This is a genomic window from Burkholderia sp. MR1-5-21, assembly GCF_053427715.1.
This window is the reverse complement of the sequence record NZ_JBSAXD010000010.1, coordinates 173,014-230,684: the sequence shown is the minus strand read 5'-3', so window position 1 is coordinate 230,684 and position 57,671 is coordinate 173,014. Positions and strand designations below refer to the sequence as shown.

The window sequence follows — 57,671 nt, the reverse complement described above, 5'->3', positions numbered from 1 at the left end:
CGTACACCAGTTGCTTGGACGGCGAGGTGGCGTTGTACGCACCGACCGCTTTCCAGTTCGGCCCGAACTGGCGGATGTTCGACGCGAGAATCCACGTGCCGACATAGGCGCTCACGCACGCGTTGAACAGGTGCTCGCGACGGATGCCGTATTGCGCGAGCGTCGGCAACCATGCGGAGTTGATCTGCATCAGGCCGATGTCCTCGCTGCCATTGGTGTTGCGGTTGACCGCGTATGGCCGCATGCCGGATTCGTGCTGGGCGATCGCACGCACGAGCCGCGCATTGACGTGCTGATAGGCGGCCGCGTCGTCGATACAGTCGGCGTAGCAGGCATGCGCCGCGCCAGCCGTGACCAGCGCGACCATCAAGCGATGGAATTTCACGATGCGCTGCCCCCGCTCGATTGCGCCGTCGTCCTCGCGGGAGCCGGTGCGCCTTCCCGGTACGTGACGTCGTGGCGACGCTTCACGTTGACCGTGTTGCCGTCGGCGGTGACGATGTACTGATCGGGGGTGCCGTCGAACTTGTAATACCGGCCCTTCTGTTCGCCGCTGTCCAACTGGCGCGCATCGGTCACGCGAACCTGCACCACCGACTCCGCGAACTTGAAATACGTCTGGCCTTCCCGATCGAACACGTCTTCCAGATGCGCGCGGTTCGGCGCGTCGAAGTCGTACACGGTCTTCGCTTCACGCACGACCTCGACACGATGAGTTGCGTCGGCCACCACAAAGCGTGCGGCGCGGTCGATCGTCATCACGTTCGTCGTGCCGTCCCAGCCGGGGTGCAAGGTCTTCCCGTCGGGCGTCAGGAACGTCACGTCCTTGCCCGGGCGCGCAGCGAATCGAATCTGCGTGTGCGTGTCGTCGCCATCCCGGATCGCCTGCGCGCCGAAGTATTCGGCCAGGTGCGAGACGGTCGCCGGCGGCTCGGCAACGCGCGCGACAACCGCAGCCAGGCCGGCCTCGTCGGCGCCGTGCTCGCCCGGCGCATAGTTCAGTGCAGCCGACTTCGGTGCATCGCGCAGCAAGCGGACATGCCGCGTCCCGAAATCGACGTCGGCGTACAGCCCGGTTTGCGTCATCAGGCGGTCGAGCGCCTGCATCCAGTTCTCGCCGTCGCGCGTGGCGAATGCGGTGTTGCCGGTCAGGTCCACGTCCTTCTGCGCGGACCCCGTCCAACCTTGCGGCACCAGCGCCTTGACGACATTCGCCACCGGCATCGACGCGTGGAGCTGGCGCACCGGTTCGAGGCTACCGTGCGTGCCGATCAGTACCAGTCGATTCGTGAAGCCGTCGAAGCCAGCAGGTTGATCGTCGCGCAGTGCGGCGGGCGCCCCGGTGCCGCCGATGAAGGTGTTGGCCTTCTTCCAGCGCGCGGTCGCCGCACGTCCGCCCACCTTGTAGCTAATCGATTGAGGCGTGCCGTCGATCACGACGTACGGGCCTTCGCTATGCCCGCCGTCGGCCGTGATCACCTGCCCGGCGCGCGGCTGGAGGTACGTCTTTGCCCCATCGTTGAAGATCAGGGCCGGCCGCTCGGCGATCCCACCCAGGATCTCGTAGTCGAAGTCGAACGGGTCGGTGTTGGACGCATGGGTCGACGCGCTCCAGACGAACGCAGCAGCGACGCAGGCGAGTTGAGTGAGGGCGCGTTTCATCGAGCAGCTTCGATCTGGTTGAGGTGCCGCACGAACCGCGCGAGATACGCGCGGCCTGGGGACGGGTTGGCGCTGTGGTAGTACGCGATGGCTTTCTCAACGGAGCCGGTGCGGGCATAGTTCTCGTTGAGGATCGCTTCGGCGACGCGGATGTTGGTCGCCGGCGCGAGTGCGTCCCACGCCGACCCAAAGCGCTTGCCGTGATAGCACCAGTTCACCTGCATCAGGCCCACGTCGAAGTCGCAACGGCCGCGCGCGAGCAGCATCTCGATCGCCTTGCAGGCCTCGGTACGCGTCTTGAAGAAGTACCCTTGGCCCGCCACGTTCAGCGTCCACGGCCACGCACGACCGCCATACGCGGATTCGTTGAGCGCGATGCCCGCCAGCACCTTCGGATCGACGCTCGTAAACAGCAAGTCGAACGGCGTCACCGCATTGGCACAGGCCCAGCCACCGCGGCGCTCGGTCATCGCGGCCTGCGCGTCATCGTCGAGCATCGGCGGCTGCAACCAGCCCCGCGCAACGAGCAGCTGCGCGAGCCGCACATCGCGCTCGTCGATCGTGATCGTGATGCCGGCTTCCGGCGTGCTGCGCACCGGCTGGCCGACCAGCGGCGCAGCCCATTCGATGAACGGCGTGAGGCCGCAGTAGTACACGGGCTTGCCCGCGAGGTTCGCGACCTCGCGGGTCTTGCCGTTCGAGATCACGAAGCTCGCGGGGCTGATGACCTGCGAAATCCGGGGCACCGCGTGCGCACTCGCGAGTCCGAGCGCCAGGGGTGCAATAAGAAGGAGTCGCTTAATCATTGCGGTACGGCTCCAGCGTGATGTCGCGATTCACCTTGATCATGAAGTGGCGCTCGCCGGGCTTCGAGGTGATCGTCGGCGGGATGTTCTGGTAGCGATTGAGCACCGATTGAGCGGTCTGCGCGGCAACCTGACCGGCGGTGCTACCGACTTGGGTGACGCCAAGCGGGCCGGTTGTCGTGGTCGACTCGCCGCCGTCGAACCGGCGCAGCAGGCTGGCCGTCAGGAACGACGTCCCATAGATCTTGAGGAAGTGGCTGTTGACGTGGCCAGAAAAGCCGGCCGTGCCGTCCGCGTCCGCCCCCTGCGCGCCATACAGCGGCACGTGCTTGCCGTTCGGCAGTCGCATTTCCGTCGCCGCGACGAGAATCGACTCCTGCCCCGGCTGGATATCCGAGCTATAGGGCGCCGTGATCGTCGTGCCCCAGGGGATCATCAGGCAGGTGCCGGTGATGCTGTCGTACACGTCCTTTTCGACGACCAGCGATGCCGTGCCCGGACGATCCGAGTTCAGCCCCTCGACGGACAGCACCGGAATATGCGCCGGCGGGGACAGTGTGCAGCCGCGCGCGCGGCCGACAAAGCCGGTGCGCGGGAAGTCCCGCCCGTTGTCGATTTCCGCGGCAGCCGACTTCATGAACTCGGTGTCGCGCTGCTGCGACGTCATCGGGCTCCCGCCTTGACCGGCCTTCGCCGCGAGCGCAGCCTGAACGTTGGCCGCGTTCATCGCCGCATCCTGAGCGGCCGCTTGTTGCAGCATCATCTGTTGCGGGGTGACGAGGCCATTCGGCAACGCCTGCTGCGGCGTGGCGTCCTTGGCCTTGACGCCGGGCCGAAACACCGGCGACGCGTAGATCGCGTCCTCATCGGACTTGGCCTTGACTTCCCCGCCCGGCGCCGTCGGCACGAGCGCGTCGGCCGACAAGGTCGGACGCGGCTCGCTGGCCGCCGTTGCAGACGCGGCGCGCGCGGCAGCGGCCGCGCGGCGAGCGTCCGCCTGCTGGTCGGCGATGATCTTGTCGACGTCCTCCGTCCGGTTGCTCTTGTCGACGACTTCAGCCGCCCTCGCCTTTTTTTGCTCGTGGGCATCCGCGTCCGCCTTACGGCTTTCCTGCATCTGGTAATAGAAGCCGATCGCCCCGATCACGAGCGCCGCAATCGCACCAACGGCAATCAGCGCATTACGCGGCACTTTGCCCTTGACGATCGCCGCCTGGTCGGAGGACAGGGACTCGTTCGATTTCGCCATGACGCGCCTCAGAAGCCGAACAGGCCACGACGCCCGCGCTTGACCGTGACTTCCTCGGACGCCGCGCGCAGCGTGATCTCCTCAGCCAGCTGCTGAATCACGATGTACTGGCCGCGACGAATGAAGTTCGGGCTGCTGATGTCGCCGTGGTCACTGACGATCGGCACCGCGAACGGCGCGTTCGGCGGCAGCCGCAGCCAGACGAACTTGCCGTCGTCAAACACGGCTTCCGGCTTGATCGCACTGGACCCGGACAACGTGTAGTCGAAATTGAGCTTGTCCGGCGACACGCCGATCGGCCCCGAGTCGTTGGCGTGCCGGCTGCCGTTGTCCTCGCTACTGTCGGCGCCACCGTCGGAGCGCGCGCGCACCTTCGCCATCAACGAATTCGGGTAATTGAACCGCACGGTCTGATAGAACAAGCCACCGACCGGCGACGAGACGAGCGTCATGTCGTACTCGCGCTGGTTCGTGGTCAGATGCAGCGTGTTGACCAGTCCGGGCTTGGTCGGCTTGATGAACACGTGGTTCGCGCCATCTGTATCGATGACCCACTGGATCGAGTCGCCCATCGCCGGATCGGCGTTGAGGATTTCGCCGCGCGCCAGCTCGATCGTGGTCAGCTTCAGCGGCGCGGTCATGATCCGGAAAATCTGGTCGCGGCTGTACGGAAACACCGCCATGCGCGCGTCGCCGGGCATCGTGATCGGATCCGTGCCCGCGTTATATGGGTTCACCGGGCTCATCGGATCGCCGATGATGCTGCCGACGTCGAAGTTCGGCGCCGGTGGCAACGTCACCGAGGATGACGACGCCGGCTTTGCGGCGGACGCATGGGCGGCCAGTACGACAAGCGCGAGCGCGCCCCAGGATTGGAAGGTACGTGGTCGAATCATGCCGCGGTCTTCTGCAGTGTGAAGAACGGGAAGTAAATCCCGAACGGGTTTGAGCCGAGTGCGTCTTCCTGCGCCGGCGGGACGATCTGGTAGCGGATCGTCAACGCAAAGCGCTGGACGACCGGCTTGTCGGACGGGGACTGCGTGGTGGACGTCGTGAATTCGACAACGGCGGTGGAATCCTCCAGCAGCGACACGTTCGTCACTTTCACTTCGCGAACGAGCTTCGAATTGGCCGTGATTTGCTGGAAGGGCTTGTCGGTACCGAGCCAGTCGCCGAACTGATTGCGGGCGTTGCCCGTCATTTGGTTCTTGACCGCGTTGATGTTCTTCGCCATGCGCGACTTCTGGATGTCGTCGGTCAGGACCGGCTCGATCGTGAACCAGCGCTCGACGCTCTCGCGCAGCGAGGTGCGCTTGGTCTGGTCGTCCGGGTTGTATGCGGTCAGCTGGGTGACCACCGGGTGGCCGCCCGCATCGGACGACACGCCATAGGCCTTGACGACTGACGGTGCGGGATTGCGCGTATACACTGCCCCGCCCGCGACGAACGCAAGGATGAAGCAAAAGGTTTTCCAGTGGTTCGCCTCCACGCGCAGGCGCGTGGATTGATCGAAGATGACCTGCTCAGGATCTTCGTTCGAGTAGAACCCGGGCGCAGGCGACAAGGCGACCTGCTTCTTGCTTCGCGGGAAGAAACGGGGGAAACGCATGGCGGTTGTTCCAATTGGACCGGATCAATTGAAACAGCCCGAGAAACAGCGGATCCCGGCAAAAGAGGGGCGATTTTGACCGGCTTTCCAGCGGACCTCCCCGGACGAAGCATGGCCGCCCAGAGCGTGCAACCGGTTGATGGCCTTCAGCCGGAAAGCTCACGAAAATGATGCCTCTTTTGAGTCTTGCAATTTCCTCAAGCCGTATACCGTCGACTGTTGCACGCGTTGCACGCGACCTCTAACGCTTGAGCTGATTCAGACATCGTAAATTCTCTGAAAAATCATTTACTTGGAAGCATTCTTGCTCGTTTACAGAAAATTCAAGACCCTCAACCGGTTGAGGGTCTTGTTTCACAACTCGCAACAATTATTAAAATATCGACATCGTGCTCATGGATTTCGCCAAAATCAGCAACAATTCGCCCAACGACACAATCGTGGAATATAGCGACCGGTCATCGGCGATCGCGGCGCACGATAAACTCAGGGCGGCTGGTGCTCCCCCAGTCACAATGGGCAAGTTCTATCTGAGCGGACTCACGAAGAGGTTGTGGACGAGTCAGGCGACACTCGCGGCAGACTTGCGTGTTTCGAAATCAATCGTGTCGCGATCCGTTCGTGCGGCCCAGCTTCCCCAAGAGGTAATTGAATCTTTTAGTGATCCGAAACACGTTTCCTTTCGGACGTCGAGCGCGATCACACTCACGATTCGCCAACTAGGAACCAAAGCAGTAATCGACCGGGCTGTGTCGATCCGCAAGGGCACATCGGCAGAGGACGTCAGGTCAATTCTGCTCACCGGCCATGTACCTCGCCAAGATGCCATTCGGGTTCGTCTGTCGCTCGGTGGAAACCGGCGATACGTGCGAATCGATTCGCCAAACATTGATCAAATTGTGCCGCTCCTATCGGAGCTGGAATCGCTCATCCACGCGTTCCTGCCATCGCTCGCCCGCAGGAAACCTTGAACCCTGGCGAACGCACCTTCTTAAAAGTTGGCATGAAGCCAACCACAATGGCGCGAAGCTGTACGCCGAAATCGCAGCTCAAGGAAATACGAGTGGCTCCAGCATCCTGCGTGAAGCGGTATAAGCGTGGCGGCACTTTCTTGCGCCAACGCGGCAGCAGCATAGCGTCATGAGTCGGGCGGTGTCTTCGGCACGACGCTTGTCTTTCTGGCTACTGGGTTGACCCACATCCAATGATGACTTTTTCCGACCTAGACGTGTCCTGGAAAGGTGACGTTTACCGACCCGGCGGCGGCCGGTATGCGGTGGTGAATATTGGCCAGGGTCATGGAAAGACGTAGGGTGGCGTTTTCCGACCCGAACGTGCTTCTCGGAAAGCTGACGTTTACCGACCCGACCTCGCCGGTACGCGGCGGTAAATATCGGCCCGGATCATAGAAAGCCCTAAGGTGACGTTTTCCGACCTGAACGTGCTTCTCGGAAGGGTGACGTTTACCGACCCGGCGGCGGCCGGTATGCGGTGGTAAATATCGGCCAGGGTCATGGAAAACGAAAGGTGACATTTTCCGACTAGGACGCTCTTCGTGGAAAGGTGACGTTTGCCGACCTGGCCTCGGTCGGTATGCGGTGATAAACGTCGGCCAGAAGCATGGAAAGACGAAAGGTGACTTTTTCCGACCTCCCCAGAGCAATGGTTGGAGAGCGACATTTTCCGACCCAGGTGTTGGCGAGCAGGGTAAGGTGACTTTTTCCGACCCGATCGTATCCGTCGCCGAAAGGTGACATTTTTCGACCCGTTAGAGCTATCGCCGAGCAGTGACGTTTATCGACCCAATTAGATCCGCCACTGAAAGGTGACAATTTCCGACCTGTTCGTGGAACGACCGCAGAAAGGTGACGCATTTCGACCTAACTGGCCAAGAACCGAGCGGTGACATTTCCCGACCCACGCGAAGACTGCTGCTGAAAGGTGACACTTTCCGACCTATCCCCCTTGTGAAAGGTGTTGTGCGGTGCCGCAGACAACAAAAGCTAGTGAGCACTTAGTGTCATTTGCCATCGGCAGGTCGGAATGCGTCACTTTTCCGATGGGCCTTTGTCGCCAAGCGCGTCAAACGGGATGGTTGAAGCCTTGGCGGGTCGGAAAATGTCACCTTTCATTGCCTCGAAATGCTCGATAAGACAGCTTCGTGGAGGGGGTTTGTTGTTTTGAGACAACTTTTCTAACGGACTTCTTTGTAAGACAGATAGTAGAACCGTTTGTAAACATCTTTGTAAACGCATGCCCGGATCCTGGAGCGCCTTTACTGACAAGGTTTTGCCGGGAGTCACAGTGAAGAAACTGTGACCTGATCCGACCCTCGTGTGACGCAATCCGACCCACCGTGGACAAATCCCGGGCCGGGAGTGACTGATTCCGACCGTTATCCACAACGGTGACTTGAACCTATCCAATGTCACCTTATAATGGTGACACCTCACCATCAAGGTCACCTTTGTGAGCAAAAAGGCGAAGCAGCAGACCGAGCCGGCACAGGTCGAGATCGTTGAGATCGAGCCTTTGCGAATTGAGCCATCGGATGAACCCGCGTTGGATACCGACGGGCGGGTCAAGGGTACTGTGGCGATGAGTCGCGCACTCGTCAATGCTCAGCAGGGGCTTACACTAAACGAGAAGCGCGTAATGATGGCCGCGCTCCGTTGCATCGATAGCAAGAAATCTCCGTACCTTCATGGCCGCGCGAACGGCTATGTCAGTGTTCGTGTTCGCGCTGACGAATTCGCCGCGCTTGCGGCACTCGCTCCGCGGTCAGGCGAGAAACAAGCGACTGCAGCGTACGAAGGATTGAAGGAGGGGTGCGCCAGCCTTCAAAAGCGCACGCTGACATACATGGATGGGCCGCGGAAGGTGATCTTGAATTGGGTCTGGAAGGCCGTGTATCACGAGGGCGAAGGTTGGGCAGAGATCTCATTCTCCCCCGATCTCACCCCCCACATTTTCATGTTGCAACGGCGGTTTGTCTCGTATCAGTTGGAGTTCGCACGGGGTCTTCAATCGCTATATTCATGGCGCCTTCTTGAGCTCCTGATGCGTGAGCGCGACCGCGGAAGGCTCCTCATTACGTTGGAGGATTTCCGGAATGTTCTTGAGATTCCGGACACCTACCGCTTTGCTGATATCAAGCGACGGGTCATTGAAACAGCAGTAAACGAACTGAATGCAAAAGCTGACCTCGTGATCTCGTGGACGCCGGTGAAGCTCGGTCGGGCCGTTAGCTCTTTGGATTTCAAGTTCGTACAGAATCCGCAGAGTCGTCTGGATTTGGACGACGATGTCGCAGTTGCCTGATCGTCGGTGCGATCTCGGATTGACTCTTGCTGTTCCAACGGACTTGCTCACTCCTGCTCAAACAGGAATAAAGGTGACTTCCTGTTTCGTTGAGGCCGGTTTCACCGCCGTCTTGCGACGGCGGCCAGAGCCTTCTTCTCCACAGGCTGGCACCGTGGAACTCACGGCCATGTTCTTGAGATTCACTGCGGCGTTCACGTCATGGTCGTGGATCGCGATGCACATCGGTCACGTCCACTTGCGTACCGAGAGCGGCAGATCATCCAGCTTGTGCCCGCCCGCCGAGCACGTTTTGCTGCTGGCGTAGTAGCGGTCGCAACCTCCACTCGCCCGCCTCGCATCGCGGCCTTGTACTCCAACTGCCGACGGAACTCTAAGAAGCCCATGTCGGCGACGGAGCGAGCCAGGTGACGGTTGCGCACCATGGCACGTAAGTTCAGATCCTCAATGCCGATCGAGTGGAACCAGCGCGTGAGGTCCGTCGTGAGCTTGTGTAGCCCGTCCGAGCGGATGGTCGCGATGCGCGTGTGCAGCTTCGCCAGCGCGGTCCTCGCCTTGCGGCGGTTGGCTTGGCCGGGTCCGCTGACCGTGCGCGACAGGTTGCGCAATCGATCCAGCAGCGCCTGGTGAGGCTTCGGACGGGGGACCGTTTCTCCGGTCGGGAGCGCAGCCAATGCCGACACCCCCAGATCGGCACCAACCACGCCGTGGTTTTCGGCGTTGGGCAGGTGAGAACTGTCGGGAGTGTCTACAGCGGTGTCGACGTCGCACCGGTCGGCTAGACGGTAGATCGTGGCCGATATGATCTTGGCAGAGAAGCGCAACGCCTCGGGCAGGCGTACCCAGCCAAGATTGGGGATGAACGTCATCTGCGCCGCGTTCTTCGTGACCTCCAGCATCCACGGGAACTGATCGCATTTGATCGCGTTGAGTTGCCGCCGCAATGCGGCCTGCGACGGCGTCGGCCGACTGTTGTCGACCGTCCAAGCCACGTACTAGGGCTTCCACTCGGCCAGCGCCCAGTCAGTGATACGTGCAGCGCGCCGTGCCAGCCGCGCGGGCCAGATAGGTGGCCTGCGCGGCGTTGGGGGCGAGCGCGATACGATGGGCGATCAGCATGTCTGTGCGCTTTCCATGGCAGCGCGTACGCCGTCGAGAAGCTTTTGTTTCTTGCGCGAGTGGCTGCCGGACAGCCTGGTGCTAAACACGGTGATGATCTCCAGTACATCTCTCGCCAGATCTTCTTCGAACGAGGTGTCATCACCCTGGTTGAGGATCACGACCTCGGCGATTTTCGCCTCGCAGGTGGCCAAGACCAGGCGACCGACTTGTTCATCGATGATCGCGTCGAGCGGCTGCTCGAGGCCCATCTTGTGGTCGTGCACGCCGGAGCCGAGATCCGCGACAATCTCGAACGTCCATCCCTACCGTGCACAGTACAGTTCGTGTAGCTGCATATGCCGCTACAGGTCGTCCTTCTGGTCGTTATTGGACACGCGGGCGTAGGCGATGGTGCGTCGCGCTGCAACGGGGTGTGGAATCGCTCAGGCCACAAACGCGCAAGGTATAGCGTCGCCTACGCCCGGCGTGCGCTAGTCAGGAACGAGGGTGTCTTCACGCTCTCAGCGCTGCAGCGTTTGCGCCGCGACGCCCGGAAACTCGGCGGCTTCGCGGATGCTGACGATCGTACGGTACATGCTCAAAATGGATGCAAGTGAGTAAGAACGCGCTATTACGCTGTCAGCAGTTTCAAACCTCCCCTACCGCATGAAGTTTGTGGATTCCCAGGTTTGGTTACCCGTTGCTCCCGCAGCTACGCTAGAGGAAGCACAATTTTGACTGGTCTCTGATCAGGCGCGGGTTGGGCGAAACCCGTGCGTAGCTACCTTTGCATAACTAATTGTGCGGCCTTTCCCGCTGGCGTACATGTGCCGATTCGGTTATTTGGTGGAAGAACAACGGATGGCAGATGCCGTACGGGTTCGTGCCGAACACTTCCGCGGCCGCCGGGGAATGATCTGGTAGCGCCTTATCAGAGCGTAGCGCACGGCGACGGACATGTTCGTCGGCGACTGAGTCGTCGACGTTGTGAACTCGATCATGAAAGTGGAATTCTCGGCCACGGACACGTCGTGACCTGGCTTACCTCGAAATCCCACATTTCAAAGCCACTCGTGGTCCCCATGCCCCAGAAGTTCAGTAAGGGCGATCGTCGGAAGGACCTATAGATACCCCGTGTCTCTGTCTGTCGCCCGAGGAAGCAGGCGCGTCGTTCGGATTGATTCGCCAAATGTTTAACTATATCGGCCTATCCTTTCGGACATGGGATTGCTTGTCAATGTCCTCCATCTGTCGCTACTCAAAAGCCGACGGCGAAGGTGTGGATTCGAGAGTCCGATGCATGAGCTCTGGTTTACTTCTACGCCTGGATTTTTCTTAGGGCCAATGCATATCGTCCATTGGGCCATACCTATGGTTCGTCAAGTCATGGGTACGCGGCGTTGGCCCACATCTATGGTTCAGGGTGTCTACGATTTAGCTTAGTCAGTTGTTGAAAATAGCCCGAATCCTGAGATCGTAACTTTGCACGTGCAAAGGCCGGCCAGACGCTTTCCGTTTCCTGGTTGCGTGTGAGCAATTCTCCGAATCGGCGGATTCATCGAAACCGAGCCCGTGATCGCGCGCTAGGGAATCAGTTTTGCACGTGCAAAATCGACGCTAGTTGCGAACGTGTCGGGGAAGCTCCACGAAGGTCACAGTTTCTACTGGAAACCGATGTTTGCCGTTGAAATGTGAGTCGCGTCGAGAGTGTGATCCGTGTGATCGTGCTCAGAACTTTGCACGTGCAAAGTTCTCGAGATACTGAAGCGGCGTTCCGGGCGGGTCGTCTACGAGAGATCCGATGGGGCTTTGCACGTGCAAAGTTTCTGCATCCTCAAATACATTGGGAAGTCGATATGCCGAAAAATAACGAACCGATAGAAGCCAAGATCATCTTGGTCACGAATCAGAATCCGGGATGCATGTGAGCAATTCTCCGAATCGTTAGCTGGTGGCGAAACTTTGCACGTGCAAAGCTCGCCGGACGCTTTCGGCTTCCGAAATGCTCGGGAATGATTCTTCCGGCCGACCGATACGCAGAGACCGAGACGTGCTCATTGGCTAAAAGCTCAGTTTTGTACGTGCAAAGTTTCGCCAGGCACTTTCCATCTCCGAAGTGTTAATGAGCAATTCTTCGGGCCGCAGGATACGTTGAGCCTGAGAATGTTGGCTGAGGGTTCATGAACCTGTTTTGCACGTGCAAAGTTCCGCCGAGCGCTTTCGGTTTCTGGATCGTTCGCGAGCAATTCTTCGAAACAGTAGGGCTATAACCACTTAGACGGCACGTCCGACGATGCTGAAGGCCACGCATGGCATCAGTTTTGCACGTGCAAAGTTCGACGCTAGTTGCGAACGTGTTGGGGAAGCGCCACGAAGACTACAGTTTCCACTGAAAACCGATGTTTGCCGTTGAGATGTGAGTCGTGCCGAGAGTATGATCCGTCTGATCGTGCTCAGAACTTTGCACGTGCAAAGTTCTCGAGATACTGAAGCGGCGTTCCGGCATGTCACCTTTGCACGTGCAAAGTTTGCGGGCGTTCCGGGCGGGTCATCTACGAGAGATTCGATGGGGCTTTGCACGTGCAAAGTTTTTGCATCCTCTAATACATCAGGAAGCCGATATGCCGAAAAATAGCGAACCGATAGAAGCCAAGATCATCTTGGTCACGAATCAGAAAGGTGGTAGTGGGAAAACAACAACATCTGTAAACATCGCGTCCGGCCTGCACGAGATGGGCGAATCAGTTTGCTTGATCGACGCGGATCCGCAGAACAGCGTCGTTTCGTGGTTTGCGGCAGGTGAGGGGCAAATCCCCTTCGCCTATTCAAACCTTGCCGGAGCTGGAAAGGGTATCCAAAACGAGATCCGCAAACTTGTCGACAAGTACACCTACATCGTGATCGATGGGCGGCCTCAGCTCGCTGTCGATATCGCGCTCCTCCTCATTATCTCCGACCTTGTTGTGTTGCCATTGAAGCCGTCCGTCATGGATTTCCACGCAACGGAACCGCTGATCCGTGAGATCGAGAAAGCGCAAACGCTTAACGAAGGCTTGAAGTTCAGGCTGATGATCAATCAGATGATGGGGGCACAGCGGTTGTTGGCGCGGGCATGTGAGTCTGCGATCCACGAGCGTGGCTATCCGTTGCTGGACACCCGGATCGCATATCGGGAGTGCTATCCCCAGGCCTATGCGTTCGGGAATACCGTTTTCGACAACAAAGACCGTGCTTTCAAGCAAGCCGCCTCGGAAGTCAGGCAGCTTACTGCTGAAGTTGTGTCGATTCTTCAATAAGGTGAATCATGGCCGATAAACGATCCCGAATCCTCGCCGCGTTTGACCGGAAACCGGACACGCCCTCCGTGAGCGAACAGAACTCCCCGCTCAGCAAAGCGAGGAACAAGTTCGATATTGCGAACGAGGTCGCGCAAGCAACAGAGGACTCCCCGCCGCACAGCGCACCTGTTGTGTCGCTGAATCGCGCGCACGAGGTAAGGGCAGCTTTGTCAGATGATCTGAGTCCGGAATTTCGTGCCTGGTGCATTGCGACAGGCTATGTGCCCGGACAGACGATCGAGATCGAGCTGACAGCAGTTAAGGATTCACCTTACAACCCACGGCACTTCTATCCTCAGAAGACGTTAGAGTCGCTTACCGCGAACCTGGCTGAGCAGGGGCAGCAAACGCCGATTCACGTGATCCCGGACTATCAGAATCCAGGGGCTTTCATCATCAGCGATGGTGGTCGCCGCACTCGCTCACTGAGGGCGTTGAAGATCACAACGGTCAGGGCAATCGTTGTTGATCTGCCGATCGGAATCCAAAGCTACAAGATGGGTTTCGATCTGAACACGCAGCGGGAATCCCAGACACCGTTCGACAATGCCGTGAAGTGGCGACGCATGTTGGACGATCGCTTGTTTGCCACACAGCGAGAGCTGGGCGAAGTCCTTGGAATCAACGAAGGAACGATCGCGCAAACGCTGGCTTTGGCGAAGCTTCCGGAGGAGCTGTTGATGGAAATGGTCGTCACCTCGGAATACTTTGGCCTTCGTCTCGCATACGAGGTGGTTAGGTACTACGACAAGACCGACGAAGATCTGGGGCGGACGCTTGAGCTAGTCCGAAAGATTGTTCGAGAAGAGCTTAGCCTTCGCGATGTCCAGCGGGTGATCGCTAAGGACGTCGGCACGCCAACCAGAAAGCTCCGTGGACAGCGGGCGGTGTTCAACCATCGAATCGAATACAAGCTCCCTTCTGGTGAGGTTGCCGGTGAGCTGAAGACCTATGGCGAAGATCGGCTTGATCTGCAACTGAAGGGGCTGACTCCAGATTTGCGAGCCGCGTTGCAACGAAAGATCGAGGAAGTGCTTCAACCGCTGCGTGGCGCGCCGACAGACGCGGATACAACAGTAGGCTGAAGCAACACGCTCGCAGTTGTTGCTCGCGTGCCCTTCGCGCTGCGCCGTTGGTGAAGTATCCGCAGCGGCCGCGCAGTTCTGACCTATCTGATCGCCTTGAGGCGAACCATTCGAAAGCATGTCTGTCGCGCCTATTTCAACAAAAGTACCTGACTCGTTGCCCGAGAGCCGACGTGTGTACGTTCGCGATGTCCGAATGCCTTGGCCGATTAGAGCGTCTGCGTGCACGCTGGCCCTTATTGCGACGTCGACCTCGGCTTGGATCTCGTACCTCGCGGGAATGGAGCGTGGAGACTGGATGGCCGAGAAGGTCGCATGGGTTGCGATTGGCCTGGTTCTGATGCTAAGTGCTCACCTGATCCCTGCGCTGACGCGTGCGGCAGGACGCGTAGTCCGCCTTGCCGCGATCGTTGTGTGGGCACTCGCAGTTGTCGCGACCGGGTACACGCATGCGACGTTCTTCGTCAATGCTCAACGACACGCAGGGGAAGCGCGTGCTGCCCACATTGGAGAGGTTCACGCCGCGCCCGAGTCGGTCGATTCCCGTGGCCGCCCAATTGAGCAGATCGCGAACGACCGCGCGAGGGTGGAGCGGGATCTCGCATCAGTCGGCATCGCGCGTTGCACACGCGATTGTGCCGCGGTAGCGGCTCGAAAGGCCAGCTTGGAGGCAAGGCTAATCGCATTGAATATCGAGCTCGATGCTGCGCGACGTCGGATGCGCATTGCCGACGACGCGGCCGCAGCGAGTGCCCGCGTGTTGGCGCGCCAAGATGCTGCGATCGTTGATCCCGTCGTATCTCGTCTCGCACAACTGGTGAACGTTGGAACTGGAACGCTTGACCTGATTCTTGCCTTGGCGATGGGTTGGTTACTCGAAGCAATCGCCTGCGTTTCGTGGTTCGTCGCGTTTCTGGCGCCGACAGTTCCGTTGGTCAGCTTTGGTGGTGTGGCTGACCGTTCTCCTTCGGCGTCGCGATTGGCATCGGCCGAACGAATTCAAGGCGCAGCGGACGCTTTCAGTACGTCAGCGACCCCAGTCGTCGCACCACGCGATGCTCCGGCTGCGAACGACTGCGCCGCTTCATCTGAATCAATGGCAGAGCGAGCCGACGCTAGCCAGCATTCCTGCGATGCCGGAACCGGCGCACAGGAGGGGCTTAAGCGCGATGAAGGCCGTCTCGATACGGCGAGCGAACTTGAGCGTCTGGCGCACGCAATGCGCGACGGCGCGGTTCGTCCCACGATCGCGGGCATTCGATCGTACGTAGGGTGTACGGAGGGGCGGGCCGTGGCATTGCGTAGACAGCTTGCTGTCCTTAATCCCGAGCTGCTGTCGCACGGTATCTCGCCGGCCGCGTAGCGACACGGGAGCCTGCGCACAAATCGGTGTGAAGCAGCGTGAGATTGCAAGGGGACCTTATATACTGAATTTTCCTCGGCGTCGCTAAGATCGAGGCGGCCGGGTCGATGACCACCAAGCTAGCAAGAAGGGGGTAACCGGTGGCGCGTAATGCATCCCTGATCCCGTGCGACCAATTATCAGGCGACACATCAGTGCCGTGGAACAATCAGGGTGAGATTGGGAATATCCTGAGGGGCATGGTGGATAAGGCGTTTCAGGGGTTTTGTACGCCAATTGCGCCGATGTTTCACGTCAATATGAACCCACAAACCTCAATTGGCACTGTCGATCCTCGTTTGGGGACAGGTGGGTTGCAAGTCTGACAATTTTGTATTGATAGATATGTATTTTGTGGTATTTGAAACGTCCAGAGGGGTCTCTTAGGCTGCCAAGGATTGAAATGCCGGGGGCACACATGACAAGGTCCGGACGAACCACTGTAGCAGCGGGGCGAACATTATGGGAGACACATGGCAATTTCAGATCAGGATCGCAGTTACGGCGGAATTGGCGGCGACGTTGCGCGATGACCCCGCGTGTGCGACGCGCGGGCCACTTCGCGATCTACTGCGTGCACACAACGCATCGTTGAAGTGCCAGCTCGACGCTTTCACCGATTACCTGAACGAAGCAGAGAAATTCGGCCCAGAAAAGTATCCGCTGTATGAATGGACGAGGGAGACGGTCGCGAATCCAGAGAAAAGGACCCGATACATGCGGTCCTTCACTGTCTATGTCGACGGCGAGGAGGTCTACCACAAGGAGATTGCCGATCTGCTGGAATCGAAACTGTCGTCGTTGGTCGGCAACGACGGAATCGAGCGGGTGGTCAAATACGACACAAATCCGGCGAACAGCCCGCAGCCACCTGAACAAGCTCGGTAGCGACAATTGACGTACATACGGTTGGCGCTGATTCCAGCAACCGCGTTCCATGCGGGAGTTCCGGTGATACGCGTAGACGCGACCGTGCAAAAGTTGGGGGGGCCCCCAAGGCCACGCGCGGGCACCCTGGTCGACATGGAGAGAGCCAATGTGCTAAGGCGCGACTGACTTGGTCGGCGCGGTCCGCAATATCCTGGCGATGTGGACCCCCATAAACGTTCACCTTTCACGCGAGAGTTTTGCACGTACAAAACCGTGGACCAAATTTAACGGAGCGCAAAATCTTGCGGTGTGGCGGTTGACCCTGCCGTGTCGGGTAGCCGGACGCGCGTAGACGAGAGCGTGCAAAAGTTGGGGAGGCTCTCAACAAGTGCCGCGTATGCTTTCTGTGGCGGTGCTGGTTTCCTATAGAGTAGCCTGAACAGTCTCGCAATGCTCGGAGCCAAGCCATGCGATTGATCATCGAAGCAAGGTTGGTCGACTGCGAGAGTGACCCAGTCGACGAGGGCGACGGGGTTCTGGCCGTCATTGAGCGTCCTGACCTTAGCCTTACGGAATTGGGGCTGACTCTCGCGGAAGGGCGGACGCTGCTGGCAAAGGTGCAGACCGAACTTATTTCGAAACAAGTACAGCGGTGGCTCGCAGGCCAGACTCATTGTGAGAGCTGCGGTGCGGCCTTGAGCCACAAGGACAGCCGCTCGACGGTGCTGCGCACCGTCTACCGCAAAGTGGCCGTGAAGAGTCCGCGGCGGTGATCGTGTGCGTGTCAAGGAACTGCGCAGACAGAGCGGCGTGTGGTGCATCCCTTGTCGAAAGCGCTAACCAGACGCGTCACGCTGGAGCTGGAATACCTCCAGGCGAAATGGGCCGCACATTTACCCTACCGGCAGGCGACGGCCATGCTCAAGGAAGTGCCGCCGTTGGACAACGGCACCTCGTCGAGTGGCATCCGGGATCGGATTCTTGACCTTGGAAAGCGGCTCGACGCTAATATAGAGCGCGACATCGCGCAGCTGCCCGAGGCGGTTGCAGACCAACAGATTCGCGAATGCAGTCATGTCGCCGCCGTGAGCGTCGACTCGGCGTGGCTGCGCAATTGCGATCCCGGAAGAGACCCTGGCCGCCACGTGAACATCGTCGCGGGACGGGCGACGTTCACTGACGGTCCTCCAAAACTATATGCGTATGTGCGCAAGGAGGTGACCTCGGCTGCAGCGCGACTCGATCAGTTCCTCAGCCGGAATGGTGTGGCGAGCGATGAACGCGTGACCGTGATCAGCGACGACGCCGGTGAATTTGGGAAGACGGTCGAGGGCAGTCAGCTGGCTCGCGGTCGGATTCTCGACTGGTTTCATATCGCGATGAAGTTCCGGGCGGCGGAGCGTTCCGTGTTCGGCAGCCAGATGATCGACTCGATGGAACGGGAGTCGGTGGAAGCCGAGATCATCCACGCGAAATGGCTGGTATGGCATGGAAAGGGCAGCAAGGCGTTGGAGCGGATCAAGGCACCGGACAGTCGGCTCCTGGCGAGGGAGGGATACGAATTCAAAACGCTTTGGTGGAATCTGAACACTGTCTCCTGTTACCTGAAGAAGAACGCGGGCACGTTGGTCAACTACGGCGCCCGGCATCGCAAGGGCCTGCCGATTAGCAGCAGCATCGCCGAGTCCGCGGTGAACCAGGTGGTTAGCTACCGTATGGCCAAGAAGCGACAGATGCGCTGGACAGATGAAGGCGCACACTGCATGGCGCAGGTCAGGGTTGCGGTTTTGAACGGCGAATTCTCGCCTCATCGCATCTCGACGTTCAAGACTGCCGATACGGGTTACGGCAAATGCGTCGGGCGAGCGTCCGCAGGCAGGCAGCCGTCGATGGACAGAACAGACCGCGCAATCATGCCATAAGCTATGGATACCTGACGAAATCACCATCCCCAAGTTTTGCGCGCTCTCGCCTACGCGAGCACGCGCGCGGCGCCGGTGACGAGTACGACTCGGTCGGACATGGTTCGTGGCTCCATCGGTGAGGTGCGCGTGCGCACTGGTTGACGGTTACGCGGCGAAGGCCGCCTCGAAGCGTGCGGCGACCGCGCAGACCTGCTCGTCGGCGCCCTTGCGCCCGACGATCTGCAGCCCGGCCTTGAGCGGTGAGCCGGCGAGCGGCAGCGGCACGCTGATCGCCGGATGGCCGCTCAGATTGAACGGTCGGATCAGCGCCGACATCGCGATCACGGAAACGCTGTCGCGCACCGCGTCGAGCGTGACCGGCAGCGCCGGCAGCGTGGGCAGCACGAGCACGTCGGCGGATGCCAGCGCACGTTCGAGCTGCTCCGTGAAGCGCTGGCGCACCTGTTCCGCATCGGCGAGCTGGCCGGGCGTCGTTGCCGCGGCCGCGCGCAACCGCGCGTCGAGGTCGGCGCCGAGCTTGCCCGTCCCGACGAGGTGACCAAAAGCGGCGAACGTTTCCGCGTTGATGACCGACAGTCCCGCATCGAACGCCGCCTTGAAATCGTCGAGCACGATCGCATGCGACCGGCATTCCGCCTGACGAATTGCCGCGTCGAGCGCGGTAAGGATCGCCGGGTTCGCATCGACGGAGACATGCGCGACTGTGCATTCCGACATCGGTTGCAGCGCGCGCGCCCGTTCGAAACCGGGCGCGATTGCCGCCATCGCGGCCGCCAGCGTGCCGACGTCGCGGGCGAACGGCCCGACGCAATCGAGCGTGGTGTCCGTTGGCGCGACGCCGCGCCGCGACACGCGTCCGAAAGTCGGCTTCAGGCCGATCACGCCGCAGCAGGCAGCGGGGCCGCGAATCGATCCGCCGGTGTCGGTGCCGAGCGCGGCGTCGACGGTGCCGAATCCGACCAGCGACGCTGACCCGCTCGACGAGCCGCCGGGAATCAAGGCCGCGTCCTGCGGATTGAGCGGTGTGCCCGTGTAGGCATTGATGCCGGTCATGCCGAACGCGAGTTCGTGCATGTTCGCCTTGCCGGCGATCTGCCAGCCGGCGTCGAGCAGGTGTTGCACGACGTCGGCGTGGCGCGCGGCGGGCGGTGCGTCGGCGAGCGCGCGGCTCGCGGCAGTGGTCGGGTGACCGGCGATGTCGATCGTGTCCTTGATCGCGATCGTCGGGCCGGGGTTGCCCAGCGTGAAGGTGTCGATGAAGCCTGTCATGGGGAGCTCGCGTGGTGGCGGTCGGGTGAATTCAGGAACGGGCTGCGGCTGCGAGTGACCACGGGCCATTCATCAGCCGTTCCGTACGGAAATGCCGGATCAGCCAGGTCGTGCCGTCGGCGGCGGGAACGAAGTCGATGGTCAGCCGCGCGGCGATCAGCTCGGCTGACCCGTCCGCATAGCGCGATGCCTGCAGCATGATCCAGTGGCCGCATGCGGTCGCACCGTCGCCGGAGACGTCGATCGATTCGGACGTCAGAAAATGCACGTTTGCGGAGAAGTGCGGATCGGGCGGCAGATAGCGCTGCAGCATCGCGACGATTTCCGCCGTGCCCTGCAGACAGCCGAACTCCTTCGCGTACTGCGGGCCGATGCCTTCCCAGATCGCATCGGCCGCAAACAGGTCGGCGAGTGCCGGGCCGCTGCCGGCGTCCTCGGGCACGTCGCACAGCGCCATGTAGCGCGTCATCGTCGCGCGCACCGCGCGCTCCGCCTCGAGCATCGCGACGCGCGCGGCGAGCGTGTCGAGCGAAATGGGCGAACCGGTCGCGAGGGGAGGCATCGCGCGCCTCACTGCGCGGGCCGCGCGGCCGGCGTAACGGTCAGCGCGCGGCCGACCCGCGCTTCGATCTTGCCGTAGCGCCACAGGTTGTATTCGCCGACCGGGGTCGTGCGATACAAGTTGCGGACCGCGACCGCGGTATCGAAATCGGCGACGTCGGCCATGATGTAGAACGTCCACGGCGCGCCGTCCGACTGGCCGACGACGAGGCGGTCGTCGTCCATCACGCCGAGTACGCGCACGCCGGGCATCGCCTCGACGGCGGCGAGCATCGCGCCGTACGCCTGCCACACTACGCCGATCTTCTCGCGCGGCAGGTCGAAGAAGTTTTGCGTGACGCCGCAGCAGAACAGCACACGCAGCGGTAGCGGATTTGTATCGGACATGGTGATGAACTCCGTCGCGAAAACGGGCAACAGGGTGGGTTACAGGTAGCCGGGAAACGGCGCGACGCCGGTGAACACCGCGCTCGCGCCGTCGAAGTTACCTTCGGCGAGGAACGCGTGCTGCGTGACGACCATCGCGTCGCGCAGCAGGCGCAGCAGCGGATGCGTGCGGTAGACCGCGGGCGTTCCGCCGAGCCGATACGCGCGCTCGACGACGCTCGCGCCTTCGCGTGCGATATGCGTCGCGGCGAGACGCAGCAGGCTGACCTGGTCGGGCGTCACCGGATCGCCGACGAGAATCGTGCGCCGCACGCTGTCCGTCGCGTCGTAGAAGAACGCGCGCGCCGAGCGCAACTGCGCTTCGGCTGTAGCAAGCACGATGCGGAAGTACGCGCGATCGGCAAGGCGCGGCGCGCCGGTCGTCGTATTGCGTCCGTCGGACATCCGGTTCGCGACGTCGAGCGCGGGCCGCGCGAGGCCGAGATTGACGACGGCCAGCACCTGCGCGGCGTAGGCGATGGTCGGATCGCGGAACAGCGGGTCGTACGGCACGACGGCTCGACGGGCTGGCTGCGCATCGCGTGCCGGCAAATCGCGATCGACAACGGCCCCGGCTTGCGCGACCGCGTGCTCGATCGCCTGTTCGACGGCTTCTCGTCGTCGTAGGCGGGCGGCAACGGCATCGGGCTGTCGACCTGCAAGAGCATCGTCACGCGTCACGGCGGCCGGATCGTCGCGAAACCGGCCGACGCCGGCGGTCTCGATTGCCCCTTGGCGCTGCCGCTGGTGGGGGCTTAGCCGTATTGCCGTGCGCGCATCGCGCGCGGATCGCGGCGGCACGGCCTGCGGGCGGGGCATGGTCAGCGTCCGAGCGCGCGCGCCGTCTTCCCGCCGATACCGAAATCGGTGTTCGGGATGTCCTTGATCATCACGCGAATGGCCTGCAGCGGCGCGTCGAGCACGTGCGCGCTCGCGTCCGACAGCGCGGCGATCAGCGCGCGCTTCTGCTCGTCGGTGCGTCCGGCGATCAGGATCGCGAGGATCACCGGCAGCGACGGAGGCGCGCCATCGGCCGCGCTGCGGCCGCCGAGGCCGATATGCGTGGCGGGCAGTTCGGTCAGCAGGATCCGCACGGATTCCGCGGGGGCGCCGATCGCGCCGACGGTCGCGTCCGTCAGGCGCTGAATCAGGTCGGCCTTGCGCGTGTCGGCGTGTCCCGCCGGCAGGAAGACTTCGAGTGTGGGCATGAGAGTCAGGGCAATACGTGAGCGGTTCGATGCGGGTTCGCCGTCGCGCTGGCGATGACGAACCCGCCGGCGCTCAGAGCAGGAAGCCGATCGCGCTCAGCGCTTCGGTCGAATCGATCAGGCGCACGACCTTCTCGGCGATCCGCATGTCGCCTTCGGCATCGATGCGCAGCCGGTGCGTGATGTCGGCGCCGAACAGCGTCGCCGCGCCGCGCTTGTACGCGACGACGACCTGTGCCGATTTCAGCTCGATCGTGTCCGCCGCGCCGCTCTCGAGCGTGAAGCGCGACACGGTGCGCACGGTACGCGCCGCGTCGGATGCGGACGCCGAATAGCCGGACGTCATCCGCTGCACGCGCTTCTCGCGCATGTCGTGATCGTCGTACACGTAGTTGAGCGTTGCCGCGAAATCGGTCGCGGCCGGATCGATCGGCACGACGTAGTGGCCTGCCGGATCCCACAGGTCGAGCCACGTGCGATAGTCGCGGCGGTCGAGCAGTTCCGCCTCGCGCCACACGAATTCGACCGCACGGGCAAAGGTCTGCTGCGAGTAGAGTGCGTTTCGGTCGTCCATCATGCCTGCTCCATCATCTTGCGCCATTGTTGGTATGCCTCGCGCATGCCCGTCTCGTCGGTTGCGTGCGCGGTCTTTTCGCCGTTCGGGGCCGTGGTTTCGCGGTTCAGCCCGCGGTTGACGAGGATCGGCACGTCGGGCCCCGCGTGCGCGCCGCGCTGTACGCGTTCCCACGCCTCGGCATCGTCCGGGCTGCCGAAGCCGAACGGGCCCTGGAAGTGTTCGTGAATGCGCAGCCGCACGCGGTTCGCCTCGTCCGGGCCGCCGTCCATCGCGAGCGCGACGTGGCGGATCTCGGTCTCGTGCGCGGAAATCGGCCGCAGCACGCGGAAGAACGCCATCGACAGCGCGAGGTTCGGGAACAGGTTCAGGTTGAAGCCCACGCCCATCAGCGAGCGCACGATCCGGCGCACTTCTTCCGGCGAGTGACGCTCGGCGAGCGTCGCGGCCAGTGCATCGAAGCGCTCAGGCAGCGGCGCGCCGTCGTCCTGGTCGAGGTCGACCAGGTCCGGCACGAGCACCGCGAGGCTGTGGCCGTTGCCGAGCGAGCGGCAGAACGCGTCGTCGCTCGTCATGAAGCTCGTGATCGCGGCGGCGGTTTCGTCGTCGATCGACTTCATCCACGACTTGTGGACGACCGGGAAGTGATACAGGTCGGTGGTGTTCTCGAGCTGGATCTTCCAGTTGCCCTTGAACTTGAACTTGTGCTCGCCGTTCGCCTTGATCGGGTAGCCGGCGCCCTGCTTCATGAACAGGTCGATCCACGGCTTCGCGCCGCCGAGAAAATCCTCGAGCGGCTCGATGTCGTCGTTGAAGCTTGCGAAGATCAGGCCCTGGTAGACGCCGACGCGCAGCTTTACGAGCGGCAGGTCGCCTTTCTCGCAAACGCCTTCATAGCCGTCGCCATACGGCAGCGCGCGTAGCGCGCCGTCGAGCGCGTACGACCAGCTGTGGTACGGGCACGTGAAGCCTTTCGCGTTGCCCTTGTGTTCCTCGCAGACGGTCGCGCCGCGATGGCGGCAGCGATTCTGCAGCACGTTGATCGCGCCGGTCTTGTCGCGCACGACGATCACCGGCTGGCGGCCGATCGTCGTCGTGACGAAGTCGCCCGGCTGCGGCAGCTCGCTTTCGTGCGCGACCCAGATCCAGGTGCGGTAGAAGATCCGTTCGAGTTCGGCCTCGAACAGGGCGGGATCGTGATACATCGCGGGCGCGATGCGATCGGCCTGCGCAAGGCCGCGCAGCGCGCTGGTGTCGATCGTCTGATAGGAAATGTCGCTCATCGTCGTCGTGGGGAAAGAATCGCGAAGCGGTCGCGAGGTCTCGGTTGCGAGCACGGGTACTGGCAGCGTGATCAGTCTCGTCCTCGGCATAACATCCGTCAAATTGATCTAAAAACGATTATCAAATAAACAGTGTGGATAATACGGCAGTGCCGGCATTCAGAACTTGTGCCGCATGCCGATGCGCACCGTGCTCTGGCGATCGCTGGTGGACGGCGTCAGGTTGTTGATCGCCGCAACCGCCGCGTTGCCGGTCGAGTCGGTGCCCGACGCCTTCTGATAGACGCCGATCACGTACACGTCGGTCCGCTTCGACAGGAAGTAGTCGGCGCCAATGGCACCCTGGTAATAGCGGGCGCTCTGCGCGGATCGCGTCGCGGTCGCCGCGCCGCCCCCGGATGTGAAATCGAACGCGGTGCCGAGCACGAGCGCGGACGTGAGCTGGTACTTGAAGTTCACTTCGACGTTGTCGAACGTCGCGTGCCCGCGGTAGCCGAGCGGATTCGGCCCGGACGCCGCCGTATCGCCGAGTTGCCGGAACTGCGTGTTCGAGTAGGTCGCGCCGAGCGTGGCCGCGCCGATCGCATAGGCGGCGCCCACGGCGGCGACCTGATAGGTGCGCGCGGACGCATAGCCGCTGTACACCGGCGACGAGATGAAGTTGCCGCTCGCGGTGGCCGCCGTGCTCGCGCCGTTGTCGCCGAAGAACCCGACGTTCGGATTGCGCGCGTTCAGGTACGCGGCGCCGGCGGTCAGCGGGCCGTTCGCATAGCCGACGCCGATCGACCAGACCTGGTTGCGCGTCGCGTCGCCGGCGATGCCGCCGAGGCTGTACACGCCGCCGAGCCGGAATCCGTAGAACGTCGGGCTGGAAAACTTGATCGCGTTGTTGACGCGATACGCGTTGTTCAGGTTGTCGACGTCGCCCGGATGCGCGGTGACATACCCGCCCCACTGCGTGCCGGCTTCGAATGGTCCGACGAAATCGACGACGGAGTCGTACTGACGGCCGGCCAGCACCGTTCCCCATCCGCCCGACAGCCCCACGTATGCCTGGCGTCCGAACATCAGCCCCTGCGTACTGCCGCGATTCTTCTGGCCGAGCGAGCCGGTATTCGGATCGAAGCCGTTCTCCAGCGTGAAGACCGCGCGCAGCCCGCCGCCGAGATCCTCGCTGCCGCGCAATCCCCAGCGGCCCGCCTGCATGACGCTGCTCGACAGGCCGTACAGGCTGTGTCCGCCGGCGTTCGACGTCCAGCCGACGCCGTCGTCGACGATGCCGTAAAGCGTCACGGCGCTCTGCGCATGAACGGCCCCTGCGAACACGGCGAGCATGCCTGCCGTCAACGGATTCAGTTTCATATGTTTGTAATCCTTATCAATTGATCGATGGAAGAGCGGGGAACGGGAAATGGCGGGGTCCGGACGGGCCACCGTATTCGCATGCGGCCGTCGTCGTCCGGTGCCGAGCAATCTAGGGCGTCCAATTCAAGCGCGCAAATCGATCAAATAAGGGTAGCTGGATCGGCCGGACTGATAGGCGGCCGGCGTGCATCTCGAGCCTGCTCGCGACCATGCACGCGATTCATGGTCGGCATTTTTGGCGGGAATTTGACCGTGCTTGACATGGCTCTTATCGTTGGTCCGGCGTAGCGAACAGATTCGAGCGCGGACCTGCCAGTCGGATTCCCCATGAGCAGGATGACTGACTTTATTTCTCCGAACCCCATGAACTCACCAGCGCCCACCTCACCGGTCACGCTTTCCGCCTCGCGTCGTTCGAGCGCGGTCCGGCGTGCGGTCATGACGGCCGTGCTCGGCCAGGTCCTCGAATGGTACGACTTCTTCCTGTACGGAACGGCTGCCGCACTGATCTTCGGTAAGCTGTTCTTTCCGGTCGGCAGCGATCCGCTGACCGGGACGATCGCCGCGTTCGGCGGATTCACGGTCGGGTTTATCGCGCGACCAATCGGCGGGCTGATCTGCGGCCACATTGGCGACCGCTACGGCCGCAAGACGGTGATGATGCTGACGATGTTGACGATGGGCATCGCCACCGTCGGCATGGGGCTGCTGCCGACCTACCGGGAGATCGGGATCGCCGCGCCGGTCGCGCTCGTGCTGTTGCGGGTGCTGCAAGGTCTTGCCGCAGGCGGGGAGTGGAGCGGCAGCATCCTGCTGATCCACGAGAACGCGCCCGCGTCGCGGCGCGGCGCGCTGGCCGCGTGGAGCCCGTGCGGCGCCGCGTTCGGGTTCGTGCTGTCGACCGCGGCATTCCTGCTGGTTCAGCAGCTCGCGCCGGCCGATCTCGAAAGCTGGGGCTGGCGCCTGCCGTTCCTTGCGAGCGTCGTGCTGGTCGCGCTTGGGATGTGGATGCGTCGCTCCGTCGGCGAGAGCGCCGCATTCGCAGAAGCGAAATCCGCACACCGTGCCAGTGCCACGCCGATCGTCGACGTGCTGCGCGAGTGCCCGCGCCAGGTGCTGACCGTGTTCGGCCTGCGATTCGGCGAAGGCGCCGTGTCGTATCTGTTCTTCGCGTTCTCACTCGCCTACGGCAAGTTCATCGGGCTCGATTCGAAGTGGCTGCTGAGCGGTCTCGTGATCTCGATGCTGCTGATGATTCCGGTGACGCTCTTCACGGGCCGCCTGACCGACAGGATCGGCCGCAAGCCGGTTTACCTGATCGGCGCGATCGCCGTCGTGCTGGTCGCCTACCCCTATTTCGCGTTGCTGAACTCCCACCAGTTCCCGCAGGTCCTCATCGCGCTGATCCTCGCGAACAGCGTCACGATCGGCATCCTCGAAGGCGCGCAACCGGCGTTCATCAGCGAGCTGCTGCCAGTGCACCTGAGGTTCTCGGGGCTCGGCATCGGCCGCGAGATCTCGTCGGTGCTCGGTGGCGGGCTGTCGCCGATGATCGCCACCGCGCTGCTCGCGCACTACCGTAGCGCGACGCCGATCGTGATCTATCTCGCGATCCTCGGTGTGGTCACGGTCGCCGCCACGTGCTTCGCACCGGAAACCTACCCGAAGGCGCAGCGCGACCTCAATGCGGCCGCGTCGCGCTGACCGTTTCGTCTTCCTTTCCCACGACTCTTCATTTTAGGAATGCATCATGCAGGTCGATCAAGCCATCCATGAAACGATGCCGGACGATGTGTCCGGCCACCCGCGCGGCGTTGCGGCGCATGCCGCCGACGCGGCGCCGCTGCCGCTCGACGCCGTGATCGCCGAGGTCGAGCGCCGCCGCGACGAGTTCGACCGGCTGTCGCACGTGCCGCGCGACATGATCGCGACGATGAAGCGCGCCGGCATCTTCCGCGCCGGCACGCCGCGCCGCTTCGGCGGCGACGCGTTGCCGCCGCACGCGTTCCTCGCGATGCTCGAACGGATCGCGATCGCCGACGGCTCCGCCGCGTGGGTGGCGGCATTCGGCTCGGCCAATACCTACCTTGCCGCATTGCCGCTTGAGACGCAGCGCCAGATTTATGCGGACGGCCCGGACCAGGTGTTCGCCGGCGGGCTCTATCCGCTGCAGCCTGCGAGCCCGGCGCCGGGCGGCTACCGCGTGTCCGGACGCTGGCGTTTCGCGAGCGGGTGCAAGGGCGCCGACTGGATCGGCGTAGGCATCGGCGGTGCGCCGGCCAACGGTGGCGCTCCCGGCAAGCCGTTCACGGCCGTCTTTCCCGCCGCGGAAGTCGAGATCGTCGACAACTGGCAGGTGGTCGGCATGCAGGGCACCGGCAGTCACGACCTCGCGCTGCACGACAAGTTCGTCCCCGCCGAATGGACGTTCGTGCGCGGCGGCGAGCCGACCGTCGATGAACCGCTGTACCGCTATCCCGCCGTGTCCTACCAGGCGCAGGTGCATGCGGCCGTGAACGTCGGACTCGCGCGCGCGGCGCTCGATCTGCTGACGGAGATGTCCGGCGTGACGAAAACGACGACCGGCGCGCCGCGGCTCGCCGATCGCGCGTACTACCGCGCGGGGCTCGCGAAGGCCGAGGCGAACTGGCGCAGTGCACGCATGTTCTTCTACGACACGGCCGAAACGGTGTGGGCGCTGCTGTGCGCGGGCAATCCGGTGTCGGCTTCGCAGGCCAACCTGTTGCGACTGAGCGCGACGCATGCGGCGCAGGTATGCGCAGAGGTCGTGATGCAGGCGTATCAGCTCGCCGGCACGGCCGCGATCTATCGGGAGAGCCGCTTGCAGCAGCTCGTGCGCGATTCGATCGTGGTCACGCAGCACGCGTTTCTCGGCGAAGCGACCTACGACAACGCCGGCGCGGTGTTCGCCGGCATCGCGCCGGTCACGCCGTATCCGTGACCCGCGTATCGCCACGCACCTTTGCAACTGGAGCCTTCGATGAACGACACGATCAATCAGGACGAGACCCGCCGTCACTTCCGGGAAGCGATGTCCCGCCTGCCCGCCGCGGTCAACGTCATCACGACGGACGGCGAGCACGGCCGCTGGGGCATCACGGCGAGCGCGGTCTGCTCGGTGACCGACACGCCGCCGACCATGCTGGTCTGCATCAATCGCAACAGCCGCGCGCACGACATCATGCGCGGCAACGGCCACGTCGCGATCAACCTGTTGCCGCCGGCGTGCCAGGACATCGCGCAAGCGTTCGCCGGCATGACGTCGGCGCCGGCGGGCGCGCGTTTCGACGGCGATCACTGGCGGTCCGGACTCACCGGCGTGCCGGTGCTGGCCGAGGCCAACGTCAGCCTCGAAGGGGATATCGTCGACAGCAAGGTCGTCGGGTCGCACACGGTGATGTTCGTGCGGATCGACCATATCGCGCTGCGTTCGGAAGGCGACGGGCTGATCTATTTCGGCCGGGCATTCCACCGGCTCGCGCATCCGCTCGCCGCCTGCGCGAGCGGCTCGGGCGCGATCGGGAGGTAACGCATGGAGGTATGTCTTTTCCTGATCGCCGATCACGATGGCGGGCACGCGCTTTCGTCTGCCGCCGGCGAGGCCGCGTCGGCATTGCGTGCGGCTTCGGGGTTGAAGCGGCTCGTCGCGCATCGTCCGATCGCGCTGCACGCGGATCCGGCGGATACCGCTCCGCGCCCGCCGGCGCCGTCCTGCGTGCTGCAGTGCTACTTCGACGAACTCGCTGCGCTCGAGGCGATGCTCGTGCCGAACGGGCCCGCACATGCGTTCGTCACGCATTGCGATGCGCACGGCCATCGCGTCGCGCAACAGGCGATGGCCGTGCGCCGGATCGGGCCGGATCGCACGCGCGGCGCGCGTGAAGCGGACGAGCGATGCACGTACCTCGTCGGCTACGACGGCCACGCGCACGACATGAATGCGTGGCTCGCGCATTATCTCGATCACCACCCGCCGCTCATGCTGCAACTGCCGGGCATCCGCGAGATCGAGATCTACACGCGTGTCGACTATCGATCGGCGCTCGCGGTGCAGCGCGCCGACGCGATGCAGCGCAACAAGGTCGTATTCGATCACCCCGATGCGCTCGTGAACGCGCTGGCGTCACCGGTGCGTCGGATGATGAGGCAGGATTTCGACGCGCTGCCGCCGTTCGCGGGCGCGACACCGCATTTCCCGATGGCGAGCCGTGTTTATGAGATAACATCCATTCGATAGTGCGGCCGGCGCACTGACGACGAACGGGCGCGGGCCGCCGGCGATGGCGTTTCGCCATGCCGCCGCAACGCGCGGCGGTGCTGGGCGCCCGCCCGCGGTTCGCGAAGACCATGACGAAATCCAACCCGGTCGTCACCGACCTCAATCTGCTGCGGGTGTTCCTGGCGATCTCGGACCTGCGCAGCCTGACGGCTGCCGGCGAGCGGCTGGGGCTGACGCAGCCGGCCGTCAGCCACGCGTTGCGGCGCCTGCGCACGCTGTTCGACGATCCGCTATTCGTTCGCACGCCGAGTGGCATGGCCCCGACCGATGCCGCGCGCCAGCTGCACGGTCCGCTGACCAAGGCGTTCAGCATCATCAACCTTGCGGTCCAGCAACTCGCACATTTCGATCCGGCCACGGCGGAACGCGTGTTCCGGATCTCGATGTCCGACATGTCGGAGTTCTATTTTCTGCCACCGCTGCTCGCGAAGCTGGCGGAAATCGCGCCGGGAATTCGGCTCGAAATCGCGAGCACGGCGGTCGAATCGGTCAGCGCGGCGATGCGCGCCGGCGAGATCGATCTCGCGCTTGGCTATGTGCCCGATCTCGGCCCAGGCTGCGTGAGCCAGACCTTGTTCTCCGACGAGCATGTCTGCATGGTGCGGGCGGGGCATCCGCTGCGCAAGCGCGCGCCGACGCGGGAAGACCTGACCGCGCTGCGCTATGTGTACGCCAGCAGCAACGCGACCGGCCACCGGATGGTCGAGACCTGGCTCGACGAGTTGCACTTCGCGCGCACCGTCGTGCTGCGTCTGCCGCACTTCATCGTCGCGCCGGAGATCGTGCAGCACACCGACCTCGCGATCATCTTTCCGCGCAGCATCGCCGAGCGTTTCAACCGCGGCCACGTGTTCCGGATTTTCCCGCTGCCGTTCGCATTGCCGCCGATCGACATCCAGCTGCATCTGCACGTGCAGTTCTCGGCGGACCCCGGCGTCGCATGGCTGCGCGGGCTCATCTACGAGATGTTCCATCGGCCCGACGCGTGACCGTGGGCGCAGACGCACGACATAGGGCGCCGCCATCTTCAATATCCGACCGGTCGATTTAAAATCCATGCAAGAACAAATCCGGCAAATATTGGAGGCTGGTATGACATCCGTCGATCATCTCGATCTGAACCTGCTGCGTGTGTTCCAGGCGATCGTCGAGGAGCGCAGCCTGACCAAGGCCGGCGAGCGGCTCGCGCTGTCGCAGCCGGCCGTCAGCTATTCGCTCGGGCGGCTGCGCACATTGTTCGACGATCAGCTGTTCATCCGCACGCGCGCCGGCATGCAGCCGACGCCTGTCGCGCTCGAACTCGCCGGCATCGTCGGCAAGGCGCTCGACATGGTGCGCGAGGCGTTGCGCTATGCGGAGAGCTTCGATCCGGCGGTCAGCACGCGCACGTTCCGGCTGTCGCTGTCGGACGCGGGCGAGATGGCGTACCTGCCCGCGATCTGCCAGGCGCTGCGAGAGCAGGCGCCGCGCGTGACGCTCAGCGTGCGGCCGATGCCGGTCGAGGAGATCGAGGAGGCGCTGCGTGCAAGCAAGCTGGATTTCGCGATCGGCAACCTGCCCGAGCTGATGCCGCGCACGCGTCATCAGTTGTTGTTCGAGGAAACCTATGTGTGCATGACGGGCCGCCGCCGTGGATTGCCCGCGACGCCGGCGTTGACGCTGGAGCAGTTCGTTCGCGCGGCGCACGTGAACGTGAAATCCGTCGAGCACAGCCACCACGCGCTCGACGATGCGCTTCGCGCGCAAGGCGTGGGCCGCAACATCGCGCTGGAAGTCCCGCACTTCGTCGCGCTTCCGGGCATCCTGTCGGTCACGGACTGGTATGCAACGCTGCCGAGGCGGCTCGCGCAGATCCTCAATCGCGACAACGCGTTTCGCCTCTACGAACTGCCGGTATCACTGCCGTCGGCGCCGGTGACGATGCATTGGCACGAGCACTTTCACGAAGACGAAGGCATCGCGTGGATGCGTGCGCTGCTGGCCCGCATCGTGCAGCACTTCGACGCGACGTGACGGCCGGCGAGGCCGCTTGGCACCAGGTGCGTCAGAGATCGAGCACGAGCACTGCCGAACGCGCGCGCGACACGCAGCAGCAGATGACCGTGTTGCTCGCGCGTTCGGCCTTGCTCAGGCAATGGTCGCGATGGTCGGGCTCGCCGTCGACGACCGGGACCATGCAGGTGCCGCACACGCCTTCGCCGCACGACGTGTCGACCTCGATGCCGATGCCGGCGAGCGCGTCGACGATCGACACGTCGCCCTCGACCCGCACGGATTTTCCGCTGCGCTGCAGGCGTACTTCGAAGCCGTCCGCGGGCGCGTCGGCGCTTGCCTGTGGCTCGGCCGCGAAACGTTCGAGGTGGATCGCGTCGTCGGGCACGCGCTTCGACGCGGCGGCGACCACTTGATCCATGAACGGCGCCGGGCCGCACGTATACACATGCGCGCCGTCGCCGGTCGTCGCGATGCAGCAGTCGAGTTCGGCCGCGAGCCGGTCCCGTGCGATGCCGAAATGGAGCACGACGTGCGGCGCGAACGGCGCGCTCGACAGTTCGGTGACGAACGCAGCCTGTTCGCGACCGCGTGCGAAGTAGTGTAGCCGGTAGCGTGCGCCGCGCTTGTCCAGCGCGCGGGCCATCGACAGCAGCGGTGTGATGCCGATGCCGGCCGCAATCAGCACGTGCTCGCTGGCGTCGTCGGCCAGCCGGAACAGGTTGCGCGGCATGCCGATCGACAGCTCCGTGCCGACCTGCACGTCGTCGTGCAGCGAACGCGAGCCGCCGCGCGACTGCGTTTCCTTTTTCACCGCGAACAGATAGCTCGAGCGCTCGTCGGGATCGCCGCACAGCGAGTATTGCCGCGTGACGCCCGATGGCGCGGTGACGTCGATATGCGCACCGGGCTCGTAGGCGTCGAGCGGCTGACCGTCGGCGTGCGAGACCCGGAAACAGCGGATGTCCTGCGCCGCGTCGATCAGCGCGTCGATCCGGACCTTGTGACAATTCGCTTGCATGGGTAATCCCGTGATGAATTCGATGATGAGGCCACGCGGCGATGCGCCGCCGGGGAGCCTGCAATCGAGGATAGGGATCGGCTTCGCATAAATCAAATCGATTAAAAAGCGGAACGTTAATCAGCCGTGTCGATAATCTAATGCGCCGCTCCGCACCGAGTGCCGCCTGCACGCGTGCGTCCGGCGGGACGAACCCGCCGGACGCACGCGAATCGTCAGCTTGCCGGCGAGTGGGGCGCGATCGGCGCGTTGCCGAGCGTATAGCCGGCTTTGACGGCCGTCATGCCGAAATGGCGGATATAGAACGCGGACGTCCAGCTCAGTAGGCAGTACAGCGTCATCGCATAGCACGAGAAGCCGAGGTAATGGCACGAGAACGTGTTGCGGTGTGCCGCGACGAAGCGCAGCGAGCCGCGCATCGACACGCGCTGGATGCCGCCCGCGTGGTCCTGCGCGAGCCCTTCGCGCTGCGGATCGTGCACGGTCGCGCTGAACAGCAGCGCGACGAACAGCTCGGTCAGCCCGACGTTCCGGAACGTGTCCTGCCGCATGCACCTGCCCGACGAGAGGCAGCGTGAACTGGGGCCTGTTCACACTACTGGTTTGAAGTGATGCTTCGGAGATGGAAATCTCCGAAGCCCAATTCAAACAGATCGAACGTTGCCTGCCATGCCAGCGAGGCAATGTGAGTCTGTCGAATCTGCAAGTGCTTAACGCGATCCCCTACGTTGCCGAGCACGGTTGCAGTGGCGCGTCCACATCGGGATTGGCGCGCCAATCGAAGGGCCTCGGACATCGTGAACAGCCCAAGATACCACCGAAGGTCGGACCTCCGTACGCCGAATATGCCTCGCCGGGATCGGTGCGAAGGTACTGGCAACGGGTATTGTCACCGCGATTCGTCTTTCAGCATGAATTCAGTTCGCGTAGATGAATCGCCTAACATTTGGATCGTCGATGTTCGATTTGTCCATCACGACAAACCCGGTCGCCTTTGCCGGCGGAACGGGCTTGCCGCGAATAGCGGTAACGGCAAATTTGACGCCGTAATACCCCATGTCAGCAGGGCGTTGCGCGATTGCGTCGTCGACCAGACCGCTTTTTAGGTCTTTGTCGATGCCGGGCAGCGCGTCGAAAACGATCAGCTTAACCTTGCCACTTTTACCCGCCATATGAATGCCTCGCGAAGCGCCTTTGCCGGAAACCGTATTTGCAGCGAATACGCCGGCGAGGTCAGGCGTACTCGCCATGACCCCTGAGACGTCCGCGAACGCTTTGTTCGGATCGTCCTCGTTGTAAAGCGTCGGCAGAACCTTGATGTTGGGATACTTCTTCAACTCTTCCTTGAAACCCTCAACCCGTGCGTCCGTACTCGAAATGCCGGGCTTCACGCTTTCGCAATAGACGGATCCACGTTTGCCGATCACGTTTGCAAGCACACGAGCAGCAATGCGTCCGCCTTCGGTGTTGTCCGACGCGATGTAAGACAGCGGAAAGTCGGCGTTGCCATGGCCCGTCTGGTAGATACCAGTGCCGATATACGTGTCGACAGTAATGACCTTGATGCCCGCCTTCTGAGCCTCCGCTAGCGGTTCAATGAGTTGTTGTGCATCCACTGGTGAAATGAGGATCGCATCCGGTCGCTTGGCGACAAGCTCCTTAAGAATCGGTAGCTGTTCGGTCGTGCTCCAACTCTTCGGTGCCTGGAATAACAATTGCACTCCCTCTTCGGCGGCGGCCTTTTCGGCACCGCGGTACATCGTGACGTAAAACGGATCAACGAATCCAGCGAGTAGCACAATAACGGGGTGCATCTTGTCTGAGCGAGCCGGGTGGATACCTGCAAACACAAGAAATAGTGTGCTCAGCAACACTGTGAGCGCGCACCTGCCACGTCGTGCCGCACGTAACACGCCCGTCGATATGGCACATCCGCTCCTCAAAATGAGCATGCCCGTCTCCTTGTCTAGGTTGCACTTACAGTACGATTCTTCGACCGTTACGGCTCCGTGCCGGCTATCGCAGCGAAGCGTATCGACAAGATCTCAACAGCGACCAGACGGTGCGCGCAAGGGGCGGCCGAGGGTCTCCGCGTGTGTGTGGTATTGGCGTATCGACTTGTGATAATAGAGGCCAAAGCCGCATTGACGGCTTGTCGCTCGACATCGCCACCGGGCCGCCACAGCGTGTGAAATGCGTGCCCGCATGAGGTTTACGCTGCCTCCTCTCTGTGTCCTGGTACCACGGGGCCTCTTGGTGCATTCGATCCAGGCGAGTTGCCGGCTCTGCCAATCAGGAACCAGGTGTGGAACTTACCCGCGCCCTTGGCCTGGATGGTGCCGCGATCTTCGAACGTGAATGCGTCGCCAAGCAGTCTGCGGGTCGTCTCCGTCACCTGCACGCGCCCGGCCACACCGCATGATTCCATACGGCTCGCGATGTTGACGGCGTCCCCCCACAAGTCATAGATAAACTTCTGCTTGCCGATCACCCCTGCCACGACTGCGCCGCTGTTCAGGCCGATGCGCAGTTTCAGCGTGTGGCCAGTGCGCGAGTCGAACCGCGCCACTGCGTCCATCATTTCCAGCGCCATGTGCGCGGCACGCACAGCGTGATCGGCGGTTGGCACGGGTAGCCCGGCAGCGGCCATATAGGCGTCGCCGATGGTCTTGATCTTCTCGAGACCGTAGTCGTCAGCGATAGTATCGAAGTCGGTGAAGATTTCGTTCAGCACGGCTACCAGCTTTTCGGGGCGCATGCCCGCGGAAAACCGGGTGAATTGCACGATGTCGGCAAACAGCACCGTGGATTGCGGAAAACTGTCGGCGATGATTTCCGGTAGGCTGCCGGTGACGAGGTCGGCGCGCGCCTTGAGGCGTTCGGCGATCGGCGAAGGCAGCAGCGTGAGCAAGAGCCGATCGGAGATTTTCTGCTCAGCCAGCACCTTGTCGTACATCGTTTGTAGTTCGTCGCGCTGCCGCCGGATCACATCGCGGCTTGCCTGAAGCGCCTCCTCGGCCTGCCTGCGCTCCATGATCTCCTGCTGAAGTTGCGCGTTTTGCGCCTCTAGCTGTTTTCGCATCGCATGCAGGCTCAAGTGCGTGTTCACGCGTGCGATCACTTCCTCGATCTCGATAGGCTTGGTGACATAGTCGACGCCGCCCGCCGCGAAGCCATTGACCTTGTCCTCGGTGTCAGTCAGCGATGTCATGAACAAGACGGGTACATCGCGGATACCGTCGCGCGCCTTCAACAGCTGGCAGGTCTCGAAGCCGCTGAGGCCGGGCATCATGACGTCGAGCAGGATAAGGTCGGGCCGCACGAACTCCGCTCGTTGCAGCGCTTCTTCGCCGTCCTCGGCAACGACGATACGAAAGCCGCGGGCCTCCAGGCTTTCCACCAGGATGCCCAAATTGGCCGGCGTGTCATCCACTATGAGGATGGTTTGCATGCAGGACTCGGATGCCGCTTGCTTTGTCACGACGATTGCCTCTTTTCCAGATAATGCTCCACGAGGCTGAGGATGGCTTTGGAGCGGTAACCCTTGGCGAGCAGGCAAAGCTGGTCGGCGAAGGGGCGAAAGCGCTCGTCGAGTTGGATCAGGTGGGCGGCGTGCTGGACGATGGCGCGCATGTTGCCGAGCCTGGCCAACTGGTACAGCGCTTCTATCTCCTCTGGTGGCGGTGTGATCAATGGACCGCCGGGAACGCCCGCCGAATGTTCAGCCGTCTCGAGCGACTCGGTAACTTGTGGCTTCGGAAGCTCGTAAGTCCATTGCACCTTCAGGAGCATAGCGACCTCCGCAAGGAGACCGTTGAAATCGATCGGTTTCGCCAGAAAGGCACTCGCGCCGGCCGCCCGGCATTTCTCCGCATCCGTTCCGGACGCGCTCGCAGAAATTGCAATGATGGGCAGACCGCTGAACTCAGGTAGTTCGCGCAGGCGTCGCGTGGCTTCCAGTCCGTCCATCTCGGGCATCACGACATCCATGAGGATCAGCGCCGGTCGCAGTGCTTCGGCCTTTTCCAACGCTTCGACGCCGTTGCCTGCTTCGATCATTTCGAAGCCGAGCCGGCCGAGCATCTCAACTGCCACCGCGCGGTTCTCTGCAACATCGTCCGCGACCAGTACGGCCTTGCGCGGCCCCTCGTAGCCGTTGACGGCCCATTCAGGAGGGACCGGGGCCGCTTGCGGCTCCACAATCGGCACATCCAGTGCGAACGAGAAGGTGCTGCCGCGGCCAGGGTGGCTCTCCACATGAATCTCTCCGCCCATCAATCGCACGAGCTGCCGACTGATGGCCAGACCCAGGCCCGTGCCTCCAAACCAGCGCCGTGCCTCGTCGACTTGCTCGAACGGTCGGAAGATTGCTTCCAGGTGCGCTTCGTCGATGCCGATTCCCGTGTCCTCCACTGCGAAGTTCAGCTGCCCAGGGGGGGTGAAACCGACCCGCAGACGGACGCTTCCTCGCTCTGTAAACTTGACGGCATTGGAAAGCAGATTGAGCAGCACCTGGCGTAGCCGCTTTTCGTCGAGGCGCACGCCGGTGGGCAGATCGGGCGCAACATCGTAGACGAAGGATAGGCCCTTTTCCGATGCCTTGACCCGAATCGTCTCGGCGATGAAGCGCAGAAACCGCTCGGGCGGGATGTCGGAAAGGTTCAGCTCGACCTTTCCGGCCTCGATCTTTGCCATATCCAGGATATCGTTGATCAGCGACAGCAGATGCTCGCCGCTGCGCTGGATGATCGACAGTCCGTCGATCTGGCGCGGGTCGAGCGCCTTGTCCTGGCGCAGGATTTGCGAATAACCGAGAATGGCGTTCAACGGTGTGCGCAGTTCGTGGCTCATGTGGGCAAGAAAGTCGCTCTTGGCCCGGTTCGCGGCTTCGGCTGCACGCCGCGCCCCCCGTTCGGTTTCCATCTGTTTGCGCTCGGTCAGATCGAGCACGAATGCCACCCCGCGGTGCTGCGATCCCTCGAAATGCGCACCGCCGATCAATACCGGAACGCGACTGCCGTCTTTGCGCAGGTAAGCCTTCTCAAATGGCGTGAAGCGCGATTCATGGGTGAGTTCCTCCATGGCCCGCGTATCGGCGGCGTGGTATTCGGGCGGCGTCAAATCGGTCCAGCGGAGCGTGCCGGATCGCAGCTCTTCGCGGCTACGTCCGACGATGGTCAGGAAAGCGTCATTTGCCTCGGTGATCCGGCCGTCGGCGTCCCAGAATAGGACTCCAATGATGTTTGATTCCACGAGCTGTCTGACGCGCGCCTCCTGCTCGCGCAGCGCAAGGGTGCGCTCCTCGATCCGGGCGCTCATCGCATTGATGCCTTCCTGGAGCTTGCCGAACTCGTCCTGCGCCGTGATGGCCGGGATTCGGGCTGACAATTCACCGCGCTCGATTCGATTGACGCAATCCAGCGTCGCACGCATGCGCCGCATCAGGCGCCGTCCGAAGAAATTGAGGACCACGGCGTTGATGGAGAGAAGTAAAAAGGCAGTCCCGCCGATGGCCCGCAGAAAGACGCCGCGGCTTGCCAACATCTCATTCTTGTCTACGGAAATCGCGATCAACCAGTTGGGCGGCTCGAGCGTGGTGAAAGCAGCAAAGTGGGGTACGTCTCCACTGGCGTAGTATTCGATGACGCCCGTCCCCTTGCGAGACATTCGCTCGACAAAATCAGTCGCGAGTCGGGTTCCAGCGCGGCGCGTCGGATGGTAGACGATACTGTCGTCGGGCAACGCCACGATGAACAGTTCGGCGCTCTGCAGGCCTTCCTTTTGCCGAAGCTGGGCCTGTAAATCCGCTGCCGCGGCGGACGCCGGCTGAACGCCGACCCCAATGAGGGCTCGCCGCATGACCTCGCGGGCATTGGTCACTTCGGTCCGCAGGACATACTCCTCGAACCGGTACAAGAGGTCGTTGAGGATGACCGTGCCCACGCCCAGCGCCAGCACGGTTGAGGCGAGAACTATCGCGATCGACAGGAAATTGAAGCGGGTCGTAAGCTTCATGAAGAGGCCCCAACATTCGAGCCACGACAAAAATGATACTCGACCGCGTCCCCCTTGGTAGAAATCTCGACGAGCTTATCCGCCTGTAGGCGAGGCCTATTCTTGGCTGGTGTAGGCAAGTCCAACCTTCCGGCCCAGGGAAAGTTCGGAATCTGGTCCGTCGTCGTTGGGTTGCATCATTTTGTTCCCGCCCATTGGTGTGCCAGATGGGCTGCCGACCGGGAACAAAATTGCTTCAAGACGCTTGCCAGAATATTGTTTTGCTCCCCCGCGGGCCCGGTGGCACCAATGCGTCGCCGCGCCGGAGTATGAAGTTGGGCCAAGCAGCAGTCTTGGGGCCGGCGCAACGGCGCCGATACGGCCGATGGCCGTCCGCGTGGATCCCGTGCGCGACGAGTCTCAGAACCAAATCCTACATGGACTGTTCGCGCACGCTGGCAAACTACTCTGCACGAGGTCAGTTCGAGTAAATGAATTACCTAATATTTGGATCGTCGATGTTCGACTTGTTCATCACGACAACCCCAGTTGCCTTTGCCGGCGGAATGGGCTTCCCGCGAATAGCGTCGACGGCAAATTTCACACCGTAATATCCCATCTCGGCAGGACGTTGCGCGATTGCATAGTCGTTCAGACCGCTCTTCAGGTCGTTGTCGATGCCGGGTAACGCGTCGAACATGAATCGCGTATGGGGCAGGCAGCCGCGCCTTCCGTTCAGCACCGAAGTCATCGTCAAGGCAAATTCAAAGAATCGATGTGGATCGTGGATCATCCAGCGCCACTTTGTTAGGATAACAATCCCATCGTCGGATGATGGCCAGCAACCACCCAGATGCCGAAAAGATCACCTCAGCGTCGCGATATCAACAACACGCATGCCCGCCCTGCGTCCGGCCTCGAGACCTTCGACACTGTCTTCGATAACAAGACACGCGGAGGGTTCGACACCTAGTCGCTTTGCAGCCTCCAAAAAAATGTCGGGAGAAGGTTTTCCCACGGTTACGTCGTCGAACGTAACGACGGTATCAAACGCGTGGCGAAGTTTGATCGCATCTAGCGTGGCCTCGACAAGCACCCGCGGGCCGCCCGACGCAACTGCCATTTTACGGAGGCCAGCGTTTCGATATACGATCGAAGTAGCCGCGCTGATTTGTCGGACGTATCTGACTCTCTCGAGATATAAGGCGGGCAAGAGCCCTGAAATCTCACACCATTCGGGAGCGCTTCCATCGCGCAACCACAATTCTTCCATCAAATTTTTCCCGGACAGCCCGACGCGCTGGGCGTACCATCCTTCGTGCAGCTCGTGGCCGTACCGTCGAAGTACAATTTTCAGGCAGGTGAAATGAATCGGTGCCGTCTCGGCGAGTGTGTTATCACAATCGAAAATTATCGCTCCGGCGCCGTCTTCGATCAAAGGTGGCTTTAAGATCAAGTCTTGCTTCATGCTGTTTCCTGATTCGCTGCGGCGATCAATCGACCTTTCCCTCCTTATCGCACTAGGAGGAAAGAAAAAGGTGCTCCCCGGATCAAGGATGACTCGATCCGGGGATTAATGAGCAACGTACCGATGGTGAAAAGCCCGTGCCGTCGGTCTGGCCCACGCTGTTCACTCGTTTCCAGCTAGCTAGCCACGATTCATCGCGACTGAGCTTCCTTTACAATGCCTTCCCACAGTCCGTTGATATACACGGCTCCAAGAGCACGGTCGTAGAGGCCATATCCCGGCTTCCCCTTCTCGCCCCAGATCATGCGCCCGTGATCGGGCCGGAAATAGCCTTGGAAGCCGGATTCATAGTACGCACGGACAATCTCGGCCATATCCAAGGACCCGTCCGCGGATCGGTGTGCAGCCTCATGGAAGTCACCCTTTTCATTGACTTTGACATTTCGCAAATGTGCAAAGTGAACGCGACCACGCCCTGCAAACTCGCGCACAAGCGAGGCGACGTTGTTCTTCAAATCAGCCCCGAGTGAACCGGAGCAGAGTGTGAGGCCATTGGCCGGATCATCCACGATCGAAAGCGCACGCTCGATATCGTCCCGATTCTTGACGATCCGAGGGAGCCCAAACACCGATCGCGGCGGATCGTCTGGGTGAAGGGCCATCTTGATGCCCACCTCGCTCGCGACCGGAATGACGCGGTTGAGGAAGTATTCGAGCCTGCCCCACAGGGTTTCCTCATCTACTTTCTGATACTCCTGGAGAAGGGACCTCAATTCGTCGGGCTTGTAGCTGACATTCCAGCCGGGCAGGGTAAGCGATTCGTCACCCTCGGCTGCACTGATAACGTCCACGTCGAAGGCGAGCGTCGTCGAGCCGTCGGGCAGCTCTTTTGCTAGCGTCGATCGAGTCCAGTCAAACACCGGCATGAAGTTGTAGCAAACCACCTTGATCCCGCACGTAGCGAGATTACGCAGGGTTTGACAGTAATTTTCGATATATCGGTCTCGGGTATCAGTTCCGCGCTTGATATCCTCGTGGACGGGAACACTCTCGATCACCTCAAGCGTCAAGCCATGCGCTTCGATTCGCTCCTTCAAGGCGCGAATCTTGTCGATCGGCCACACCTCCCCAACGGGGACATCATAGATTGCGGACACGATGCCGGTCATGCCTGGAATCTGACGAATGTATTGGAGTGAAACAGGATCCTGTTCACCGTACCACCGGAATGTCATCTTCATTAGTAGACCGATATAATTGTGACGGGAATCAAAAGATTCCCATTAAGGATGCGGCTTAACGCCAAGGCGTTCAGCCGCCAAAAGCCATCAAATTGCTGTTGACCTCGAGAGTTTGGACACTTCAAATCAAGCAGCACAGGCAACGATTGACACAGGCCGTGGTATGCGCTGCTACTCGAACTTCGAATTCAATCTTTCTTCGGCATTATGCATGTGTGCTTGCATTGCCTTCGCAATTCTTTTCTCATCACGGGCTACTAACGCAGCGAAAATCTCTTCATGTTCCATCATCGATTGCTTCCATACTTTACTGCTGAGGAAGTGGTTCTCCAGTTGGTAGTACAGAGGCGCAGTTCGATGTTCCCAGAGAGTTTCCAGCAGCAATACGTAAGCGCCGTTACCTGAAGCTTCGGCAATGCGCATGTGGAAGCTACGGTCGGCGGGAATCAATTCCGGTTCACCGACCACGCAATACCTGAGCTTCTCCAAGCATTCGCGGACGCGAGCGATCTGCTCCTCAGTCGCATTTCTCACCGCCTGTACTGCAATCTCCGTCTCCAGGTACGCCCTTGCACGAATGACATCGAAAGGGCCAAGCGAGGCGGGCTGAGCACTCAAGTGAGGGCCGCTGCGAAGGTCGATGTGAGGTTCGCGCCGCAGTACATATACCCCTGAACCGCTTCTTACCTCGACGACTCCTTCAATTTCGAGAGCGATCAGCGCTTCTCGCACAGTCGAGCGGCTCACTCCCAATCGCGCAGAGAGGTCGCGTTCCGCTGGCAAGCGTTCTCCCACGCTGAATTCACCGGCATCAATCAATCCGGCGATCTGCGAAGCAATTTGTCTGTAGAGCCGCTGCGGCTCGATGGTCTGGAAAGGCATGTTCGTAGTGTAATGTGGTCCGGCCACCCGGCCAAACTCGGGAAAACCCCGATGCGAAAGCGGCAAAAAAGCCTCGCCAACCGGCTTATGCGCTGGTTACCATTCGATCTGGTCCGGTGGTCCGGCCAATTGTAGCTTGAATGAAAGGTCAGGCGGGCCTGGTAGGTCGATCACACCGGACTTACCGTCTGTTTCACTTTTTCTGCTTGGTATCGCTGTCCATCCGCGCGAACACCACCAAAAGCCGCTGCTTACGGGTATGCGGGATATCTAGGAGACACCATGCGAAAGAATCGCTGGTTCGTAATCTTCCTCTGCTTCTTGGCAATCACCATCAATTATATCGACCGAGCTAATCTGGCCGTCGCCGCCCCAGTGATACAGAAGGAACTCGGAATTGGGGCCAGTGAAATGGGCTTGCTGCTGAGCGGGTTTTTCTGGACTTACGCACTGATGCAAATGCCGTTCGGTTGGTTCGTCGACCGAGTCGGAGCCCGAATCGCGCTTCCGCTTGCGGTCGGGTGGTGGTCGATCTTCACTGCTGTAACCGCCGCGGCATCGAGCGTGGCGGGCATTTTTGGTTGCCGCATTTTGCTCGGCGCCGGTGAGGCCGGAGCCTACCCGTCGTGCGCGAAGATCGTCAGTCAGTGGTTTTCTACGAAAGAGCGTGCCTTCGCAACGAGCATCTTCGATAGCGGATCGCGAGTTGGCTCGGCGCTTTCTATTCCCGTGGTGGCTGCGATTGTGGGGCTTTGGGGGTGGCGCGCGTCGTTCGTGATTACTGGCGTGGTCGGACTGGTCTGGGTCGTGGGGTGGTTCCTTATCTATCGAGAGGGCGACACTATCGCGACCAACAACGTTCAAACGTCGGCCGCAGTGCGCTCGAAAGTCAGTCACGCAGAGACGGTCTCTTGGCTTTCTCTCTTCCGGTATCGAACGCTGTGGGGAATGATGCTGGGTTTCTTTTGCCTGAATTTCGTCATCTACTTTTTCATTACCTGGTTTCCCACGTACCTCGTTCAAACGCGCGGTTTCTCATTGAAGTCGCTGGGCACGCTCGGCACGATCCCCGCGCTAATGTCGATCGGCGGCGGCTGGCTCGGAGGATGGGCATCCGACGCGCTGTATCGCCGCGGATGGAGCCTGACTGCTGCGCGGAAGACCTGCATGGTAGGCGGCATGCTGACTTCGTCCGTAATTACGTTGTCCGTATTCACTGACAACACTTATCTCATGCTCGCCTGTTTCGGGACCGCGTACGCAAGTCTCGCGTTTGCTGGCGCAAGCATTTGGTCGCTGCCGGCAGACGTAGCTCCGACGCCTGCACACGTTGCGTCAATCGGGGGTATTCAGAACTTCGCTTCGAATAGTGCCGGGATTCTGATCACCACATTCACGGGGGTCATGCTGTCGCTCACACACGGCTCGTTCACGATTCCCCTCGTTGTTGCGGGAGCATTCAGCGTAATCGGGGCATGCAGCTACCTTTTCATAGTGGATCGGATCGAGCCGCTTCCGATCATCTCGGACAACTCGAGCTCGGCTCACAAAGTCCAGGAACCCACCCCACGAGGGCTCAATTAACCATCGACCTTGGTGCAAGGTAGGAACGCTTATGTGCCAGACACGCTCACCAGTCGAGCCCATCGTTCAAAAAATGGAGATTTGAAATGCGACTTGAAGGTAAAACAATCGTAATTACAGCAGCGGGAGCAGGAATCGGCAAAGCCACGGTTTTGGCAATGGCAAAGGAAGGCGCGCAAGTATGGGCGACCGACGTCAAGTCCGAGTTGCTGCAGGAGTTTGTAGGCGTGCAGAACGTGCGGACGGCTGTGCTCAACGTCCTCGATCGTTCCGCGATCAACGATTTCTTCTCTTCAATCCCCAAAGTTGACGTCCTCTTCAACTGTGCTGGATTTGTTCACAACGGCACGATTCTGGATGCGACCGATGAAGAGTGGTCATTCGCGTTCGATCTAAACGTCCGCTCAATGTTTTGGACCATTCGTTCCGCGTTGCCGAAGATGCTTGCTTCCGGCGGAGGAAGCATCATCAACATGGCTAGCGTTGCGAGCAGCATCCGTGGTCTGCCCAACCGTTTCGTGTATGGCGCATCGAAGGCCGCGGTGATCGGTCTCACTAAGGGCGTTGCCGCGGATTTCGTCAAGCAAGGCATTCGTTGCAACTCGATCTCGCCGGGCACCGTGGACACTCCGTCTCTTCAGGATCGAATCAATGCTTACGACGATCCCGTCGAAGCACGAAAGAACTTCATCGCGCGCCAACCGATGGGGCGCCTCGCACAAGCAGAAGAGATCGCCCCCGTCCTTATCTTCCTCGCCAGTGACGAATCTGCATTTGTCACCGGCCAAAACTACGCCGTCGATGGCGGCATGACTATCTAAACCATACTGGAGGCTATCCATGAAACTTGCCCGCTACGGTCAACCCGGAAATGAGAAACCCGCTATTGTCGACGCTACTGGCGCATTGCGCGACTTGAGCGGCGTCATTTCTGATATCACCCCCGAGCAACTGAGCGACGACGGACTCGCGAAACTGCGTGAAATTGACGTTGAGAAGCTGCCTGTTGTCGACGGGGCTTCCCGCATCGGCTGCCCGCTCCGTGGCGTCGGGAAGTTCATCGCGATTGGTCTCAACTACACAGACCATGCCGCGGAAACCAATCTTCCCGTTCCCAAAGAGCCGATCGTCTTTTCCAAAGCGACCACATGCATTCAGGGGCCGAACGATTCCGTCATGCTGCCCCGCGGCTCCGAAAAGACCGACTGGGAAGTCGAGCTCGGCGTCGTGATCGGTAAGCGTGCCCGTTATGTTGAGAAGGACGACGCGCTCAACTACGTGGCGGGTTATTGCACGATCAACGACGTAAGCGAGCGGGAGTATCAACTGGAGCGAAGCTCGCAATGGGACAAAGGCAAGGGCTGCGACACGTTCGGTCCCATCGGCCCCTGGCTTGTGACTCGCGACGAGATCAAGGACCCTCAGAACCTTTCGATGTGGCTCGAAGTGAACGGCGAGCGCATGCAAACGGGCAACACAAGAACGATGATTTTTAACGTTGCCGACATCGTTAGCCATGTTAGTCAGTTCATGACGCTCATGCCGGGTGACGTCATCACGACTGGAACCCCGCCGGGCGTTGGTTCGGCAAAGAATCCGCCGCGGTTCTTGCGAGCTGGCGATGTCGTCACTCTTGGCATCGAAGGGCTCGGCGAGCAAAAGCAAACGGTGATTCCGTTCGCGTTGTGAGAACCGAATCTGGGAATTGAACAAGGAGCTAGACATGACACACTCCAATCGCGCGACCGAACGAGCGGGAGTCGCGAACGCATTCGCGGATTCAGCCGAATGGGAAACCCGCGTCAATCTCGCTGCAGCCTACCGTCTTGCGCATCACTTCGGATGGACTGATCTCATCTACAACCACATCACCGCAAAGGTACCGGGATCGGATGGTCATTTCCTGATCAATCCAATGGGGCTGAACTACGACGAAGTGACCGCATCGAACCTTGTCAAGATTGATCTGGACGGCAATATTCTGAGCGACACGCCGTATCGAATCAATCGCGCGGGCTTTGTTATTCACAGCGCAATCCATCGGGCGCGGTCCGATGCAGGCTGTGTTTTTCATACCCACAGCCGTGCCGGTGTGGCCGTCGCGTCACTGAAGGACGGTCTCTTGGCACTCAACCAGGCGGGGATGCAGTTTTACAATCGCGTCTCGTATCACACGTACGAAGGGTTCAACGTCCTTCTCGATGAGCAACAGCGCCTGGTCGAAAGCTTGGGCAAGAATTACACACTTATCTTGCGCAATCACGGCCTGATCACTGTTGGCCACAGCATCGCAAAGGCATTCCAGCGCATGTATTACCTCGAGCAAGCCTGCCAGTTGATGATTGACACGTTGGCGACGGGACGTACGCCAAACGAACCGTCGCCTGAAGTCGCCGAGGTCACTGCAGCGAGGTGGTACGACGGTAGCTCCGACGCCACGGCGAATGACGACATCGAGTGGGCGGCTGCTTGTCGAATGATGGACCGCTATCAGCCGGGATATCGCTCGTAGTCGGGCGGAAGCTGCCGTGATACGGCAGCTTTTGACATCAATTTCGTTATCCTACGCATATGAATAGAAAAATCATCAGATCTTCGAGCGTTCTTCCTTTAGCCGCCGTTGCCCTGTCGGCCTTCGCAGTTCCTGCTCGCGCGCAATCGAGTGTTACCCTCTACGGCATCGTCGATAATGGGTTGGTCTATCAGAATAGCCAGACGTCGCTCGGTTCGACCACGGGCGGCCGTTCCAATAAAAAATTGGTGGCAGGGATCTATGCGGGGAATCGATTTGGGATAAAAGGGGCTGAGGACTTAGGAGGGGGCACAAAGGTCATCTTTACGCTTGAAGCCGGCTTTAATCTCAACAATGGGACATCCCAGTTCAGTGGAGGCATGTTCACGAGACAATCGTTCGTCGGATTAACCAACGAGCAGTTCGGAACGATCACGGTGGGGCGGCAGTACACTTCGTATTTCCAATTGCTCGCGCCCTACAGTCCGGTCAATTGGTTGACCGGGTTCTTCGGCGCTCATCCGGGGGATCTCGATTCCCTCGATACCGTCTATCGGGCCAACAACTCCCTCGTTTATACGTCACCAAGAATCGCGGGGTTCACTGTCGGAGGATCATACTCTCTCGGCGGTGTACCGGGCAGCGTCAACCGAGGCTCGACCTGGAGTGCGGCCGTGCAGTACATGAATGGCCCATTCGGCGCCGCAGTTGGATTCCAGCGGATCAACAACTCGACCCCTGGTGGCGGTGATTGGGGGGCGGAGTCGACGACCAGCGCCGGCGGTCAAGTCGGCGTGTCTGCGGTTACGAACGGGTATCGGACGGCTGCCGCTCAACAACGCTTCGCCGTTGTTGGGGGCTATTCGTTCTCAAGGAACCTTGACGTCTCGCTTTCTTACTCAAACGTCCAATACATCCCTGGAATCGGCTCGAGCTACCGAGACACGGCAGTCTTCAATACGGGCGGCGCAACGGTTCACTTCAAGCCATCGAGCATTGTCGACCTCGCCGCGGGATACAGTTACACACGAGCTGCCAAGGCTAACGGGATCTCGTCGGCTGCCCAATACCAGCAGGTTACCTTGGTTGAGGCATACAGTCTTTCGAAGCGCACCACACTCTTCGCTGGCCAGGCCTTCCAGCGGGCTCACGGCCAGACGCTCGGAACAGCAGGTGCGTCGAACATTATCAATGCGACTGCGTCGATCGGAGACGGATTCCAAACCGCGCCGTCCTCTTCTGGAAGTCAGATCGCCGTGGGGGCCGGCATAACCCATCGATTCTGATGCTTGCTTAAGCAAAGTGATCTCGTCGCGGGAGACGGGCGGGTGCTTCGCAATTGTCCGCGAGCGTGTCAACGCAGTGCTATTACAAAGGAGACAGAGTGAACAAGATCGACTACGACCTGAGGTCGACCACTCTAGGTGTAGAGGGTAGTAACGAGCAACGCATCGGCACCACTGCCAGAAAGGAGATTCGCAGAGCAGTTACAGCGGCTACGGTCGGAACTGTCATCGAATGGTTCGACTATGCGCTGTATGGAGCCGCAGCCGGGTTGGTTATCAATCGCTTATTTTTTCCGAACTTCTCCGCTGTAGGTGGGGTACTTGCAGCTTTCGCAACCTTCGCTGTCGGCTTCTTTGCACGCCCGCTCGGAGGCGTGCTGCTGGCGCACGTCGGCGACAAATACGGGCGACGACCAGCGCTAATCCTGTCGATTGCGTTAATGGGCATCGCAACCGTCGGGCTTGGTGCGTTGCCTACCTTCGCGCAGCTCGGAGTCGGCGCTCCGCTTCTTCTTGTGCTCTTTCGCCTTATTCAAGGATTCGGGGCCGGTGCTGAACTCGCCGGAGCTATTACGCTCGTGGCCGAGTATGCGCCCCCAAATCGACGCGCCTTCTATACCGCGTTTCCAGGGGCTGCGCCCGTCGCTGGCATCGCCCTGGCTACGCTCTGCTTCTACGCTGTGTCGAGACTACCCGAGCCGGCCCTTCTCGGCTGGGGATGGAGGCTCCCTTTCCTGGGTTCCGGGGTACTTTTCTTGGTTGCGTTGTACATTAGGCGTAAGCTCGACGAGACGCCCGCATATGTGGCGGCCATGGCAAAGGCTGACGCGAAACGAAGCGAGCATGCGGTGCCACTTCGTGAATTAGTTGTTAAAAGCCGTCGCGAACTGATGCTGGGCTGCCTCAGCATTACGGGGCATAACGCGAACGCATACATCCTGAGCGCGTTCGCACTGAGCTACATGACAAATTCGCTAGGAATGGCGCGCGTCGATAGCTTGTTGATCATGGTCATATCGTGCGTTGTTGCCGTGGTTTTCACTCCAATCATGGGTGCGCTTTCTGACAAGATCGGACACGGACGCGTGTTTTCCTTCGGCGCAGCTTTCGCGATGTTGTTCGCTTTTCCGTTCTTCAACATGCTGTCATCGAAGGACTTCGCGACCGCTGCACTGGCGATGTCGATCGGGTTTGGTGTGAGCTTTAGCGCCATGGCCGGTGCGCAGGGTGCATTTCTGACCAATCTTTTCCCGACCAGATATCGCTTCTCAGGGCTTGCTATCGCACGCGAACTCAATGGGGTTTTGATCGCTGGCCCAACGCCTCTGATCGCGGCTTACCTCGTTTCGCTTAACGCTGGTCGCCCATACCTCGTTGCAACGTACCTGCTGGTATGTTGTGCTGTAACGATTGTCGCAATCCGGTGCGCTGGCAAGAAGACATTCGAAAACGAATGACATCTCTTGGATGCACCATCCGCCTCGTTTGCAGGCGGGTCTTGAGAAAGGAACTAGCATGAGCACACCATCGCGTCCCGAGCGCAGGTTTCGTTCGAGAGATTGGTTCGATAACCCGGACCATATTGACATGACCGCGATCTACCTAGAGCGCTTCATGAATGATGGGACTACACCTGAGGAACTCAGATCGGGGAAGCCAATCATCGGTATTGCGCAGACGGGGAGTGATCTCTCGCCCTGCAACAGGGTTCATTCGGATCTCGTCCGACGGGTGCGCGACGGCATTCGGGCGGCGGGCGGGATTCCGATTGAATTTCCGACCCATCCGATATTTGAAAACTGCAAACGGCCGACTGCGGCGCTCGATCGCAACCTCAGCTATCTGAGTTTGGTGGAGGTTCTCTTCGGTTATCCGATCGACGCCGTCGTGCTTACCACTGGGTGCGACAAGACTACGCCGGCTGCACTGATGGCTGCAGCAACCGTTGATATCCCCGCCATCATACTTTCCGGCGGTCCGATGCTGGATGGTTGGCACGAGGGAAAGCTCGTTGGTTCAGGAACGGTCATCTGGCAAAGTCGCCGCAAGCTTGCTGCGGGCGAGATTACGGAAGAGGAGTTCATGACGACAGCGTTGGACTCTGCTCCATCACTGGGTCACTGCAACACAATGGGTACAGCCTCGACGATGAATGCGATGGCTGAGGCACTGGGTATGTCCTTGACCGGATGTGCGGCAATTCCCGCTCCATATCGCGAACGTCCTCAGATGGCGTTTCGAACGGGGCAGCGCATTGTCGAGATGGCGTACGAGGACCTTCGTCCTTCGAAGATTCTTACCCGGTCCGCATTTCTTAACGCTATCGCAGTGAACGCAGCGATCGGTGGGTCTACGAATGCACACCCACACCTGGTTGCGATGGCTCGACACGCCGGAGTTGAGTTGACGAGCTCGGACTGGAACGAGCATGGTCACCCGATTCCGTTGCTCGCAAACGTCCAACCGGCCGGCAAGTACTTAGGAGAGAGGTTCCATCGGGCGGGCGGAGTTCCCGCCATCATGTCCGAGCTGCTCGAAGCCAGTCTGCTCGATCCGAACAGCCTGACTGTTACTGGTCGGACAATCGGCGAGAATCTCGTTGGTCGCAAGAGCCGAGACAGAGAGGTCATCGCCGCGTTCGGCGAACCACTCTTACGCAACGCCGGACTGGTCGTGCTTTCCGGGAATCTGTTCGATGTTGCGATTATGAAGACCAGCGTGATCTCAGAGGATTTCCGGCAGCGATATCTGTCGAATCCCGATGACCCGAACGCTTTCGAGGCGCGGGCGATTGTGTTTGACGGATCGGAGGATTATCACGCTCGTATCAACGATGCCGCGCTGAATATCGACGAGCAGTGCATTCTGGTAATGCGTGGAGCTGGACCGGTTGGTTGGCCCGGCTCGGCCGAAGTTGTAAATATGCAGCCATCGGATGCCCTCCTGAAGCGCGGAATCAGAAGCTTGCCGACTCTCGGTGATGGTCGCCAATCGGGAACATCCGATAGTCCCTCGATCCTGCATGCATCGCCGGAAAGTGCGGTCGGGGGTGGGCTTTCGAAACTTCGAACGGGCGACATCGTTCGAGTCGACATCGGCCGGAAGCGCTGCGATGCAAAAGTCCCTGACGAGGAATGGGCTGCGCGCGAGCGATCGGATCTCCCGATTCCGCAGGATCAGACTCCGTGGCAGCGCATCTATCGCCGTACTGTTGGGAGTCTCTCCGATGGTGCCGTGATTGAGGACGCTGTTGCATTCAGGCAGCTTGCTGATAAGTTGCCCCGCCACAATCACTAGGCGTTTTTGATCAAGTGCGCGTTTTCACGAGGTGGCAATTGCTTGGCCAATCGCACAATGCCACGTCAGCCTGGTTAATCAAATGAAGATCAAGATACTGAGTGTTGCACCGCTGATGCCAGAATTTGAGGCACAGCTTGAAGAAGCGTTTGACGTTTTCCGACTTTACAACGCGGCTGATCCTGCTGCGTTGCTTGAGGAAGTTGCGCCAACGATACGGGGAGTCGTGACGTCGGGGGGCGCTGGCCTCGAGCGTGCGGTTATGGACGCGTTGCCGTTGTTGGAGATTGTCGCCGTCAACGGAGTTGGAGTCGACAAGATTGACTTGACCGAGGCGTCACGGCGCGGCATTCGAGTCACGACAACGCCGGATGTGTTAACCGATTCCGTGGCAGATCTCGCCGTCGCACTTGTTTTGGCCTGCGCCCGCGATCTTTGCGTCGCCGACCGTTATGTTCGCTCGGAGAAATGGCTTACTGGGGATTCGCTGCCGCTAGGAAAGGGCTTGCGGCACCGAAGCGCCGGTATTGTCGGGCTGGGCAAGATTGGCGCTGCGATAGCGACTCGCCTGAGTGCATTTGGGATGAACATTGGCTACCACAATCGCCGCCCCGTTGAGCACTGCTCCTATCGCTATTTCTCCAACCCGGTTGATCTTGCCGCTGCCTCTGACGTCCTGATCGTCGCTGTCGCTGGCGGTCCAGAGTCGCTTCATCTAATCGACCATGTCGCCCTTGAGGCACTGGGGTCTAGCGGATACCTCATTAACGTGGCCCGAGGCTCATGCGTCGACGAAGATGCGTTGATCGATGCACTCCGGACCGGTGCAATCGCTGGCGCCGGCCTAGACGTGTTCTCCAATGAGCCTCATGTGCCTAACGAGCTGCTGCAGATGATGAATGTGGTTCTGGCTCCACATATTGGAAGTGCGACTGACGAGGCCCGACGCGCAATGGCAGACCTGGTAGTGGGCAACATCCTGTCGCAGTTCCGTTCGGAGCTTTGATCGAGGACCTTCATGTCTGATACCACGCATTTCCAGATCCCGATCGGCGACGTACGCAAATCGTTGATTGCATCGCTCGCGGATATCGTTGACGCGCGCAACGTGCTCACAAGCGATGCGCAAACACGCCAGTATCGCACCGGCTATCGTTTCGGCACGGGCCGCGTGCTGGCGGTCGTGCGTCCCGGCACGCTCGTCGAACAATGGCAGGTGCTGGCCGCATGTGTCGCCGCGCGCGCGATCGTCATCACGCAGGCGTCGAATACAGGACTAACCGGCGGTTCGACGCCAGATGGCGACGACTACGACCGCGACGTCGTCATTGTCAGCACGAAGCGCATCCGGCGCGTTCATCTGATTGACGGTGGTCGTCAGGTGGTTTGTATCGGCGGCACGACGCTCGATGAGCTCGAACGCACGCTGAAGCCGCTCGGGCGCGAGCCGCATTCGGTTATCGGCTCGTCGTGCATCGGCGCATCGGTACTCGGCGGCATCAGCAACAATTCGGGTGGCTCGCTCGTGCATCGTGGTCCGGCTTACACCGAGATGGCGGTGTACGCGGCGGTTGATGAGTCGGGCACGCTTCGCCTCGTGAACCACCTGGGAATCGAGCTCGGCGGCAGGCCAGAGGAGATTCTGTCGCGCGTCGAAAATGGTACGTTCGAGGATGCCGACATTCACAACGGGGCGGCCGCATCCGATCACGAATATGCGACCCATGTCCGCGATGTCGATGCGCCCACGCCTGCGCGCTTCAACGCCGATCCGCGAAGGCTGTTCGAGGCGTCCGGCTCGGCAGGGAAGGTGATGACGTTCGCAGTGCGCCTCGACACGTTCGAGGCGGAGCGGGGCGCAAAGGTGTTCTACATCGGAACGAACGACACGAGCGTGTTGACCGACATTCGACGCCACGCGCTCGCGAATTTCGCGCACCTACCAATTGCTGGAGAGTATCTTCATCGCGACGCATTCGATGTCGCGCGCAAGTACGGGAAGGACCTGTTCGTGATAATCGACAAATTCGGCACGGACCGGCTACCTCTGTTCTTCAATATAAAGACGCACTTCGATACATGGTTCGAGCGCATCCGCTTCATGCCGAAGCATATGACCGACCGGGTGCTCCAGTGGGTCAGCGAGCGCCTGCCGGAACATCTGCCCGAGCGGCTGAACGCGTATCGCGAACAGTATGAGCATCATCTGATGCTGAAGGTGCCTGCCGCGGGCATCGAGGAAGCGCGCGCGTATTTGTCGAAGCGCTTCGCGAAATCGGGGGGAGGATATTTCGAATGCACCGATGAAGAGGGCCGCAAGGCGTTCCTGCATCGCTTCGCGGCGGCGAGCGCGGCCGTGCGGTATCGCGCGGTCCATCATCAAGAGGTTGAGGATATCGTCGCACTCGATATTGCCCTGCGACGCAACGACCGCGACTGGTTCGAGCGGCTGCCGCAAACGGTCGAACGGCCGGTCGTGATGAAGCTGTATTACGGGCACTTCCTGTGCCATGTGTTTCATCAAGACTACATCGTCGCAAAGGGCAACGACTGCATGGCGCTTGAGCACGAGATGCTCGAATTGCTCGATATGCGCGGCGCAGAGTATCCGGCCGAGCACAATGTGGGACATCTGTACGAGGCCAAGCCGCAACTCGCCGCGTTCTATAAGCAGCTCGATCCCTGCAATTGCTTCAATCCCGGCATCGGTAAGACATCGAAATTCGCTGCCTATCGCGACTACGCAATTGACTCTTGATCTGTTCCTTGAGGGAAGTCCACGAGCGCAAGCAATCGTGGTGATGATTGACGGGTTCTTATTTTGCCAACTGAATGAGTGCTATCGCATCGTACTTGCTCCCGCGTGTGCGATCCGCCCCGAGATAGGCGGTGAAGCCCTTTTTACCTCACGGTACGTGATAGCGAAACGTTCGGATTGTTCGAAACCGTATACACCAACCTCGACGCGATGGCATCAACCTTAAGTTGCATCTCAAATCAAGATAATATGTGTACTCTAGGACTCGTTATCCCTCATTCTCCTAGATTGCATCGTGAAAACTAATCTGTTGATCAATGGCAAACTGGTTGCAGGCGAAGGCGAGCGGCTTACGGTCCTGAACCCCTCTCTGGGCACCACTCTGGTGGAAATCGCTGAGGCGACCCCAACTCAAGTCGACGCTGCCGTACAAGCTGCTGACGCTGCATTCGATGCGTGGTCGCAGACCGCGCCAAAGGACCGTTCGATGTTGCTGCTGAAACTGGCTGGCGCCATTGATGCCAATGCACAAGAGTTGGCCCGCCTCGAGTCAAGCAACTGCGGCAAGCCCTACACCGCCGCGCTGAACGACGAGCTGCCGGCTATCGCTGATTCGATTCGCTTCTTCGCCGGCGCTGGCCGCTGCCTGCAAGGTTCCGCTGCCGGCGAATATCTGCCCGGCCACACGTCGATGATCCGGCGCGATCCAGTGGGCGTGGTTGCCTCCATCGTGCCCTGGAATTATCCGTTGATGATGACGGCGTGGAAGCTTGGCGCGGCTCTTGCCACCGGCAACACCGTGGTGCTCAAGCCCTCCGAGCAGACGCCTTTGACCGCCCTCCGCCTTGCCGAGCTGATCGCCGACATTTTCCCGGCAGGCGTGGTCAACATCATCTTCGGTGGTGGTCCAAACGTCGGAGAGCCGCTGATCACCCACCCGAAGGTGCGTATGGTTTCCCTCACCGGTTCGGTAGCCACCGGCAGCCGCATCATCGCCAGCACCGCTGGCGGCGTGAAGCGCACGCACATGGAACTGGGCGGCAAAGCTCCGGTGATCGTCTTCGATGATGCCGACATCGAATCCGCCGTAGAAGGCATTCGCACTTACGGCTTCTACAACGCCGGCCAGGAGTGCACGGCCGCTTGCCGTATTTACGCGCAGAAGGGGATTTACGCAAGGTTCGTGCAGAAGCTGGGCGAGGCCGTGGGCAGCATCCGGTACGGTGAGCAGGATGATCCGAATACCGAGCTCGGCCCGCTGATCACCAAGCAACACCTGGAGCGCGTCACTGGCTTCGTTGAACGCGCTCGGCAGCTGCAACATATCGACGTGGTAACCGGTGGCAATCGCGTCGACCGCCCAGGCTTCTTCTACGAGCCCACCGTGTTGGCCGGTGCCCGCCAAAACGACGAGGTGGTGCGCCAAGAGATCTTCGGTCCGGTGGTCTCGGTCACCGAGTTCGAGGACGAGGCTCAGGTCTTGGGTTGGGCCAACGACTCCGACTACGGTCTAGCTTCCTCCGTGTGGACGCGTGATGTGGGTCGCGCCCATCGCCTGGCGGCTCGCCTGCAGTACGGTTGCACTTGGGTGAATACCCACTTCACATTCGTCAGTGAAATGCCCCATGGCGGTGAGAAGCTCTCCGGTTACGGTAAAGACATGTCAATGTATGGTCTGGAGGACTACACAGTGATTCGTCATGTGATGGTTAAGCATTGATCGGCGCAGCCTGACCCCTTCAAAACCGGCCCGTCCTTCAGTGCCGGTAACGACATCTGCCCCGCGGAAGCTGTCTGTGCGGCGTTTCGACAAGCCAGTAGCGGTGCAGCGCAGTCGATTCTTATAGACATTCCGCGAGTCAGAATGTGAAAGTACTTGTTATCCAACACGAGAGCAGTTGTCCGGTAGGGGCTTTGGGCACGTTCCTGAAGCACGTCTGTCACTCCCAGATCCACACTGTCGACGCGAATGAATTGGATGGGACGATTGCGCCTGACGCATATGATTTGTATGTCGTACTTGGCTCTTCGCTATCTACCAATGATCTCGCGTCCGCGTGGATTCCGCGGGAGATCAATTTTTTGCGGAGATTGATGGCGGCCAGTCGGCCCGTAATCGGAATCTGTTTTGGCGCGCAGGCGATTGCCCAGGCAGCGGGCGGCAGTGTTGGGCGCATGGATCATTGTCGGTACGGCTGGATAGTGAATGAAGTGGCATCCTCGGAGGTCTGGTGCGGGCCGTGGTTCAATTGGCATAGCGACGCGATTAACCTACCTGAGCATGCAGAATTGCTCGCAACTTCTCAGGGCACCGTACAGGCGTTTCAGATCGGCTGCGCGGTCGGAGTGCAATTTCATCCAGAGGTCACTCCAGAGATTGTGCGCACATGGCCCGAACCCGATGGATATTCCTTCGCGGCTGGATTTCACGACGAAACACTCGAATTCCGAACGGGTTTGCTTTTTGCGGAGTTGCTGTGGCGAGCAAACAAGAAGCGAAAGTGAGTTTAGGTGGCCTCCAGTTTCCCCCCCTTCCAGCGTCGCCAGTTCGAACGATTCGCGCGTTTCCAAACGGCGTACGACGATGAATCAGTTCTGCTTTAGGCCGTTTATCGTTTCGGCCGCAGCGTTGCAGTTGCTGTTGCCTCGACTGCCAACCGACGGCTCACCGCCTGCTTTGGCCAAGCGTTCGCTCTAGCGAATGCTGACGGATTGCGAGCCCCTGTTGGAGTAATGGATGTGGCGTCCTTTCGTTGCCCGTCCGGCGCGCGTACAGTGGCTGTTCAAGTGCATCCAGATGATCGCCGTGCTAACACGCCAGCCAACGACTCGCCGGGCAAACCCGTCGATCACGAATGGCACGTCGATAGTGGAGTAAGAGACAGAGCGTAGCCGAGCTATCTCCCTGCCTCGGTTTCCCGAACCGGACTTGCACCTCTCAGCGCATCCGGCTCTCCGTTCAAGTGTTGCTAGTAGCAAAGGCGACATCGGCATAGCTCGATCCGATGGTGTTGCGTGTCTCATTGCGGATGATGTAAGAATTCTCCGACGGCGTACGCCGCCTCAATTGAGCCTTCCGATTGTAACAAGACACCGAAGCACAAGTGCCCCAAACCAACCTCAACTGTTTTGGCCCTGTTACACCCATGTCGTAGCCTGTCCTGAACCGCCCCGGGATTGGTGGAGGCTCCAACTCTTGAGAGTGATTCATCGGACCTGTGCGACCCCGAAGGATGAAGCGGACAGCGCACCGGACTAGTATTGCGAGGTAGCGGTGGCCGAGGTCGGCCCATTGTCTGGTGCACTGAGCCCGTTTGAGAGTTGGACCCGCAGCCCTGCGAGCACCCCAAATTGTGACCTGGGGCAGTCTGTCGCCCTACTGGATCACGCTTACCAGAATCCGATAACGAGGGCTGCCGCCGCTGCCATTCGCCATCGCGGAGGAGGGCAACATGCAGGTACTTTATCCACGCTGCGCCGGCCTGGACGTGCACAAGGACACTATCGTGGCCTGCGTACGTTGCGTGTCTGCGCCCGAGCACCACGAAGTCCAAAGCTTTCCCAGCACCACGAACGGGTTGCTGACGCTATCTGACTGGTTGACAAGCCATCGCTGCACTCACGTAGCGATGGAGGCCACTGGCGTGTACTGGAAACCCGTCTGGCACGTACTCGAGGATTCCTTCGAACTGGTGCTGGGCAATGCCGCACACATCCGGAACGTGCCTGGTCGCAAAACGGATGTCAATGATGCGATGTGGATCGCCGACCTGCTCGCACACGGGTTGATCCGCTCCAGCTTCGTGCCACCCGCGGCGATTCAGGAGTTGCGCGATCTGACACGTACGCGCAAGCAACTGACCCGCGAGATCGCCCAGCATTGTCTGCGCATTCAGAAGGTACTCGAGGACGCCAACCTCAAGCTCGGCAGCGTACTCTCCGACGTGCTTGGCGGCAGCGGGCGGGCCATACTCACGGCCATCATCTCGGGCGAGGACGATCCGGTACGGCTGGCCTCGCTGGCTCAGGGCCACGCCCGCAGAAAGACCTGTGAACTGCGTGAAGCGCTGAGCGGTCGGATCACAGCCCATCACCGCGCGATGCTCGGACTTCATCTGCAAGTCATCGACGCACTTGAGCACGCGCTGGCCGACCTGGATGCCGCAGTAGGGCTGGCGTTGACGCCGATCCGGCAGCACGTCCAACTGCTCAGGACCATTCCTGGGGTCGGTGATCTGACGGCTCGGGTCCTGGTGGCCGAGATCGGCGTCGACATGACGCG

The 57,671-nt window shown here is 60.7% G+C and carries 49 protein-coding genes and 6 pseudogenes (2 of these 55 only partly in view); 28 read left to right on the top strand and 27 right to left on the bottom strand.

The features are described 5' to 3' along the window. The 6 genes in view from ACV229_RS16490 to ACV229_RS16465 are tightly spaced (at most 14 nt apart) and all read right to left on the bottom strand, a layout consistent with a single transcriptional unit that may run on beyond the window. Positions 1-367: the 5' portion of a lytic transglycosylase domain-containing protein gene (locus ACV229_RS16490; RefSeq protein WP_448084188.1), read on the bottom strand. Its footprint begins 41 nt before the window's first position; 367 of the gene's 408 nt are visible here — the first part of the coding sequence; the start codon lies at positions 365-367; its stop codon lies off the left edge, out of view. Positions 368-381: 14 nt separating this feature from the next. Beyond that, entirely contained in the window at positions 382-1,662 is a 1,281-nt protein-coding gene (locus ACV229_RS16485; RefSeq protein WP_448084162.1) for a hypothetical protein, read from the bottom strand. Beyond that, positions 1,659-2,468 carry a transglycosylase SLT domain-containing protein gene (locus ACV229_RS16480; RefSeq protein ID WP_448084161.1) on the bottom strand — a complete coding sequence of 270 codons (810 nt, stop codon included), beginning with the start codon at positions 2,466-2,468 and terminating at the stop codon, positions 1,659-1,661. Before ACV229_RS16480 ends, ACV229_RS16485 begins: the two co-directional genes overlap by 4 nt. Then, positions 2,461-3,717 carry a TrbI/VirB10 family protein gene (locus ACV229_RS16475; protein WP_448084160.1) on the bottom strand — a complete coding sequence of 419 codons (1,257 nt, stop codon included), beginning with the start codon at positions 3,715-3,717 and terminating at the stop codon, positions 2,461-2,463. The genes ACV229_RS16480 and ACV229_RS16475 overlap by 8 nt, the downstream gene beginning before the upstream one ends. Before the next feature lie 8 nt (positions 3,718-3,725). After that, on the bottom strand, positions 3,726-4,613 hold the full coding sequence (locus tag ACV229_RS16470; RefSeq protein WP_448084159.1) for a TrbG/VirB9 family P-type conjugative transfer protein: 888 nt from the start codon (positions 4,611-4,613) through the stop codon (positions 3,726-3,728). Then, positions 4,610-5,326 (bottom strand): type IV secretion system protein, encoded by a 717-nt coding sequence (locus tag ACV229_RS16465; RefSeq protein ID WP_448084158.1) that lies wholly within the window; start codon positions 5,324-5,326, stop codon positions 4,610-4,612. Before ACV229_RS16465 ends, ACV229_RS16470 begins: the two co-directional genes overlap by 4 nt. Positions 5,327-5,721: 395 nt before the next feature. Here ACV229_RS16465 and ACV229_RS16460 point away from each other — a divergent pair, with 395 nt between their 5' ends. Continuing rightward, positions 5,722-6,297, top strand: coding sequence for a hypothetical protein (locus ACV229_RS16460; RefSeq protein WP_448084157.1), 576 nt, complete (start codon positions 5,722-5,724; stop codon positions 6,295-6,297). 1,498 nt (positions 6,298-7,795) lie between these two features. Beyond that, entirely contained in the window at positions 7,796-8,647 is an 852-nt protein-coding gene (locus tag ACV229_RS16455; RefSeq protein ID WP_448084156.1) for a RepB family plasmid replication initiator protein, read from the top strand. A 194-nt stretch (positions 8,648-8,841) separates the two neighbouring features. Here the strand turns inward: ACV229_RS16455 and ACV229_RS16450 are convergent, their stop codons facing one another. The 3 genes and pseudogenes from ACV229_RS16450 to ACV229_RS16440 form a co-directional block, all read right to left on the bottom strand. Then, positions 8,842-9,639: an RNA-guided endonuclease InsQ/TnpB family protein gene (locus ACV229_RS16450; protein WP_448084155.1), complete on the bottom strand. Its 798-nt coding sequence runs from the start codon at positions 9,637-9,639 to the stop codon at positions 8,842-8,844. A gap of 31 nt (positions 9,640-9,670) precedes the next feature. Beyond that, positions 9,671-9,766 carry a helix-turn-helix domain-containing protein gene (locus ACV229_RS16445; RefSeq protein WP_448084154.1) on the bottom strand — a complete coding sequence of 32 codons (96 nt, stop codon included), beginning with the start codon at positions 9,764-9,766 and terminating at the stop codon, positions 9,671-9,673. Then, a pseudogene (locus tag ACV229_RS16440) lies at positions 9,760-10,164 on the bottom strand (recombinase family protein); the annotation flags it as partial. The gene ACV229_RS16445 and the pseudogene ACV229_RS16440, both read right to left, overlap by 7 nt. A gap of 2,205 nt (positions 10,165-12,369) precedes the next feature. Between ACV229_RS16440 and ACV229_RS16435 the strand changes: the two are divergent. From ACV229_RS16435 to ACV229_RS16410, 6 genes are all read left to right on the top strand, one after another. Next, the gene (locus tag ACV229_RS16435) at positions 12,370-13,044 is read left to right on the top strand and encodes an AAA family ATPase (protein ID WP_448084153.1); all 675 of its coding nucleotides are present in this window, start codon (positions 12,370-12,372) and stop codon (positions 13,042-13,044) included. An 8-nt stretch (positions 13,045-13,052) separates the two neighbouring features. Beyond that, complete coding sequence (locus ACV229_RS16430) at positions 13,053-14,171, top strand: ParB/RepB/Spo0J family partition protein (RefSeq protein WP_448084152.1); 1,119 nt, start codon at positions 13,053-13,055, stop codon at positions 14,169-14,171. Positions 14,172-14,469: 298 nt separating this feature from the next. Continuing rightward, positions 14,470-15,534, top strand: coding sequence for a hypothetical protein (locus tag ACV229_RS16425; protein WP_448084151.1), 1,065 nt, complete (start codon positions 14,470-14,472; stop codon positions 15,532-15,534). Between the two features lie 501 nt (positions 15,535-16,035). After that, positions 16,036-16,461 (top strand): hypothetical protein, encoded by a 426-nt coding sequence (locus ACV229_RS16420; RefSeq protein ID WP_448084150.1) that lies wholly within the window; start codon positions 16,036-16,038, stop codon positions 16,459-16,461. Positions 16,462-16,910: 449 nt separating this feature from the next. Further along, the gene (locus ACV229_RS16415) at positions 16,911-17,216 is read left to right on the top strand and encodes a hypothetical protein (protein ID WP_448084149.1); all 306 of its coding nucleotides are present in this window, start codon (positions 16,911-16,913) and stop codon (positions 17,214-17,216) included. A gap of 144 nt (positions 17,217-17,360) precedes the next feature. Then, positions 17,361-18,365: a hypothetical protein gene (locus ACV229_RS16410; protein WP_448084148.1), complete on the top strand. Its 1,005-nt coding sequence runs from the start codon at positions 17,361-17,363 to the stop codon at positions 18,363-18,365. Positions 18,366-18,512: 147 nt separating this feature from the next. Here the strand turns inward: ACV229_RS16410 and ACV229_RS16405 are convergent, their stop codons facing one another. The 4 genes and pseudogenes from ACV229_RS16405 to ACV229_RS16390 all read right to left on the bottom strand — a co-directional run. Continuing rightward, positions 18,513-19,637: an amidase gene (locus tag ACV229_RS16405; RefSeq protein ID WP_448084147.1), complete on the bottom strand. Its 1,125-nt coding sequence runs from the start codon at positions 19,635-19,637 to the stop codon at positions 18,513-18,515. Positions 19,638-19,668: 31 nt separating this feature from the next. Beyond that, entirely contained in the window at positions 19,669-20,199 is a 531-nt protein-coding gene (locus ACV229_RS16400) for a nuclear transport factor 2 family protein (RefSeq protein ID WP_448084146.1), read from the bottom strand. Positions 20,200-20,207: 8 nt separating this feature from the next. Next, entirely contained in the window at positions 20,208-20,585 is a 378-nt protein-coding gene (locus ACV229_RS16395) for a hypothetical protein (protein ID WP_448084145.1), read from the bottom strand. 39 nt (positions 20,586-20,624) lie between these two features. Next, a pseudogene (locus ACV229_RS16390) lies at positions 20,625-21,128 on the bottom strand (acyl-CoA dehydrogenase family protein); the annotation flags it as partial. Positions 21,129-21,179: 51 nt separating this feature from the next. Here ACV229_RS16390 and ACV229_RS16385 point away from each other — a divergent pair. Next, positions 21,180-21,383: pseudogene (locus tag ACV229_RS16385) on the top strand (ATP-binding protein); the annotation flags it as partial. Between the two features lie 62 nt (positions 21,384-21,445). Here the strand turns inward: ACV229_RS16385 and ACV229_RS16380 are convergent. The 4 genes from ACV229_RS16380 to ACV229_RS16365 form a co-directional block, all read right to left on the bottom strand. Further along, positions 21,446-21,832 carry a 2-hydroxymuconate tautomerase family protein gene (locus ACV229_RS16380; RefSeq protein ID WP_448084144.1) on the bottom strand — a complete coding sequence of 129 codons (387 nt, stop codon included), beginning with the start codon at positions 21,830-21,832 and terminating at the stop codon, positions 21,446-21,448. 73 nt (positions 21,833-21,905) lie between these two features. Then, positions 21,906-22,409 (bottom strand): aromatic-ring-hydroxylating dioxygenase subunit beta, encoded by a 504-nt coding sequence (locus ACV229_RS16375; protein ID WP_448084143.1) that lies wholly within the window; start codon positions 22,407-22,409, stop codon positions 21,906-21,908. Continuing rightward, a complete protein-coding gene (locus ACV229_RS16370; protein ID WP_448084142.1) occupies positions 22,406-23,689 on the bottom strand; it encodes an aromatic ring-hydroxylating oxygenase subunit alpha in 1,284 nt (427 codons plus the stop codon). The genes ACV229_RS16375 and ACV229_RS16370 overlap by 4 nt, the downstream gene beginning before the upstream one ends. Before the next feature lie 159 nt (positions 23,690-23,848). Next, positions 23,849-25,051, bottom strand: a complete 1,203-nt coding sequence (locus ACV229_RS16365) for a porin (RefSeq protein WP_448084141.1) — start codon at positions 25,049-25,051, stop codon at positions 23,849-23,851. A gap of 366 nt (positions 25,052-25,417) precedes the next feature. Between ACV229_RS16365 and ACV229_RS16360 the strand changes: the two genes are divergently transcribed. From ACV229_RS16360 to ACV229_RS16335, 6 genes are all read left to right on the top strand, one after another. Further along, positions 25,418-26,758 carry an MFS transporter gene (locus ACV229_RS16360; protein ID WP_448084140.1) on the top strand — a complete coding sequence of 447 codons (1,341 nt, stop codon included), beginning with the start codon at positions 25,418-25,420 and terminating at the stop codon, positions 26,756-26,758. A gap of 76 nt (positions 26,759-26,834) precedes the next feature. Further along, a complete protein-coding gene (locus ACV229_RS16355; RefSeq protein WP_448084187.1) occupies positions 26,835-28,016 on the top strand; it encodes an acyl-CoA dehydrogenase family protein in 1,182 nt (393 codons plus the stop codon). A gap of 39 nt (positions 28,017-28,055) precedes the next feature. Further along, entirely contained in the window at positions 28,056-28,604 is a 549-nt protein-coding gene (locus tag ACV229_RS16350) for a flavin reductase (protein ID WP_448084139.1), read from the top strand. Positions 28,605-28,607: 3 nt separating this feature from the next. After that, the gene (locus ACV229_RS16345) at positions 28,608-29,312 is read left to right on the top strand and encodes an ethyl tert-butyl ether degradation protein EthD (RefSeq protein WP_448084138.1); all 705 of its coding nucleotides are present in this window, start codon (positions 28,608-28,610) and stop codon (positions 29,310-29,312) included. Between the two features lie 110 nt (positions 29,313-29,422). Continuing rightward, the gene (locus ACV229_RS16340; RefSeq protein ID WP_448084137.1) at positions 29,423-30,343 is read left to right on the top strand and encodes a LysR family transcriptional regulator; all 921 of its coding nucleotides are present in this window, start codon (positions 29,423-29,425) and stop codon (positions 30,341-30,343) included. A 103-nt stretch (positions 30,344-30,446) separates the two neighbouring features. Further along, a complete protein-coding gene (locus ACV229_RS16335) occupies positions 30,447-31,367 on the top strand; it encodes a LysR family transcriptional regulator (protein ID WP_448084136.1) in 921 nt (306 codons plus the stop codon). A gap of 31 nt (positions 31,368-31,398) precedes the next feature. On the opposite strand, the gene ACV229_RS16330 is transcribed toward ACV229_RS16335, so the two are convergent. Beyond that, positions 31,399-32,367, bottom strand: a complete 969-nt coding sequence (locus ACV229_RS16330) for a PDR/VanB family oxidoreductase (protein ID WP_448084135.1) — start codon at positions 32,365-32,367, stop codon at positions 31,399-31,401. 251 nt (positions 32,368-32,618) lie between these two features. Next, positions 32,619-32,946: pseudogene (locus ACV229_RS16325) on the bottom strand (spinster family MFS transporter); the annotation flags it as partial. 43 nt (positions 32,947-32,989) lie between these two features. Between ACV229_RS16325 and ACV229_RS16320 the strand changes: the two are divergent. Next, a pseudogene (locus ACV229_RS16320) lies at positions 32,990-33,112 on the top strand (transposase); the annotation flags it as partial. A 172-nt stretch (positions 33,113-33,284) separates the two neighbouring features. Here ACV229_RS16320 and ACV229_RS16315 read toward each other — a convergent pair. The 7 genes from ACV229_RS16315 to ACV229_RS16285 all read right to left on the bottom strand — a co-directional run bounded on the left by ACV229_RS16315 (position 33,285) and on the right by ACV229_RS16285 (position 41,952). Next, positions 33,285-34,319: an ABC transporter substrate-binding protein gene (locus ACV229_RS16315; RefSeq protein ID WP_448084134.1), complete on the bottom strand. Its 1,035-nt coding sequence runs from the start codon at positions 34,317-34,319 to the stop codon at positions 33,285-33,287. Positions 34,320-34,579: 260 nt separating this feature from the next. Further along, complete coding sequence (locus ACV229_RS16310; RefSeq protein ID WP_448084133.1) at positions 34,580-35,818, bottom strand: adenylate/guanylate cyclase domain-containing protein; 1,239 nt, start codon at positions 35,816-35,818, stop codon at positions 34,580-34,582. A 26-nt stretch (positions 35,819-35,844) separates the two neighbouring features. Then, entirely contained in the window at positions 35,845-38,382 is a 2,538-nt protein-coding gene (locus ACV229_RS16305; RefSeq protein WP_448084132.1) for an ATP-binding protein, read from the bottom strand. A 475-nt stretch (positions 38,383-38,857) separates the two neighbouring features. After that, positions 38,858-39,154, bottom strand: a complete 297-nt coding sequence (locus ACV229_RS16300) for a hypothetical protein (RefSeq protein WP_448084131.1) — start codon at positions 39,152-39,154, stop codon at positions 38,858-38,860. A 72-nt stretch (positions 39,155-39,226) separates the two neighbouring features. Beyond that, positions 39,227-39,829, bottom strand: coding sequence for an HAD family hydrolase (locus ACV229_RS16295; protein ID WP_448084130.1), 603 nt, complete (start codon positions 39,827-39,829; stop codon positions 39,227-39,229). Positions 39,830-40,020: 191 nt separating this feature from the next. Then, positions 40,021-41,070: a mannonate dehydratase gene (uxuA, locus tag ACV229_RS16290; RefSeq protein WP_448084129.1), complete on the bottom strand. Its 1,050-nt coding sequence runs from the start codon at positions 41,068-41,070 to the stop codon at positions 40,021-40,023. Between the two features lie 171 nt (positions 41,071-41,241). Beyond that, positions 41,242-41,952 carry a FadR/GntR family transcriptional regulator gene (locus tag ACV229_RS16285; RefSeq protein ID WP_448084128.1) on the bottom strand — a complete coding sequence of 237 codons (711 nt, stop codon included), beginning with the start codon at positions 41,950-41,952 and terminating at the stop codon, positions 41,242-41,244. A gap of 282 nt (positions 41,953-42,234) precedes the next feature. On the opposite strand from ACV229_RS16285, the gene ACV229_RS16280 reads away from it, so the two are divergent. The 11 genes from ACV229_RS16280 to ACV229_RS16230 all read left to right on the top strand — a co-directional run bounded on the left by ACV229_RS16280 (position 42,235) and on the right by ACV229_RS16230 (position 55,894). Next, a complete protein-coding gene (locus ACV229_RS16280; RefSeq protein WP_448084127.1) occupies positions 42,235-43,536 on the top strand; it encodes an MFS transporter in 1,302 nt (433 codons plus the stop codon). An 86-nt stretch (positions 43,537-43,622) separates the two neighbouring features. After that, complete coding sequence (locus tag ACV229_RS16275; protein ID WP_448084126.1) at positions 43,623-44,357, top strand: SDR family oxidoreductase; 735 nt, start codon at positions 43,623-43,625, stop codon at positions 44,355-44,357. A 19-nt stretch (positions 44,358-44,376) separates the two neighbouring features. After that, a complete protein-coding gene (locus ACV229_RS16270) occupies positions 44,377-45,225 on the top strand; it encodes a fumarylacetoacetate hydrolase family protein (RefSeq protein WP_448084125.1) in 849 nt (282 codons plus the stop codon). Positions 45,226-45,259: 34 nt separating this feature from the next. Beyond that, positions 45,260-46,048 (top strand): class II aldolase/adducin family protein, encoded by a 789-nt coding sequence (locus ACV229_RS16265; protein ID WP_448084124.1) that lies wholly within the window; start codon positions 45,260-45,262, stop codon positions 46,046-46,048. Positions 46,049-46,122: 74 nt separating this feature from the next. Further along, complete coding sequence (locus tag ACV229_RS16260) at positions 46,123-47,334, top strand: porin (RefSeq protein ID WP_448084186.1); 1,212 nt, start codon at positions 46,123-46,125, stop codon at positions 47,332-47,334. A 98-nt stretch (positions 47,335-47,432) separates the two neighbouring features. Further along, positions 47,433-48,791 (top strand): MFS transporter, encoded by a 1,359-nt coding sequence (locus tag ACV229_RS16255; protein ID WP_448084123.1) that lies wholly within the window; start codon positions 47,433-47,435, stop codon positions 48,789-48,791. Positions 48,792-48,849: 58 nt separating this feature from the next. Beyond that, entirely contained in the window at positions 48,850-50,631 is a 1,782-nt protein-coding gene (locus ACV229_RS16250; protein WP_448084122.1) for an IlvD/Edd family dehydratase, read from the top strand. A gap of 82 nt (positions 50,632-50,713) precedes the next feature. Beyond that, a complete protein-coding gene (locus ACV229_RS16245; RefSeq protein ID WP_448084121.1) occupies positions 50,714-51,637 on the top strand; it encodes a 2-hydroxyacid dehydrogenase in 924 nt (307 codons plus the stop codon). A gap of 12 nt (positions 51,638-51,649) precedes the next feature. Then, entirely contained in the window at positions 51,650-53,389 is a 1,740-nt protein-coding gene (gene dld, locus ACV229_RS16240) for a D-lactate dehydrogenase (RefSeq protein WP_448084120.1), read from the top strand. A gap of 307 nt (positions 53,390-53,696) precedes the next feature. Beyond that, on the top strand, positions 53,697-55,109 hold the full coding sequence (locus tag ACV229_RS16235) for a gamma-aminobutyraldehyde dehydrogenase (protein WP_448084185.1): 1,413 nt from the start codon (positions 53,697-53,699) through the stop codon (positions 55,107-55,109). A gap of 146 nt (positions 55,110-55,255) precedes the next feature. Further along, positions 55,256-55,894 carry a type 1 glutamine amidotransferase gene (locus tag ACV229_RS16230; RefSeq protein WP_448084119.1) on the top strand — a complete coding sequence of 213 codons (639 nt, stop codon included), beginning with the start codon at positions 55,256-55,258 and terminating at the stop codon, positions 55,892-55,894. Positions 55,895-55,921: 27 nt separating this feature from the next. On the opposite strand, the pseudogene ACV229_RS16225 reads toward ACV229_RS16230, so the two are convergent. Beyond that, a pseudogene (locus tag ACV229_RS16225) lies at positions 55,922-56,251 on the bottom strand (IS3 family transposase); the annotation flags it as partial. Between the two features lie 590 nt (positions 56,252-56,841). Between ACV229_RS16225 and ACV229_RS16220 the strand changes: the two are divergent. Next, positions 56,842-57,671: the 5' portion of an IS110 family transposase gene (locus tag ACV229_RS16220; RefSeq protein ID WP_448084118.1), read on the top strand. It continues 394 nt past the right edge of the window; the window shows 830 of its 1,224 coding nt (coding positions 1-830); the start codon lies at positions 56,842-56,844; the stop codon falls past the right edge of the window.

Bases quoted from the DNA above. Each gene is read 5' to 3' on its own strand.
- ACV229_RS16415 (WP_448084149.1), top strand. From the start codon at position 16,911: ATGCGATTGATCATCGAAGCAAGGTTGGTCGACTGCGAGAGTGACCCA.
- ACV229_RS16430 (WP_448084152.1), top strand. From the start codon at position 13,053: ATGGCCGATAAACGATCCCGAATCCTCGCCGCGTTTGACCGGAAACCG.
- ACV229_RS16380 (WP_448084144.1), bottom strand. From the start codon at position 21,832: ATGCCCACACTCGAAGTCTTCCTGCCGGCGGGACACGCCGACACGCGC.
- ACV229_RS16280 (WP_448084127.1), top strand. From the start codon at position 42,235: ATGCGAAAGAATCGCTGGTTCGTAATCTTCCTCTGCTTCTTGGCAATC.
- ACV229_RS16485 (WP_448084162.1), bottom strand. From the start codon at position 1,662: ATGAAACGCGCCCTCACTCAACTCGCCTGCGTCGCTGCTGCGTTCGTC.
- ACV229_RS16275 (WP_448084126.1), top strand. From the start codon at position 43,623: ATGCGACTTGAAGGTAAAACAATCGTAATTACAGCAGCGGGAGCAGGA.
- ACV229_RS16335 (WP_448084136.1), top strand. From the start codon at position 30,447: ATGACATCCGTCGATCATCTCGATCTGAACCTGCTGCGTGTGTTCCAG.
- ACV229_RS16295 (WP_448084130.1), bottom strand. From the start codon at position 39,829: ATGAAGCAAGACTTGATCTTAAAGCCACCTTTGATCGAAGACGGCGCC.
- ACV229_RS16420 (WP_448084150.1), top strand. From the start codon at position 16,036: ATGGGAGACACATGGCAATTTCAGATCAGGATCGCAGTTACGGCGGAA.
- ACV229_RS16270 (WP_448084125.1), top strand. From the start codon at position 44,377: ATGAAACTTGCCCGCTACGGTCAACCCGGAAATGAGAAACCCGCTATT.
- ACV229_RS16475 (WP_448084160.1), bottom strand. From the start codon at position 3,717: ATGGCGAAATCGAACGAGTCCCTGTCCTCCGACCAGGCGGCGATCGTC.
- ACV229_RS16445 (WP_448084154.1), bottom strand. From the start codon at position 9,766: ATGCTGATCGCCCATCGTATCGCGCTCGCCCCCAACGCCGCGCAGGCC.
- ACV229_RS16470 (WP_448084159.1), bottom strand. From the start codon at position 4,613: ATGATTCGACCACGTACCTTCCAATCCTGGGGCGCGCTCGCGCTTGTC.
- ACV229_RS16465 (WP_448084158.1), bottom strand. From the start codon at position 5,326: ATGCGTTTCCCCCGTTTCTTCCCGCGAAGCAAGAAGCAGGTCGCCTTG.
- ACV229_RS16305 (WP_448084132.1), bottom strand. From the start codon at position 38,382: ATGAAGCTTACGACCCGCTTCAATTTCCTGTCGATCGCGATAGTTCTC.
- ACV229_RS16395 (WP_448084145.1), bottom strand. From the start codon at position 20,585: ATGTCCGATACAAATCCGCTACCGCTGCGTGTGCTGTTCTGCTGCGGC.
- ACV229_RS16285 (WP_448084128.1), bottom strand. From the start codon at position 41,952: ATGCCTTTCCAGACCATCGAGCCGCAGCGGCTCTACAGACAAATTGCT.
- ACV229_RS16360 (WP_448084140.1), top strand. From the start codon at position 25,418: ATGAACTCACCAGCGCCCACCTCACCGGTCACGCTTTCCGCCTCGCGT.
- ACV229_RS16375 (WP_448084143.1), bottom strand. From the start codon at position 22,409: ATGATGGACGACCGAAACGCACTCTACTCGCAGCAGACCTTTGCCCGT.
- ACV229_RS16365 (WP_448084141.1), bottom strand. From the start codon at position 25,051: ATGAAACTGAATCCGTTGACGGCAGGCATGCTCGCCGTGTTCGCAGGG.
- ACV229_RS16355 (WP_448084187.1), top strand. From the start codon at position 26,835: ATGCCGGACGATGTGTCCGGCCACCCGCGCGGCGTTGCGGCGCATGCC.
- dld (WP_448084120.1), top strand. From the start codon at position 51,650: ATGTCTGATACCACGCATTTCCAGATCCCGATCGGCGACGTACGCAAA.
- ACV229_RS16265 (WP_448084124.1), top strand. From the start codon at position 45,260: ATGACACACTCCAATCGCGCGACCGAACGAGCGGGAGTCGCGAACGCA.
- ACV229_RS16425 (WP_448084151.1), top strand. From the start codon at position 14,470: ATGGCCGAGAAGGTCGCATGGGTTGCGATTGGCCTGGTTCTGATGCTA.
- ACV229_RS16370 (WP_448084142.1), bottom strand. From the start codon at position 23,689: ATGAGCGACATTTCCTATCAGACGATCGACACCAGCGCGCTGCGCGGC.
- ACV229_RS16250 (WP_448084122.1), top strand. From the start codon at position 48,850: ATGAGCACACCATCGCGTCCCGAGCGCAGGTTTCGTTCGAGAGATTGG.
- uxuA (WP_448084129.1), bottom strand. From the start codon at position 41,070: ATGAAGATGACATTCCGGTGGTACGGTGAACAGGATCCTGTTTCACTC.
- ACV229_RS16350 (WP_448084139.1), top strand. From the start codon at position 28,056: ATGAACGACACGATCAATCAGGACGAGACCCGCCGTCACTTCCGGGAA.
- ACV229_RS16245 (WP_448084121.1), top strand. From the start codon at position 50,714: ATGAAGATCAAGATACTGAGTGTTGCACCGCTGATGCCAGAATTTGAG.
- ACV229_RS16300 (WP_448084131.1), bottom strand. From the start codon at position 39,154: ATGATCCACGATCCACATCGATTCTTTGAATTTGCCTTGACGATGACT.
- ACV229_RS16400 (WP_448084146.1), bottom strand. From the start codon at position 20,199: ATGCCTCCCCTCGCGACCGGTTCGCCCATTTCGCTCGACACGCTCGCC.
- ACV229_RS16435 (WP_448084153.1), top strand. From the start codon at position 12,370: ATGCCGAAAAATAGCGAACCGATAGAAGCCAAGATCATCTTGGTCACG.
- ACV229_RS16405 (WP_448084147.1), bottom strand. From the start codon at position 19,637: ATGACAGGCTTCATCGACACCTTCACGCTGGGCAACCCCGGCCCGACG.
- ACV229_RS16410 (WP_448084148.1), top strand. From the start codon at position 17,361: ATGCTCAAGGAAGTGCCGCCGTTGGACAACGGCACCTCGTCGAGTGGC.
- ACV229_RS16315 (WP_448084134.1), bottom strand. From the start codon at position 34,319: ATGCTCATTTTGAGGAGCGGATGTGCCATATCGACGGGCGTGTTACGT.
- ACV229_RS16345 (WP_448084138.1), top strand. From the start codon at position 28,608: ATGGAGGTATGTCTTTTCCTGATCGCCGATCACGATGGCGGGCACGCG.
- ACV229_RS16460 (WP_448084157.1), top strand. From the start codon at position 5,722: ATGGATTTCGCCAAAATCAGCAACAATTCGCCCAACGACACAATCGTG.
- ACV229_RS16330 (WP_448084135.1), bottom strand. From the start codon at position 32,367: ATGCAAGCGAATTGTCACAAGGTCCGGATCGACGCGCTGATCGACGCG.
- ACV229_RS16310 (WP_448084133.1), bottom strand. From the start codon at position 35,818: ATGCAAACCATCCTCATAGTGGATGACACGCCGGCCAATTTGGGCATC.
- ACV229_RS16480 (WP_448084161.1), bottom strand. From the start codon at position 2,468: ATGATTAAGCGACTCCTTCTTATTGCACCCCTGGCGCTCGGACTCGCG.
- ACV229_RS16340 (WP_448084137.1), top strand. From the start codon at position 29,423: ATGACGAAATCCAACCCGGTCGTCACCGACCTCAATCTGCTGCGGGTG.